Origin of the sequence: Streptomyces sp. NPDC058576 (assembly GCF_042718715.1) — a bacterium.
Classification (GTDB): Bacteria; Actinomycetota; Actinomycetes; order Streptomycetales; family Streptomycetaceae; genus Streptomyces.
Genome location: NZ_JBHXPF010000012.1, coordinates 1 through 57,083 on the forward strand (window position 1 = coordinate 1; position 57,083 = coordinate 57,083).

The following is a 57,083-nucleotide window of genomic DNA, read 5'->3' on the forward strand; positions in this document are numbered from 1 at the left end:
TTCTCCCGGGGCTCTACCTCATGCGCGCCCGCGGGGGGGGGGGGCGGGGGACCCCCCCCTCCTCCCCCCCCCCCCCCCGCCGCCATGTGGTCGCCCGGCTCGCGGTACCGGCTCAGCGCGCGCCGCGCAGCTTCCGCCACGGGGTGAACGTGAACACCGCGCCGCCCAGCAGGATAGCCGTGCCGGCGACCAGGCCGAGCGCCCTCAGCGCGCCGTCGTCCTCGGCCCCGGTGGCGGCCAGGCCGCCGCCCGAGTCCGTGCCGCCGCCGGACGCCGCGGCTCCGCCGGAGCCCGCCGCGCCACCGCTTCCGCTGCCGCCGGACGCGCCGCCCGGCTGGGCGGAGGTGTCCAGCTCCAGGGAGACGGCCACGTCGCCGGACGGCGTGCAGGTGGTCGTCGTACCGGCGGCCATCACCGTCAGGACGCCGGGGCTGAGCGTGGACTTCCCGCTCGCGCCGGGCTTGTACGTGCCGGTGAGGTCGGGGATCTCGATCGGGGCGCCGGTCTTGATGACCTCCTTGTTCAGCGGCCCCTCGACCTTGACCGTGCCCTGGTCCGCCCCGCCGAGCTTCACGTCCATGGACGGTTTGACCTGCTCGGCCGGGATGTCGATCGGGCTGTCCATCACGGACTTGCTGAACTTCACGGTGAGGTCGTAGGCGCCGCCGTTCTTCTTGGCGCTGATCCGGACCGGGGAGGTGGCGTTCTTGTCGCCGATGGGGGTCTTGCACGCGTAGGCGACGGACACCTCCTTGCCGGGGAAGTCGGTCTCGCCGCCCCCGCCGCCGGTGCTCCCGCCGTCACCGCCACCGGACGTGGTGCCTCCGGAGTCGGTGCCGCCACTGTCCGTGCCCCCGGAGTCCGTGCCGCCCGCCGTCGTACCGCCGGAGTCGGTGCCTCCGGAGGTGGTTCCGCCGGTGTCCGTACCGCCCGTGGTCGTGCCGCCGGAAGTCGTGCCGCCCGTGGTGGAGCCGCCGCCCTCGGTGACCTTGATGGTGACGCCCGGCCGCACCTCCTCCTTCGGCGCGCACTTGGTGTCCGTGGAGATCGGCCTGGACACGTTGATGTTGTACGCGCCCGGGGTGAGCGTGATCTCCCCGGCCTTCTCCAGCTTCAGCGTGCCCTTCATGTCGGGCAGCACCATGGGGCTGTTCTTGGGAATCGGCGGGTTCTGCCGGGGGCCCTCCAGCTTCAGCTCGCCGCTCGCCGCACCGCCCAGGGTGACGGTCCCGGTCGGCTTGACCGTGTCCGCTCCCAGGTCCAGCACGTCCGGGTTCTTGGACGCGGCCTCGACCGTCTTCCAGACGACCTCGATCTCGTCGCCCACCTTCGCCTCGGCCGGAGCGGTCAGCTCCACCTTCGTGGTGCCCTGCACAGCGGGCAGTCCCGAGATCGGCGGCGGAACGCACTCCGTCGCGTAACTGACCTCGGCGGCCTGGGCCGGGCTCGCGGCCATCAGGATGCCCGCGCCGCCGAGCATCAGCGCGACTCCGGCCGCGCTCATCCTCCGTTGCGTGCTCACGCTTGTCCCTTCGTCGTGGGTCGGGGTCGGTTCTCTGACGGTGCGGAATCCGGGGTGAACCACGGCAGCACGGCCGTGTTCGCGGTCGTGCTCGTAGTCGCGGTCGTAGTCGCGGTCGTGCTCGTGGTCGCGGTGGTCTCCGCGGTCGCGGGAGCGGCGGGACCGGGACCGGGGCTCGTGGCGGGCTTCGGCCTGAGGCCCGCCCGCCGCCTCCGCGTACGGTGCGCGCCCGCGGGGCGGGGCCTGGCCTTGTCGACGATCGCCATGCCGATACGGAAGACGGCCGCCGGGACCACCAGGCAGAGCAGGACCCAGAAGAGCATGACGCCCCACGGGCGGCCCACCCCCCACGGCTGCTCGGCCAGCACCTTGTCCCCGTACCGCAGGGAGACCTGGTAGTCGCCGTGCGCGCCCGCGGACAGTTCGACCGGCAGCTCGATCCGCGCCTTGCCGCCGGCGGCGACCGTGCCGCGCCACTGGCGTTCCTCCCACTGGGGCGCGTAGACGCCGTGCGCGGTGCCGATCTCGAAGACGGGATCCTTGACGGGGGCGGACCCGAGATTGCCGACGGTGAAGACGAGCCGGCGGGCGGGCGGGGCCCCGAACCAGGTGAGCAGGGAGCTGTCGCCCTCCAGGCGGGTGGTGGCCAGCACGGCGAGCCTCCCGTCGCCGGTCTGCCGCGGCAGGTCCGCCGTGGGATGGCCCGCCACCGTGAATACCGCGTCGGCCATGGCCTGTTCGCCCGTCACCGTGGCCACGTGCACCACGCAGGGACAGGGTTTCGGCGGTTCGGTGACCGGCAGCTTCTTGCGGAAGGCGCCCTTCTTGTCGGTCGTGACGGCGCGGCCGTCGGCGTTGGCACAGGAGTTGGTGCCGCCGATCACGCCCCGTTCCGGCGTGGACCGACCGCAGATCAACAGCATCAGCAAGGTCTCGGGGCGCCAGTTGCCGCCGCTGACGGTGATCTCCCCGCCCTTGCCCGCCTCCTTCTTGGACAGGCTGACGGTGGGGTCGCCGTCGGCAGCCCGGGCGGTGCCCGGCGCGGTCAGGACGAAGAGGGCGGGCAGGAGGGCCAGGAGCGCCAGGAAGGCGATGTAGGGCCGGGGGCCGGTGCGTCCGGGGGCTGCCGGGCCGGGCTGCTGCGTCACGTTCTCACTCCCGCCTGCACAGAAGGTTCCGCCTTCACCGGGAGTCCGGCCGTCACCGGGGGCCTCGTCCCTGTGGTCGGTGGCCGGGCGTCGGCGGACTCCGTGTCCGGCCCGTGCCCGGTGGTGCGTCGCCGTCGGTACGCGCCGGAGGCGAGCGCGGCCAGGCCGCCCAGGACCAGCAGCCCGCCGCCGACGGCCGGGACCACCGGGAGGTACGTCGCCGAGACCTCCGCCTCGTCCCGGGCGCCCCCCGACGCGGTGACCCGCAGCCGTACGGTGACGGCGTCCAGGGCCGGGGCGTCGGGCCAGGGTTCGGTTCGCTCGGCCCGTCGGCCGGGGGCCAGCTCCAGCCGCAGGGGCCGTTCCGGGCGGTCCAGCAGCGTGCCGAACACCCCGTCGGCGCGCACCGCCAGCCGGGGCCTCAGCACCGCGTTGCCCCGGTTGACCAGGGCGTAGCGAATGGTCCCGCCGGATATCTCGACGTCCTCGACGGTGAGCGCCGCCAGCGTCGGGCCGCCGATCCGGACCTGGACCGGTACGCGGATCTCCTCGCCCCCGCCGAGGGCCACGGCCTCCCCGGAAGCGTCACCGGGCACCGCGTCGGACGGCACCGTGAGGGCGAGCGGCACCTCCGCGCGGGTCCGGGCCGGGACGGTGACCGCGTCCTCGGCGAACCTGATCCAGCCGCCGGCCCGGCCGTCGGCCCGTAGCCGTACGGTCAGCGGGTCCCGGCCGTGGTTGGTCACCGCGAGGCGGTCCTGGAGGACCGTGCCGGGGGTGCCCTCCAGATAGACGTACGGCCTGGCGTCCCGGTCGGTACGTCCACCGGCGGGCCGGGCCGTCCAGTCCGCCGGACCGTCGTCGGCGGCGGCCGGGAGCGGGGTGATCCCGCACAGCAGCGCGGCGAGCGCCGCCGTGAGGACGAGCGGCGCCCGGCCAGGACGCGGGGTGGGTGGCGACATGGGCGGCTCCTCTGCCTCTCCGGCGGCGGTGGCGCTGCCGTGCGGGCGGTACGTACCGTGCGCTCCGGATGTGCTGGATGGGCCGGACGGGCCGTGGTCAGCCCGCGGAGCGCTGCCCTCGCCGGGTCAGCCAGAGCACTCCGGCCGCCCCGGTCAGCAGCACGGTGCCGCCGAGCGTGCCGAGCGCCGCCACCGAGTCCAGCGGGCCGGTGCGGGGCAGTTCGCCGCCTCCCGAGGCGCCTCCCGTGGCACCGCCGGAGGAGCCGCCGGAGGAGCCGCCGCCCGTGGTGCCGCCGCCCGACGAACCGCCCGCCCCCTGGACGTCGAGTTCGAGGGACGGGCCGGGGCTGTTCTTGGGCGTACAGGTGGTCGTCGTCCCGAGGGCCTTGATGGTGAGGACTCCGGCGGTGAAGGTGACCTTGCCGCTCTTCTTCGGGGTGTACGTCCCCGACAAGTCACTGATCTTGATGGGGGTGTTGGCCGGAATCGCCTCGGTGTTCGCCGGGCCGGAGACCTGGACCTTCCCCTCCTCCGCGCCGCCCAGCTCGATCACGGCGCTCGGGTTCATGGCCCCCTTCCCCAGCTCGACCGGGCTGGAGGAGACGCCCTTCTGGAAGGACATGGTGAGCTTGTAGCCGGCGCCGCTCCTGACGCTCTTGATATCGATGGGCGAGACCGCCCCTTTGGGCCCGATGGGCGTCACGCACTGGTAGTTGACGTCCACGACCTCGGCGTGCGCGGCGGGCGCGCCCGCCACCACGATCGAGCCTGCCAGCGCGGCCGCCAGCGCGAGAGTTGTCCGCTTCTGGTTCGACACCTCGTGTTCCCCTCTTGCCGGACGCCGCCGCGCGCCACGACCCGTACGGGCGCACATTACTGACGGCACATCAGATTCGGCGCTCAAGGTACGCCCGGGGCCTGATGGAGGGAAGACAAAGAGCGCGCCGATCCGGCGCGCTCTTCGGTGGTGCGGAGGTGCGGGGGGTGAGGGGTGCGGTCAGGCGGGGGCGGCCAGCTCCGCCCAGACGGTCTTGCCCGGGGCGTCCGGCGTACGCAGCACACCCCAGTCGAGGCAGAGGCGCTGCACGATGAACATGCCGTGCCCTCCGGGCCGGCCGGCGCGGTGCGGCGTGCGGGGTGCGGGCTGCCCGGCTCCCCGGTCGACGACCTCCACCCGCAGCGCCTTGGGGCTGCGGCCGATCCGGAGCTCCTCGGGACCCTCCGCGTGCAGGCAGGCGTTGGTCACCAGCTCGGAGACGACCAGCAGGACGTCTTCGGCGGCCGCCCTGCGGTCCGCGGTGGACGCCGGGAGCCAGCCCCAGTCGTGCAGCGCCTGCCGGGCGAAGTCACGGGCCATCGGAACGATGCCGCTGGCCTGCCCGAGTGAGATCGTGCGCCACTGCCGCTCGGCCGGGACGGGCGAGGCTGCGCCCGCTTCGTCCGGCTCGCGACCGAGGTCGCCCGGCGGATGCTGCCGGGTGGTGCTCATCAGCGCTTCACCTCACCGATTCGCCATGTCGCCATGTCGCCGTTGAACAGATAATGATCAGTTACCGAGTGTGCCGGATCCCCTGCGGGGCGCCGCCGGGGTGTCTCCTGCCCTGCCATATCGCAACAACACCCACTTGAGGCACACGATCGCGTGACACGGACGACATCGGGGATGTCCGCGGTCCCGCGCTCGTGCCGGGTCAGGTGGCCAGGGCCTCGTCGAGCGTGGCGTGGACGGTGAAGACCGCCTCAGCGCCGGTGATCTCGAACACCCTCGCCACGACGGGCAGCATTCCGGCCAGATGAACCCCTCCTCCGGCCGCCTCCGCCTTGAGGCGGGCGCCGAGCAGGACGTTCAGCCCGGTGGAATCGCAGAAATCCAGGCGAGAGCAGTCGACCACCAGGCGCGAACGCCCCTGTTCGACCGCACTCTCCAGAGGCGCGCGCAGGAGATCGGCGGTGTGGTGGTCGAGCTCACCCACCGGCGTCACGACCTCACTGATCCCCTCGGTCCGGGCCTCGACCTGAAGCCGCCCCCGGTTCGCACTGCCGACCGTCCCGCGGTCCATGCCTGTCCCTCTTCGCCGTTCGTCACTGTGCGCGTCACTGCCTGTGCGGCTGTATGCGTAGCTGCCGCCGACGTGCGTAAAACAGTACGCGTTTCGTTCGCCACGCGGTAGTCGGAGACCTCAACAAAGCGGACATATAGCAGCAATTGGCGCTTGTCACTGCTGGCCAGGACCGGGTATGGGTAGAGGGACACCAGAAAAGCGACCGGCTTCGGAGGCGCCGCTTCACCGCAGGAACACGTATGGGCATCGGCAGCCATATGCCGAGAACGATGGAGGAGAACCATGTCACCCCGGCTCGACGTAGCGCGTACCCACAACGCGTCGTCGGCATGTCCTCAGGGACCGACCAATTCCGACTCCCCCGCCGCGAGCGCCGTTCCCGGCCCGCGCACCAGCACGACCAGCACGACCAGCACCACCGATATGACCAGCACGACCGGCACCACCTCAGACTTCTCCGGCGCTTCCGGCGAGGGGCTCGAAGGGCTTCCCGAGATCCCGCCCTACGCCGAAGTGGGCGCTCTGGACGCCAGGGCCCTGTCGAAGACGCTCTTCGAGCGGCTGGAGTCCCTCGAAGAGGGCACCCACGAGTACGCGTACGTCCGCAACACCCTCGTCGAGCTCAACCTCGCGCTCGTCAAGTTCGCCGCCTCCCGGTTCCGCTCCCGCAGCGAGCCGATGGAGGACATCGTCCAGGTCGGCACCATCGGCCTGATCAAGGCGATCGACCGGTTCGAGCTGAGCCGCGGTGTGGAGTTCCCCACGTTCGCGATGCCGACGATCGTCGGCGAGATCAAGCGTTTCTTCCGTGACACCAGCTGGTCCGTGCGCGTGCCGCGCCGGCTCCAGGAGCTGCGGCTCGACCTGGCGAAGGCGGGCGACGAACTCTCCCAGCAGCTGGACCGCGCGCCCACCGTGGCGGAGCTGTCCGAGCGCCTCGGCATCACCCCCGAGGAGGTCGTCGAGGGCATGTCCGCGAGCAACGCGTACACCGCGAGCTCGCTGGACGCCAAGCCCGAGGACGACGACAACGAGGGCGCCCTCGCGGACCGCATCGGCTACGAGGACCACGGTCTCGAAGGCATCGAGTACGTCGAGTCGCTGAAGCCGCTGATCGCCGCGCTGCCCGCCCGGGACCGGATGATCCTCTCGCTCCGCTTCGTCAGCAACATGACGCAGTCGGAGATCGGCGAGGAGCTGAACATCTCGCAGATGCACGTGTCCCGGCTGCTCTCCCGGACGCTGACAAAGCTCCGCAAGGGTCTGACCCTGGAGGAATGACCGAACCCGGCCCGCTGCCCCGCCCAGGGGCCCGGCGAGCCGTCGAGCAGTGCGGAAGGACCCGCCCCGGAGCGCCGGGAGCGGGTCCTTCCGCGTTGTCCGGGTGCTACACCACGCGCTGTCCGCTCCGCCACACCGCGCTGACCAGCGGGACGCCCGGGCGGTAGGCGAGGTGGACGTGGCTCGGGGCGTCGAGGAGGACCAGGTCGGCGCGGGCTCCTGGGGTGATCCGGCCGATGTCGGTACGTCGCAGGGCGGCGGCCCCGCCGGCGGTGGCGGACCAGATCGCCTCGTCGGGCGTCATCCCCATGTCGCGTACGGCCAGCGCGATGCAGAACGGCACGGACGAGGTGAACGACGAGCCGGGGTTGCAGTCCGTGGAGAGCGCGACGGTGGCCCCGGCGTCGAGGAGGCGGCGGGCGTCGGGCCAGGTGGCGCGGGTGGAGAACTCGGCGCCCGGGAGCAGGGTCGCGACCGTGCTGCCCTGGCCGAGCGCGTCGACGTCGGCGTCGGTGAGGTGGGTGCAGTGGTCGGCGGAGGCGGCGTCGAGCTCGACGGCGAGCTGGACGCCGGGGCCGTAACTCAGCTGGTTGGCGTGGATACGGGGATGCAGCCCCTTGGCGCGGCCCGCCGTGAGGATCGCGCGGGCCTGGTCGCCGTCGAAGGCGCCCTGCTCGCAGAACACGTCGATCCAGCGGGCGTGCGGGGCGCAGGCCTCCAGCATGGGGCCGGTGACCAGGTCGACGTACCCGGCGGGGTCGTCGGCGTAGTCGGGGGAGACGATGTGGGCGCCGAGGTAGGTCACCTCGTCGGTGTGACGGCCCGCGACGCGCAGGGCGCGGGCCTCGTCCTCGACGGTGAGGCCGTAGCCGGACTTGGTCTCGAAGGTGGTGGTGCCCTGGCGCAGGGCCTCGGCGAGGTAGCGGGCGACGTTGGCGGAGAGCTCCTCGTCGGTGGCGGCCCGGGTCGCGGCGACGGTGGTGCGGATGCCGCCGGCGCGGTAGGGCTGCCCGGACATGCGGGCGTTGAACTCCTGGGTGCGGTCGCCCGCGAAGACCAGGTGGGAGTGGGAGTCGACGAAGCCCGGGATCACCGCGCGGCCGGCCGCGTCGAGGACGTTGTCAGTGGCGGGTGCTTTGCTTGATTCACCGGTCCAGACGATGCGGTCGCCGTCGATGACGACGGCCGCGTCCTGGATCAGGCCCAGGGGGGTCCCGTTGTCGAGGGAGGGGTCATTGGTGACCAGGCTGGCGATGTGGGTGACGGCGGTGGTCGTCATCTGGAGAGTGTTCTCCTTGCGTTACGGGGGATCCGGGGTGCTTGCGCGTTCCGGGGGTGCGGGCGGGTCCGGGGTCAGCCGTGCAGGGCCGCGACGGCTGTCGCGAGCGCCCGGGGCACGTCCTCGATCCGCGTGTGACGGCCGTCCCGGACGATGTGCCGCCCGGCCACTACCGTGTGCCGCACATCAGCGGCGGAGGCGGCGAATACGGCGGTCTCCGCTGCCAGTCGGGGCACCGGTCCTGCCGTCCTGACGGAGTCCAGCGCCACGGTGGTCAGATCGGCGGGGGCGCCCGGCTCCAGCACACCCGCGTCGGGGCGGCCCAGTGCGGCGTGCCCGTCGGCGGAGGCGGCCCGGAGCAGGGCGGCGGCCGTCCAGTGGCCCCGGATGTGGGTGCGCAGCCGCTCGTTGAGCTCCATCGCGCGCGCCTCCTCGAAGAGGTCGATCACGGCATGGCTGTCGCTGCCCAGCGAGAGCGGCGAGCCCGCCTTCTGCAGGGCGACGGCGGGGCCGATGCCGTCGGCCAGGTCGCGTTCGGTGGTGGGGCACATGCAGGTGCCGGTGGCGGAGGAGCCGAGCAGGGCGATGTCCTCCTCGGTCAGATGCGTGTTGTGGATGCCGGTGGTGCGCGGGCCGAGGACCCCGTGGTCGGCCAGCAGCCGGGTGGGGGTGCGGCCGTGGGCGGCCCGGCAGGCGTCGTTCTCCGCCGTCTGCTCGGAGAGGTGGACGTGCAGCGGGGCCTCCCGCTCCTCGGCCCACTGCGCCACGGTGGCCAGTTGGTCCGCCGGCACCGCCCGGACGGAGTGGACGGCCGCGCCGATCAGCGTGTGGTCGTCGCCCTTGAGGAGGGCGGCGCGCTCCGCCCAGGCCTCGGCGGTGGTGTCGGAGAAGCGCAGCTGGTGCCGGTTGGGCTGCTCGCCGAAACCGGCGGCGAGATAGGCGGTGTCCAGCAGGGTGATCCGGATCCCGGCCTCGGCGGCGGCCGCGATGAGCGCCTCGCCCATGGCGTTCGGGTTGGCGTAGGGCGTGCCGCCGGGGGCGTGGTGGAGATAGTGGAATTCGCCGACGGAGGTGATGCCGGCCAGGGCCATTTCGGCGTAGGTGGCGCGGGCCAGGTCGAAGTAGGTGTCCGGGGTGAGCCGGGAGGCCGCCCGGTACATCAGCTCGCGCCAGGTCCAGAAGGTGCCCGAGCCGACCTGGACCGTGGCGCGCAGGGCCCGGTGGAAGGCGTGGGAGTGGGTGTTGGCGAGGCCGGGGAGGGTCAGGCCGCGCAGCGCGGTCGCGCCGGGCGGCGGCGCCTCGACCCCGGTCCGGATCCCGGCGATGCGGCTGTCCGCGACGTCCAGGGTGACGCCCGGCTCGACGTGCGTGCCGAGCCAGGCGTGGTCCATCCAGTAGGTCGCGGTGACGGGTGCGCCCGCCGTCCGGTGTGTCAGCTGCACGCGAGACCTTCCAGTACGTCGGCGAGCGCCTCGATCCCGGCCGTGCAGTCGTCCTCGGCGGCGTGCTCGGCGGGTGAGTGCGAGATGCCGGTGGGGTTCCGTACGAAGAGCATGGCGGTGGGCGCCGAGGCGGACAAAATACCCGCATCGTGGCCCGCGCCGGTGCCGAGGACGGGCACGGGCCGCCCCGTGTCGCCGGCGCCCTCCAGGATCTTGCCGAGCTCGTCGCGCAGGGCGTGTTCGAACTCGACGACGGGCGTGAACGATTCGCGGACGACGTCGAGGTCGATCCCGGCCCGCTCGGCGTACTGGCGGGCGGCGCGCTCGACGCCGGTGACCACGGCGTCGAGGGTGGCCTGGTCGGCGGCGCGGGAGTCGAGCCAGCCGCGGACGAGGGAGGGGATCGCGTTGACCCCGTTGGGCTCGACCGCGATCTTGCCGAAGGTGACGAGCGCGCCGGTCAGTTCGGCCTCGCGGCGGGCGGCGAGCACGGTCTCGGCGTACGTGAGCATCGGGTCGCGGCGGTCGACGAGCCGGGTGGTGCCCGCGTGGTTGGCCTCGCCCCGGAAGTCGAACCGCCAGCGGCCGTGCGGCCAGATGGCGGAGGCGATACCGACGGGGTCGCCGGTCAGGTCGAGGGCGCGACCCTGCTCGACGTGGAGTTCGACGAACGCGCCGATCCGGGCGAGCCGTTCCGGGTCGGGGCCGATGGTCCCGGGGTCGTATCCGGCTTGCTCCATGGCGGCGGGCAGGCTGGTCCCGTCCGCGTCCCTCAGGCGGTGGGCGTCGGCGACGGTGAGCTGTCCGGCGGCGAGCCGGGACCCGACGCAGGCCAGCCCGAAGCGGGCGCCCTCCTCGTCACCGAAGTTGGTGATGGCCAGCGGCCGGGTGAACTCCACTTCCCTGCGCCGGAGTTCGTCGAGTGCGGCGAAGGAGGACACCACGCCGAGCGGGCCGTCGAAGGCGCCGCCGTCCGGGACGGAGTCCAGGTGGGAGCCGGTGACGACGGCGTCCCCGGCCAGCGGGTCGCCGAGCCAGGCCCACTGGTTGCCGTTGCGGTCCCTCTCGTAGGCAAGCCCGCGCGCCTCGGCCTGCGCGCGGAACCAGGCCCGGCAGTCGAGGTCGGCCTCCGACCAGGCGTAACGCCGGTAGCCGCCGCTGTCGGGGTGGCGCCCGATAGGCGCCAGCTCCCGCCACATCGCGAGGAAGGAGTCCCCGGCGCGCCACGGCTGTCGTCCAGGACCGGGAGGGGTGGGCCCGGCCGCACCGGCCGAGCCCTGCCCCGAGGTGCCCGTGGGCATCAGTTGCCCTCCGTCATGGGGACGCGTACGCCCTTGTCCGAGGCGACGGACTCCGCGATGTCGTAGCCAGCGTCCACGTGGCGGATGACGCCCATGCCGGGGTCGTTCGTCAGGACGCGGCGGATCTTCTCGCCCGCGAGCTTCGTGCCGTCCGCGACGGAGACCTGGCCCGCGTGGATGGAGCGGCCCATGCCGACGCCGCCGCCGTGGTGGAGGGAGACCCAGGAGGCGCCGGAGGCGACGTTGACCATGGCGTTGAGCAGCGGCCAGTCGGCGATGGCGTCGGAGCCGTCGAGCATGGCCTCGGTCTCGCGGTACGGGGAGGCGACCGAGCCGCAGTCGAGGTGGTCGCGGCCGATGGCCAGCGGGGCGGCCAGTTCGCCGCTCGCGACCATGTCGTTGAAGCGCTCGCCGGCCTTGTCGCGCTCGCCGTAGCCGAGCCAGCAGATGCGGGCGGGCAGGCCTTGGAAGTGGACGCGCTCGCCGGCCATCTTGATCCAGCGGTGCAGCGACTCGTTCTCCGGGAACAGCTCCAGCATCGCCTTGTCGGTCTTGTGGATGTCGGACGCCTCGCCGGACAGCGCTGCCCAGCGGAAGGGGCCCTTGCCCTCGCAGAAGAGGGGGCGGATGTAGGCGGGGACGAAGCCGGGGAAGTCGAAGGCGCGGTCGTACCCGGCGAGCTGGGCCTCGCCGCGGATGGAGTTGCCGTAGTCGAAGACCTCGGCGCCGGCGTCCATGAAGCCGACCATGGCCTCGACGTGCCGGGCCATGGACTCGCGGGCGCGCTGGGTGAAGTCGGCGGGCTTCTCGGCGGCGAGGTCCGCCATGTCGTCGAAGTCGACGCCGAGCGGCAGGTAGGCCAGCGGGTCGTGGGCGCTGGTCTGGTCGGTGACGATGTCGATCGGCGCGCTCTCGGCGAGCATCCGGGGCAGCAGCTCGGCGGCGTTGCCGAGGAGGCCGATGGAGAGCGGGCGGCGGGCGTCGCGGGCCTCGACGGCGAGCTGGAGTGCGTGCTCCAGGTTGTCGGCCCTCACGTCGAGGTAGCGGTGCTCGATGCGGCGCTCGATGGCGCGCGGGTCGACGTCGATACAGATGGCGACGCCGTCGTTCATGGTGACGGCGAGCGGCTGGGCGCCGCCCATGCCGCCGAGTCCGGCGGTCAGGGTGATGGTGCCCGCCAGCGTGCCGCCGAACTTCTTCGCGGCGACGGCGGCGAAGGTCTCATAGGTGCCCTGGAGGATGCCCTGCGTGCCGATGTAGATCCAGGACCCGGCGGTCATCTGGCCGTACATGGTGAGGCCGAGCGCCTCCAGGCGGCGGAACTCCTCCCAGTTGGCCCAGTCGCCGACCAGGTTGGAGTTGGCGATGAGCACGCGCGGCGCCCACTCGTGGGTCTGCATGACGCCGACCGGCCGCCCGGACTGGACGAGCATCGTCTCGTCCTGCTTGAGCGTCTGGAGGGTCCGGACCATCGCGTCGAACGAGCGCCAGTCGCGGGCCGCCTTGCCGGTGCCGCCGTAGACGACGAGCTTGTCGGGGTGCTCGGCGACCTCGGGGTCCAGGTTGTTCTGGAGCATGCGCAGGGCGGCTTCCTGCTGCCATCCCAGGGTGCTGAGGGAGCTGCCGCGCGGCGCTCGTACGGGGCGGGGTCCTGACATGGCGGTGCCTCCTCGGGACGGTGAATATCTATTCACATCCTGCTGCTCTGAATAGTCGTAGTCAACAGGTGCGGTTCGCGTCGCGATCGGGAACAGGTTCTCCCTACCGAGCAGGAGGCCGAACCCGAGGCCCGTCCCGGGCCGGACCGGAGGCATCGATGAGCACGTCCGACACACCCGAACCAGCGAAACCCGAAGGGCGCGGGCGCCCCGAGGACCCGGAAAAGCCCGGCGGATCGCCGCCGCTCAAGCGCGCACTGGGCCCCAAGCTGCTGATCCTCTTCGTCATCGGCGACATCCTGGGCACCGGCATCTACGCCACCACCGGGGACGTGGCGGGCAAGGTCGGCGGAGCACTGTGGCTGCCGTTCGCGATCGGCTTCGTCGTCGCCCTGCTGACGGCGGCCTCCTACGTGGAACTCGTCGGCAAGTACCCGAAGGCGGCCGGGGCCGCGCTCTACACCCAGAAGGCGTTCAAGATCCCCTTCCTGACCTTCGTCGTCGCCTTCATGGTGATGTGCTCGGGCCTCTCGTCGGCGAGCGCGGCCGCGCGGGCGTTCAGCGGCGACTACCTGGGTGAATTCACCGACGCGGTGCCGCCGACCCTGATCGCGATCCTGTTCGTCCTCGCCCTGGCCGCGATCAACCTGCGCGGGGTCGCCGAGTCGGTCAAGGCGAACGTCGTCCTGACCCTGGTCGAGGTCAGCGGGCTCGCGGTGATCCTCGCGATCGGCGCGTACGCCGTGTTCAGCGGCGAGGGCGAGCCCTCCCGGCTGACCCAGATCGAGACCGGCGGCACCGGGTACGCCCTGCTCACCGGCGTCCTCGGCGCCACCGCGCTGGGCTTCTTCGCCTTCGTCGGCTTCGAGGACTCGGTGAACATGGCCGAGGAGACCAAGAACCCCGCCCGCTCCTTCCCCCGCGCCATCTTCATCGGCGTGGGCGTCACCGGCACCATCTACGTCCTGGTCGCCCTGGTCTCCTCACTCCTGGTCGACTCGCGCACCCTGTCGGGATCCAGCGGCCCGCTGCTGGAGGTGGTGAAGGCCGGGGGCGTCGATTTCCCGCCGAAACTCTTCGCGCTGATCGCCCTGTTCGCCGTCACCAACTCGGCGCTGATCAACATCATGATGGCCTCGCGGCTCTGCTACGGCATGGCCAACGAACGTATCCTGCCGCCCGCGATGGGCAAGGTGCTGTCCGGCCGGCGCACCCCCTGGGTCGGGATCGTCTTCGTCTCCGCCCTGGCGATCGGCCTGGTCTCCACCGGCGAGATCGAGGGGCTGGGCGACACCACCTCGTTCCTGCTGCTCTGCGTCTTCGCCGTGGTCAACGTCGCCGTACTGGTGCTGCGCAAGGACCGGGTGGACCACCATCACTTCCGTACGCCCACGGCGCTTCCGGTGCTCGGCGCGCTCACCTCGCTGATCCTCGCGAGCCCGCTCGCCGACCGGGGCGGGGACGTGTACGTACGCGCCGGAATCCTGCTGCTGATCGGCATCGGGCTGTGGGCGCTCAACAAGGTGGTGATGACGGCCCGCGAGAAGGCCGGCGCCGACACCGCCTGACCGGGCGTCACCTCATCTCCCGGCCACCACATTTCAGCCGCTCCTTTACACCCCGGAGGGCATGTACCAAAGGAAAATGCCAGAACCTCCACCCGCCGTGAGCACGTTGCGTAGCCTCTGCGTTACAGCCGTACGCCACGTCGGGAGGGGAAAACCGCGTGCCCGGAATCGACGAGTGCCTGCTCGAAGTCATGAGGCTGCCCGGTGCCCGGGGCGCCTCGGTGGTCGACTGGACGAGCGGTCTCGCCCTCGGCACCATCGGGGACTCCCCCAACGGCGACCACGAGGCGACCGCCGCCGAGACGGCGGAGGTCGCCCGCATGACCGCCGAGCAGCCCGCCTTCGCCCACCTCGCCGCAGAGGGCGGAGGCGAGCCGCCCGGGGGCCCGGCGGGCTCACCGAGCACCCCCGTCGAGGACGTCATCGTCACCACCCACGACGGATACCACATGCTCCGATTCGTGGAGACGGCATTCGACAGCAGCGTCTTCCTGCATCTGTGGATGGACCGCTCCGCAGGCAATCTCGCGCTCGCCCGGATGCGGCTCGGCGAACTGGCCGAGCGGCTGGTGCTGGCATGAGCGCGATAGCCGCCGACCCCGACGCACCCGAGACGGACCGGCTCCCGGTCCTCTCGCCGATGCTCCAGCGCCTGGCCGCCGAGCGCGCCACCGGCGCCCTGATGCGCGACCGCGGCACGCTCTACCTCGCCGACGGCCAGGTGGTGCACGCCGAGAGCCCCGCCACCCCCGGCATCGACGTCCTGCTCACCACCGGCGGGACCCTGCGGCACGAGGGCTGGTGGGACGCCGTGGCACAGGCCGGGGCGGGCCGACGGGTCGGCCGCTATCTCGTGGACAGCGGTCATGTTCCGGGCGGCGCACTGGAGTTGTGCCACCTGGGCGCGCTGTACGACGCCGCGTTCTTCGCACTCGCCCCGACCGGGACGCCCGCCCGCTTCCGTTACGGGGTGGCGCACTGGATCGGTCCGGTGCGGCCCGTCCCGGTGGCCGCCGTCGAGCGCGAGACGCTGCGCAGACGGGAGTTCCTGGACCGGATCTGGCCCGACCCCGCCTGCGACAGCGCCCCGCTCCTGCGGACGACGCACCGGACCGACGCCCCGGTCCCGGCCCGGCAACGCCGCCTCCTGGAGCTGGCCGACGGGGTCCGCACGGCCTCGGACATCGCGCAGGCGCTGGGCCGTTCGGCGTTCCACATCCTGGTCGACCTGCGGCGCCTCGCCGCGGCCGGCCTGGTGGAGGCGGTCCGCGCCCAGCCCCTGCCGGCCGCCTCGACGCCCGGCGGGATCGCGCTCCCCGAGGTGACGGCCGACCCCGATATCGCCCTGCTGCGCCGACTCCGAGACGCATTGGAGGCCCTGTGATACGCGCGCTCAGACAGCGTGCCGGGAGGAGACAGCTGATGGTGCCCGAGGCCGAAGTGCGTGATGTCCTCGACGAGCTCCAGCGGTTACGCGCCCGGGTCCCGCTGCTCTCCGGGGCGCTGGCCGCCTCCACCGATGGCCTGGTCCTCGCCCACGACACCCCGGGCGTCGAGGCGGAGGGCGTCGCCGCCCTCACCGCCGCCGCCCTCGGCGTCTCCATCCGGATGACCGACGCCACCGGCCGGGGCGGCTTCCGCGAACTGCTGGTCCGCGGCGGCAGCGGCTACATCGCCACCTACGCCGCGGGCTCCTCCGCCGTCCTGACCCTGCTGGCCGAGGACCGCATCAATGTCGGCCGGCTCCATCTGGAGGGCCGCCGCGCGGGGGCCCGGATCGGCGAACTCGTCGACGCCGCCCTGGAACGCGTCGAGCGTCCCGCGGCGCACCCCACCCGCGCCGCTCCGCCGCGCCCCGCGACCGCACCCAACCGCGCCCTGCCGCAACGCCCCACGTAACGCGCCTTCGCGCAGCGGCCGCCCCGATCCCCCCACCCGTACCGCCACAACCACCGGGACTCAGCCATCACGCAGAAGCCCGCGCACCAGCCCGCACAGAAACCGGCGCAGAAGCCGGCACCGAAACGGACCCGGTCACCGCGACCGGCCAGGGAAAGGAAACGAGCCCCCATGGCGAACACCGAAGCGACACTGAAGGAAGCGATGAGCTCGATCGAGGGCACCACGGGTGTCGCCCTCGTCGACTACACGAGCGGGATGGCCCTGGGCACGCTCGGCGGGGGCAAGGACTTCAACCTGGAGGTCGCCGCCGCGGGCAACACCGACGTGATCCGCGCCAAGCTCCGCACCATGGAGCACCTGGGGCTCAAGGAGGAGATCGAGGACATCCTCATCACGCTCGGCACCCAGTACCACCTGATCCGGCTGCTCAAGACCCGTGGCGGCAACGGCCTGTTCCTCTACCTGGTGCTGGACGCGAGCCGGGCGAACCTGGCGATGGCCCGCCACCAGCTCAAGAAGATCGAGGCGGAGCTGGAGGTCTGACGCGGCCGGGGCCGGCCCGTCGCCCGGTGGGCCTCCACCCGCTTGCCGACGGGCCGCCCCGCGCGGGCCGGGCTCGGGTCCTCACTCCACGAACAGGCCGCGCGCCGCCGCCCGTACGTCGAACTCCTCCAACCGCGCCTGGGCGTCGGGGAGTCCGTCGCACATGGCCTCCAGCAGCACCCGGCCGAGCAGCATCGGCGCGCAGACGGTGTCGAAGGAGAGCCCGGAGCCGATCGCCGCGGGAAGCAGCAGATCGCTGTGCTTGGCGACGGGCGCGAAGGCGGAGTCGGCGACCGTCACCACGGTCAGCCCCTGGTCCTGGGCGTACGCGAGCGCGTCCACGCTCTCCTTGGGGTGGCGCGGCAGCGCGAAGCACATCAGGGCGGTCGCGCCGGCCCGGCGGGCGGAGTCGATCCGGTCGGGCAGCATGCTGCCGCCCTCGTCGAGCACGCGTACGTCGGGGTGCACCTTGGCGGCGAAGTAGCCGAAGCCGCGCGCCTGCGAGGAGGCGGCGCGCAGCCCCAGCACCGGCAACGGCCGGGAGCCGGCGAGCAGCCGCCCGGCCCGCTCGACGGGGGCGGGGTCGGCGAGCATGTCGGAGAGGTGCTGGAGGTTCTCGATCTCGGCGCGGACGGCCTGCTGGTACTCGTTGTACCCCTCCCCCGCGTCCTCCTGCTCCGGGTCGGCGGGCGCGACCTCGCGCAGGTGTCTGCGCAGCGCCGGATAGCCGTCGAAGCCGAGGGCGACGGCGAAGCGGGTGACGGAGGGCTGGCTGACCCCGGCCAGCTCGGCCAGCTCGACGCTGGAGAGGAACGGCGCGTCGGCCGCCCGGCGGACCATGCAGTGCGCGATGCGCCGCTGGGTGGGCGTGAGCCGGTGGCCCTCGAAGAGCCGCTGCAACCGTGCGGCGGGGCTGCTCCCACTCATGCTGTCCCCTTGCTGGATCCGTCTCGCCCGACCGGCGCCGACCATTCTATTCAGCCAGGAAGGTCGCTGTATGTCCATATGCAGGGGCGGGCCTGGGGAAGTCCGCGAGGGGGCCGAGAGGGGGGTTAGCCCCACGGAATTCGGGGGCTAGCCCCACTGTCGACGGCCCCCCGGCTCCGTACCGTTGTGCGCATGGAAGCCCGTGACCACGAGCTCAAGAAGGAGCTCGCCGCCACCCTCCAGGCCCGCGGCGAGCTGGGCGCGGAGTACGAGTCCGTGCTCATCGAGTCGTTCCTGGAGAAGGTCGAGCAGCGCCTCGACACCACGCTCGACCGCCGGGTCCGCCGTCAGCTCGCCGAACAGCAGATGACCGCCACCCGGGGTGCGCGTCCGACGGAGCCGGGGAGCTTCGGGGAGCGCCACGGCCTGGGGATCGTGTCCTTGGTCCTGGCGGTCCCGCTGTCCGCGATCGGCGTCGCGAACGCCGGGATCGAGGGGCTGGTGGTGGCCTGGCTCGGCATCGTCGGCGTCAACGCGTTCCAGGCGGCGCGGGGCGGGGGGCTGTTCCGCAGGCGGGAGGCGCGGACACCGTCCGACTGGAGGGACTGAGCCCCCAGGAGCTTCCGGGACGCGGCGGAGGCCCCGGTAGAGACGGGGGGTCGGCACGACGGCGGCCCCGCGTACCACTGTGCGGCCGGACCCACGGGGGAGTCCGGCCGCACAGTCGTACGCGGCAGCCGTACGCGAAGGTCGTACGCGGAAGCCGTACGCGAAGGTCCTACGCGGAAGCCGTACGCGAAGGTCCTACGCGGAAGCCGTACGCGAAGGTCGTACGCGGAGGTATGTCGCGGGGACCGCCGCACCCCCGGTCGCCCGGGGGGCGGGACGACGGCGGTCCCCGCGAGGGACGCGGTCCGGGTCAGGGCCGGATACCCGCGTCCGGGCGACGGTGGAGGTCCGGGAGCCGCTCCGTAGTCCGGTGTCGCCGTTCTGGGTGCCGGCGGGTTTCCCTGCCGACACCCACCAATGTGCCGGAGCCGTGTTAAGCGGGTGCTGCGCGGACGTGACGCGCTCGTACCGTTTTCGCGAAGCCCCGTCGGACACCCCGGGGGGCGCCTTGCCGGCTCGTCAGGCCTTCGCCGCGCCCGCGTCCTTGGCGAGGAACGCCAGCAGGTCCTGCCGGCTCACGACGCCCTTGGGCTTGCCCTCGACGAGCACGATCGCCGCGTCCGCGCCGCTCGCACCGCTGAGCACGGCCATCAGGTCCTCGACCGGTTCGCCGGAGCCGACCTGCGGCAGCGGGGCCGACATGTGCTTCTCCAGCGGGTCGGTCAGCGAGGCGCGCTGGGTGAACAGCGCGTCCAGCAGCTGCCGCTCCACGACGGAGCCGATGACCTCAGCGGCCATCACGTCCGGGTGGCCGGCGCCCGGCTTCACGATCGGCATCTGGGAGACGCCGTACTCGCGCAGCACCTCGATGGCCTCGCCGACCGTCTCCTCCGGGTGCATGTGGACGAGGGAGGGCATCGGGCCCTCCTTGAAGTCCAGGACCGCGCCGACGTTGGCGGAGGTGCCGGAGTCCTCCAGGAAGCCGTAGTCGGCCATCCACTCGTCGTTGAAGATCTTGCTCAGGTAGCCGCGCCCGCTGTCGGGGAGCAGCACCACGACGACGTCGTCGGGGCCGAGCCGCTTGGCGACCTCCAGGGCCCCGACGACCGCCATGCCGCAGGAGCCGCCGACGAGCAGGCCCTCCTCCTTGGCGAGGCGGCGGGTCATCTGGAAGGAGTCCTTGTCGGACACCGCGACGATCTCGTCGGTGACGTTCCGGTCGTACGCGCTCGGCCAGAAGTCCTCGCCGACGCCCTCGACCAGATACGGCCGCCCGGAGCCGCCGGAGTAGACCGAGCCCTCCGGGTCCGCGCCGATGACCTGGACCGCGCCGTCGCTGATCTCCTTGAGGTAGCGGCCGGTGCCGCTGATGGTGCCGCCGGTGCCGACGCCCGCGACGAAGTGGGTGATCTTCCCCTCCGTCTGCTCCCACAGCTCGGGACCGGTGGTCTCGTAGTGCGAGCGCGGGTTGTTCGGGTTGGAGTACTGGTCCGGCTTCCAGGCCCCCGGCGTCTCGGTGACCAGCCGGTCGGAGACGTTGTAGTACGAGTCCGGGTGCTCGGGGTCAACGGCGGTGGGGCAGACGACGACCTCGGCGCCGTACGCGCGCAGCACGTTGATCTTGTCCGTGGACACCTTGTCCGGGCAGACGAAGATGCACTTGTAGCCCTTCTGCTGGGCGACGATGGCGAGGCCGACGCCCGTGTTGCCGCTGGTCGGCTCGACGATCGTGCCGCCGGGCTTCAGCTCCCCGCTCTGCTCGGCCGCCTCGATCATGCGCAGCGCGATGCGGTCCTTCACCGACCCGCCGGGGTTGAAGTACTCGACCTTGGCCAGGACGGTCGCCTGGATACCTGCCGTGACGTTGCGCAGCCTCACCAGCGGGGTGTTGCCGACAAGACTGATCATCGAATCGTGGAATTGCACCGTGTACTCCGGGATCTCCGAGATGGTCCGGCCCAGAGTATGCGTACGGGACGCACTGTGTGTACGGGAAGGAGTACACCGAGCCCCGAGCGGGGCAAGTAGGTACGTGTACGGCTGTACGGCGAGAAGGAGGTGGACCGGACTGTGTCGAGAGCAAGGGTGGCACGGCGGATCGCGGCGGGCGCGGCCTACGGCGGTGGCAGCATCGGATTGATCGGTGCGGCGGCCGTGGGCGTGTTCCTGGCGGAGGTCCAGCTCGCGAAGAGGCAGGTCGGCGGGGGTACGGCTCCGGTTCCGCCGAGCGCGGACGGACGGTACGGAGTGGCGTTCGCCGGGCCGAACGACGCGATGCGGCTCGGGATGCTCGGGGACTCCACGGCCGCCGGGCAGGGGGTGCGGCGGGCCGGGCAGACCCCGGGCGCGCTGCTGGCCTCGGGGCTCGCGGCGGTGGCCGAGCGGCCGGTGGACCTGCGGAACGTGGCCCTGCCGGGGGCCCGCTCGGACGATCTGGAGCGCCAGGTGTCGCTGCTGCTCGCGGACCCGGCGCGGGTGCCGGACGTCTGCGTGATCATGATCGGGGCGAACGACGTCACTCATCGGATGCCCGCGACCCAGTCGGTGCGCTGTCTGACGACGGCGGTGCGCAGGCTGCGGACGGCGGGGGCGGAGGTGGTCGTCGGGACCTGCCCGGACCTCGGCACGATCGAACCGGTCTACCAGCCCCTGCGCTGGCTGGCCCGGCGGGTGAGCCGGCAGCTGGCGGCCGCGCAGACGATCGGCGCGGTGGAGCAGGGCGGGCGCACGGTGTCGCTGGGTGACCTGCTGGGCCCCGAGTTCGCGGCGAACCCGCGCGAGCTGTTCGGCCCGGACAACTACCACCCCTCCGCCGAGGGCTACGCCACGGCGGCCATGGCGGTGCTGCCCACGCTGTGCGCGGTGCTGGGCCTGTGGCCGGAGACCGACCGGCTGGACGGCGCGCGCCGCGAGGACATCCTCCCGGTGGCGAAGGCGGCGTCCCAGGCGGCCCGGGAGGCCGGTACGGAGGTCACCGGGGCGCGCGCTCCCTGGGCTCTCCTCAAGCACCGCAGGCGGCGGCGTCTGCCCGCCTCCACGGAACCCACTCCGCACGCCCACCCGGACGCGGCCCACGGGCACGCGTAGGGGCCGGCACGCGGGGACGGCGGAGCAGTAGCCTGCCTGAGCAAGCGCTTAGAAAAGAGTCCCGCATCACACGGCCTGCCGGGTGACCCCGGCGATACGTCCAGGTAACTTCCAGAGGAGTTCTGCCGTCCACACAGCCTTCCAGCCCCTTGGAGCCGCGTGATGCCCGAAGCCGTGATCGTCTCTGCCGCCCGTTCGCCGATCGGCCGCGCCTTCAAGGGGTCGCTGAAGGACCTGCGCGCGGACGATCTGACCGCCACGATCATCCGGACCGCGCTGGCCAAGGTCCCCGAGCTGGACCCGAAGGACATCGACGACCTGATGCTGGGCTGCGGCCTGCCCGGCGGCGAGCAGGGCAACAACCTGGGCCGCATCATCGCCGTGCAGCTGGGGATGGACCACCTTCCCGGCTGTACGGTCACCCGCTACTGCTCCTCCTCGCTGCAGACCAGCCGGATGGCGCTGCACGCGATCAAGGCGGGCGAGGGCGACGTCTTCATCTCGGCCGGCGTCGAGATGGTGTCCCGCTTCGCCAAGGGCAACTCCGACAGCCTTCCGGACACGCACAACCCGCTGTTCGCCGAGGCCGAGGCCCGCACCGCCGCCCGCGCCGAGGAGTCCGGCGCGAGCTGGCACGACCCGCGCGAGGACGGCCTCGTCCCGGACGCGTACATCTCGATGGGTCAGACGGCGGAGAACCTGGCCCGGACCAAGGGCGTCACCCGCCAGGACATGGACGAGTTCGGCGTACGGTCGCAGAACCTCGCCGAGCAGGCCCTGAAGAACGGCTTCTGGGAGCGGGAGATCACTCCGGTCACCACCCCCGACGGCACCGTCGTCTCCAAGGACGACGGCCCGCGCGCGGGCGTCACGCTGGAGGGCGTCCAGGGCCTGAAGCCGGTCTTCCGCCCCGACGGCCTGGTCACGGCGGGCAACTGCTGCCCGCTGAACGACGGCGCCGCCGCCCTGGTGATCATGTCCGACACCAAGGCGCGGGAGCTGGGCCTGACCCCGCTGGCCCGGATCGTCTCCACCGGCGTCTCCGGCCTCTCCCCCGAGATCATGGGGTACGGCCCGGTCGAGGCCAGCAAGCAGGCGCTGAAGCGGGCCGGCCTGACCATCGACGACATCGACCTCGCCGAGATCAACGAGGCGTTCGCCGCCCAGGTCATCCCCTCCTACCGGGACCTCGGCCTGCCGCTGGACAAGGTCAACGTCAACGGCGGCGCGATCGCGGTCGGCCACCCCTTCGGCATGACCGGCGCCCGCATCACCGGCACGCTGATCAACAGCCTCCAGTTCCACGACAAGCAGTGGGGCCTGGAGACGATGTGCGTGGGCGGCGGCCAGGGCATGGCGATGGTCATCGAGCGGCTGAGCTGAGTCGCAGCGGAGGGTAGGGGTCGCGCGAGGTACGAGTGCGGCACCTGCCCGCAGCGGAGGCGAGGCTCAGCGCGACCACCGGCACGAGCGGCTGAGCTGAGTCGCAGCGGAGGATAGGGGTCGCGCGAGGTACGAGTGCGGCACCTGCCCGCAGCGGAGGGCTCAAGGACCAGCGGCCGGGCCGAACCACCGAGCCCCGACCGTGACCGAATCTCCCCCAGGATGTGATCTGCGTCCCGGGGGAGAGACGTTTCCGCAGGTCACCGCCGATATGAGCCTAAACATCGGACCGAAAGACCTGTCCATTTCGTGACGTAATGCACTGACAGCACGTACCGGTACAGGCCAAGCTGATGTAGGAAGTCGGGGGTATCGATTGAGACCGGGAGTATGTCAGTGAGCGCCATGTCATTTGCCCTGTTGCTGACCACCGCCGCTGCCACGGCCGTCGGCGCCGCCGCGCTGCACGCCGCTCACGGGCTGCGCAAGCAGGTCGTGGCCCTGCGCACGGAGCTGGCCGCCGGCCACGCCCTCGGCGCAGCGGTGCCACCACAGAGCCGCAGTACGGCCACCCCCGCCGAGGAGATACGCGCGGCCGTCGCCGACGCGCTCGCCGAGGAGCGGGAGCGCGAGCTGGCCGAGGCGCGCGCCTTCTGGGCCGCCCAGGAAGCCCGCGACGCCGCCGACGCCCCGTCCCTGCTGGGGGGCCTGTCCGGCCTGGGCGACGATGCCCCGTACTACCTGCCCCGGCAGGCCGACTTCGCCGGTCTGGAGTCGATGGACCTCGAAGCGGCCGAGGCGATGGAGGAGCTCGCGGAGCTGAGCGAGCGGACCCTCGCGGAGCACGAGATCGGCGAGCTGACCGATCTGCCGGCGGAGCTGCCGACGGACCTGAGCGCCGGCCTTCCGGAGATCGCGGAGTTCCCCGAGGACTCCCCCGAGCTGGCCGCCGCCCGCCGCCGCCACCCCTCGCACCCGGACTTCGTCCCCGTGCAGACACCGGTGGTCACCGACCACGAGCGCACCGTGAACCGGCTGGAGGAACTGGCCGACACGGCGACCGAGCTGACCGATGTGCGGCCCGGCCCGCTGGGCACGCTGGATGTGTACGTCTTCGCCGACGGCACCACGCTCTGCATGACCCCCGGCCACCGCGAGACCGCCGAGCGGCTCGCCGACGCCCTGCGGGCGGGCCGGCAGCCGGTGCTGCTGGGCGGCTCGGGCGTCTCGGGCGCCTATGCGCTGACCTTCTCCTGCGGCGAGGACAACGTCTACATCCTCGCCGACCGCGTCATCGCCTCGTTCTGACCGCCGGGCGCGGGCCGCTCACACGCATCACGCGAAAGCCCGCGCCGCCGCTTCCCCGACGTATCGCACGGCCTCGTCCAGCTCCCGGGACGGGGCCGTTTCCAGTGCCACGGCCAGGTCCCGCCCGGCGACGGCGAGTTGGTCGCCCACGGCGAACATCCCGGCGTCCGGCAGCTCACGCGGCTCTGCGTCCGGGTGCTCCAGGCGCTGCGCGCGTACGGCCAGTTCACGGGCGGCGGCCAGTGCCTCGGCGGCGGCACCGCGCTGAAGGCGGCTCTGCGGGGCCGACCGCAGCCGGTCGGCGAAACGGTCCACGGCCAGGATCAGGGGCGTCGTATCGAGCACCCGGCCGACCCTACGCGCCCCTCCCGCGCGGCCGCCAACGCCCCGGACCGCCCCGCCCGCGTCCGGCACGCCCCGGAACACCCCGTGCACCCGCTCCACAACGCGGAACGGCCCGCAGGCGCGATGCCTGCGGGCCGTTCCCGTACTCCAGGTACTGCGGCTACTGCGGGGCGGCCGGTCAGTCGTCGCCGCTGAGGATCGCGACCAGGCGCAGCATCTCGATGTAGATCCACACCAGGGTCACGGTGAGGCCGAACGCGGCCAGCCACTCCTCCTCGCGGGGAGCGCCGTACGCGATGCCGTCCTCGACCTGCTTGAAGTTCAGGGCGAGGATGGCCGCACCGATGACGATGGCCACGATGCCGAAGACGACGCCGAGCGCGCCGCTGCGGAAGCCGAGGCCGTCACCGCCGCCGAACACGGCGAACAGGAGGTTGACCATCATCAGCAGCATGAAGCCGATGGCGGCCGCCATCACGAAGCCGTAGAAGCGGCGCGTGACCCGGATCAGGCCGGTGCGGTAGGCGATCAGCACACCGGCGAAGACCGCCATGGTGCCGATCACCGCCTGCATCGCGGCGCCGGGGGCGACGTACATGCTGACGATGTTGCTGACGATGCCGAGGAAGACACCCTCGAACGCCGCGTAGGTCAGGATCAGCGCGGGCGAGGGCCGGCGCTTGAACGAGTTGACGAGCGACAGGACGAAGCCGATGAGCGCGGCGCCGATGGCCACGCCATAGGCGGCGCCCAGGTTCGCCTGGTCGACCGGCATGACCCACCACGCGGCCGCGGCGGCCACGATCACGGTGCCGAGCGTCATCGCCGTACGCGTCACGACGCCGTCGATGGTCATCACGTCGGAACGGGCGGGCGCCTGCGGGGCGCCGTGCATGTCCGTCTGCGCGTACGGGTTGGTGGCGTACGGGTTGGCGGCGGTGCCCTGCGCGTACGGGTTGGCCCCCGTCGCGGTGGCCCCGGCCTGCGGCGCCGCGTTGAAGCCCGCGTGGCCGTTGTCGCGGCTGAAGCCCCGTCGCGAGAAGACCGGGTTGCTGCTCCTCATTTCACTCCTCCATGGCCACACTGCGTGGCCTTGCCACAAGAGTAATGGGTAGGCAAAAGAATCACCCTAGTGCCAGGGGAGGATCTTTCCGGGGACGCGTCACAGAGCCCCGCCGCGCATCGGGAGGAGCCGCCGGGCGGGGCTGTCGTGCGGGCCGGAGTCCGGATACCGAACAACCGTCACCGTCTGGGCCGTCCGGGTCACGCAGGGTGCGGCGCGTGGTGCCCGGAGCCGGACTCGAACCGGCACGCCCCCGAGGGGCAGCGAGGTTTAAGCTCGCCGTGTCTACGTTCCACCATCCGGGCGTGCCGCGCGGCTCCGCGTCTGGCTACCGACCCTATCCGGGGACATCCCTCGATCAGCGGAACAGTGGCGCGATGTTGTCTTATTTTATTGACCGCTTGAGGGACCGTCAGCACATCCGGCCGGGCTGACCACACGCCCACGGCCGATCATGGGCGGTGGGCGCACCGCACGGGAATGACGGAAAGTCGCCGCACTCGCACGGCCCAACGCGCCAGGTCCGCGCCAGGCCTCGCCAGGGCATCCGCCACCCTCGGCTCCGGCGCCGCTCCGACCTCGGCCCCGGCGCCCCTCCGGGACGGCCCGCCGACCGCCGCGACCGGCCCCTCGCCCGCACCCGACGCGCTCACGCTGAGTTACCGCGGCCTCTCTGTCGGGGTGCCGGCCTCCACCCCGGTCAGGGTCGGTGTCATACCCGAGGAGGACGCGACCACACCCTCGATGCGACTCAAGACGGCCCCGGGAACGGGCATCGGGGGTGACGCCCCGGGGCAGTCGGGCCGTAAGGATGGAGTAAGTCCCCGAGGCATGGCGTCAGCGCCCGCCTCAGCACGGTCCCCGCATCCGCAACACCCGAACCAGGAGCGTCCCAGTGACCACCACCCCCACCGTTCACCGCGCCACCGCGGTGGCTGCCCGCGCCACGGAGCTGTCGAAGGTCTACGGCGAGGGCGAGACGCAGGTCGTCGCCCTGGACCGGGTGACCGTGGACTTCCCGCAGGGCGAGTTCACCGCGATCATGGGCCCCTCGGGCTCCGGCAAGTCGACGCTGATGCACTGCGTCGCCGGGCTCGACAGCTTCAGCAGCGGTTCGGTGCGGATCGGCGAGACCGAGCTGTCCACGCTCAAGGACAAGCAGCTCACCCAGTTGCGGCGGGACAAGATCGGCTTCATCTTCCAGGCGTTCAACCTGCTTCCGACGCTCACCGCGCTGGAGAACATCACCCTGCCGATGGACATCGCGGGCCGTAAGCCGGACTCCGCGTGGCTCCAGAAGGTGATCGAGATGGTCGGCCTCTCGGAGCGGCTGAAGCACCGCCCGACCGAGCTCTCCGGCGGTCAGCAGCAGCGCGTCGCCGTGGCCCGCGCCCTGGCCGCGCAGCCCGAGATCATCTTCGGTGACGAGCCGACCGGAAACCTGGACTCCCGCTCCGGCGCCGAGGTGCTGGGCTTCCTGCGCAACTCGGTGCGCGAGCTGGGCCAGACCGTGGTGATGGTCACGCACGACCCGGTGGCCGCCTCCTACGCGGACCGGGTCATCTTCCTCGCGGACGGCGCGGTCGTCGACCAGATGATGCACCCGACCGCCGACGGCGTCCTCGACCGGATGAAGGCGTTCGACGCGAAGGGCCGCACCAGCTGACGCCCGCGGCCGGTCACGTCGACCGGCCGCCGCACGGCTGACGCGTACGGCCGCCGCAACCGGCCCCCGTACCGCGCGCCCGCCCTCCCCTTCCGGAACCCATCCCAGGACACAGACATGTTCCGTACCGCCCTGCGCAATGTGCTCGCGCACAAGGCCAGGCTGCTGATGACCGTGCTCGCCGTCATGCTCGGCGTAGCGTTCGTCTCCGGCACGCTGGTCTTCACCGACACCCTCGGCAACGCCTTCCGCAACCAGTCCGCCAAGAGCTACGACAACGTCGCCGTCTCCATCGAGACCTACGCCGGCGAGGACGAGAAGACCCCCGGCATCGACGACGCCACCCTGGAGAAGATCCGGGGCCTGGACGGCGTCGCCTCCGCCACCGGGCGCGTAGACGGCTTCGCCGGGGTCGCCGACCCCGACGGCAAGCTGATCGGCAACGGCTGGTCCAACACCGGCGCGAACTTCGCCCCGGGCAAGGACGGCAAGGACACCCAGTACGTCTTCACCGACGGCTCGGGCCCGGTGAAGAACGGCTCGGTCGCGCTCGACAAGGACACCGCGAGCAAGGGCAAATACCGCGTCGGCGACCCGGTGCGGGTGGCCACCAACGGCCCGGTGAAGGAGTACACCCTCTCGGGGATCTTCACCACCGAGGACGGCGCGGTCAACGCGGGCGGCAGCCTCGTGCTGTTCGACACCGCGACCGCCCAGAAGCTCTACCTGAAGCCCGGCGTCTTCCAGAACGCCACGGTCAGCGCGGGGGGCGGCGTCTCCGACCAGAAGCTGCTGGACGAGATCGAGCCGCTGCTGCCGGAGGATGCCACCGCGCAGACCGGCAAGGCGCTGGCCGACCAGCAGGCCAAGGACATCGAGTCCGGCCTGACCAGCCTCAACACCATGCTGCTGGCCTTCGCGGGCATCGCGCTGTTCGTCGGCATCTTCCTCATCGCCAACACCTTCACCATGCTGATCGCCCAGCGGACCCGTGAGCTGGCCCTGATGCGGGCCATCGGCGCCACCCGCCGCCAGGTGAAGCGATCGGTGCTGCTGGAGGCCGCCTTCGTCGGCATCCTCGCCTCCGTCATCGGCTTCCTCCTCGGCCTCGGCCTCGCCACCGGTCTGCGCTCCGCGATGGGCCTCCTGGGCGGCAAGATCCCGGCCGGTCCGCTGGTCGTCTCGCCCACCGCCGTCGTCTCCGCCTTCGCGGTCGGCGTCCTGATCACCGTTCTGGCCGCCTGGCTGCCCGCCCGCCGGGCCTCGAAGATCGCCCCGGTCGCCGCGATGAGCAGCGTCCACGCCACCGCTTCCGTCAGGTCCCTCGTCGTACGGAACTCGATCGGCGGCGTGATCACCCTGCTCGGCTCCGCCGGCATCGTCGGCGGCGCCGCGACCGGTGGCACCTCCGGACGGCAGTTGGTCGCGGCGGGCGCGTTCTTCGCCCTGATCGGCGTCATCATCCTGATCCCGCTGCTCTCCCGCCCGGTCATCGCCCTGGTCCGGCCGCTGCTGAAGAAGCTGTTCGGCGTCTCCGGGAAGCTGGCCTCGCAGAACGCGGTCCGCAACCCGCGGCGTACCGGAGCCACCGCCTCCGCGCTGGCCATCGGGCTGACCCTGGTCACCGGCATCTCGGTGCTCGGCGTCACCCTCGGCCAGGCCATCGACAAGATGACCACGGACAACATCAAGGCCGACTACATGGTCACGATGGCCAGCGGCGACTCGCTGGACCAGTCCGCGCTCAACGCCCTGGCGAAGGCCGACGGCGTCTCCGCGCTCTCCCCCCTGCAGTTGGCCTCGCTCGAGGTCGACGGTGAGTACCACTCGGCCTCCGGCGTCACCCCGGGCGACGTGGAGCGGGTCTTCTCGCTGACGACCGAGTCCGGTTCGCTGGCCTCGCTCAAGGACGGCCAGGTCGCGGTCGGCTCCAAGACCGCGAAGTCGAACGGCTGGAAGACCGGCGACACCCTCCCGGTCACGTTCGAGGACGAGAAGAAGGGCGAGCTGACGATCGGGGCGACGTACAAGGAGAACGAGTTCCTGTCGCCCTTCGTGATGCCGAAGCAGCTCGCCGACCAGCACAGCGCCTCCACCCGCCCCGAGATCCGCGAGATCTGGATCAAGACCGACGGCGGCGCGAGCAAGGCCAACGAGCAGTCCATCGTGAACGCGCTCGGCGACAACCCGGCGATGAACGTCATGGACCGGCAGGACATCCGTGACATGTTCGGCGGCTTCATCAACACCGCCCTGAACATCATGTACGGGCTGCTCGCCATGGCCCTGCTGATCGCGGTCCTCGGGGTCGTCAACACCCTGGCGATGTCGGTGTTCGAGCGGCAGCAGGAGATCGGCATGCTCCGCGCGATCGGCCTCGACCGGGGCCGGGTGAAGCGGATGATCCGGCTGGAGGCCGTCGTCATCTCGGTCTTCGGCGCGGTGGTCGGGGTCGGTCTCGGAGTCTTCCTCGGCTGGGCGATCGGTCAGACCCTGTCCGCCGACATCCCCGGCTACGCCCTGGTCATCCCGTGGGACCGGCTCGGCGTCTTCCTGCTGCTGGCCGGCCTGGTGGGCGTCCTCGCCTCGCTGTGGCCCGCCCGCAGCGCCGCGAAGCTCAACATGCTGACGGCGATCAAGACGGAGTAGTCCGGGCCCGGGGAGACCGGGACGAGGGGACGTCACGACGTGAGGGGCCGGTGCACCGCTGGGGAGCGGAGCGCCGGCCCCTCGCGCTGTGCCGTACGCGCACGGATCAGGCGTCCGTGTCCTCGGCGGACTCCGTCCACCTGCGGGCGCGCAGCGGCAGCCGGGAGCCGCCGCCCTCCAGCGGGCGCACCGCGAGGATCTGGTTGACGCCGATCTTGTTGTGCTCGAAGGAGAGGGCCGAGGCCGCCATGTACAGCCGCCAGACCCGGGCCCGGCCCGGGGAGGTGGCGCGTACCGCCTGCTCCCAGTGCCGCTCCAGGTTGGCCACCCACTGGCGCAGGGTCCGTGCGTAGTGCTCGCGCAGCGCCTCGACGTCCCGGGCCTCGAAGCCGGCCTCCTCCAGGGTGGCCAGGGTGCGGCCGACCGGGGCCAGTTCGCCGTCGGGGAAGACGTAGGCGTCGATGAACGCGTCGATCCGGTAGGCGTCCTCGTTCTTCTCGGGCCGCCGGGCGATCTGGTGGTTCAGGAAGCGGCCGCCGGGCTTCAGGAGGGCGTAGAGGTCATCGGCGTACTCGCGGTAGCGGACCGAGCCGACGTGCTCGGCCATGCCGATCGAGGAGATCGCGTCGTACGGGCCGTCGCGGACGTCCCGGTAGTCCTGGACCCGGATCTCGATCCGGTCGGTCAGGCCCTCCTCGGCGATGCGCTTGCGGGCGTGGGCGGCCTGTTCCCGGGAGAGGGTGACGCCGGTGACCTGCGCGCCGTAGTGGCGGGCGGCGTGCATGGCCATCGAGCCCCAGCCGCAGCCGACGTCCAGGAGCCGGTCGCCCTCCTTCAGGCCGAGCTTGCGGCAGACGAGGTCGAGCTTGTCGCGCTGGGCGTCCTCCAGGCTTCCGCCGTCCTGCCAGTAGGCGCAGGAGTAGACCATGGAGGGGCCGAGCACCAGGGCGTAGAAGTCGTTGCCGACGTCGTAGTGGTGGCTGATGGCCTCCTTGTCGCGGCGTCTGGTGTGCAGCGGGCCGGCGCGGCGGCGCACCTCCTCGGCGGGCGGTGCGGGCGGGGGCCAGGGGCCGGCTAGGTCGAGGAGGCCGCGGGCGAAGGCGCGGACCTTGGGGTCGCGGACCGGGTGGACGGTGTCCTTGGCGTCGGCGCCGCGGTCCCAGAGCAGCCCGGCGATCCGGTCGAGCACCTCGTACAGATCGCCGTCGACGTCGATCTCCCCGGCCACCCAGGCGCGGGCCAGGCCCAGTTCGCCCGGCTTCCACAGGAGCCGGCGCAGGGCGCGGCGGTGGCGGATCACGAGGACCGGGGCGCCGGGCGGCCCCGACTCGCTGCCGTCCCAGGCCCGGATCCGGACCGGCAGGGGTTCCGAGAGCAACTCCTCGGCGAGAGCGGTCAGCCGCGACGCGGCGTCTGCCATGGCGCACACCTCCGTGGTGTTTCCCCGACAAGCACAACAAGCACAGGCGAAAGACATGCTCGTAGCCCCGCCGCGACACCCCGGTGCCGTCGCGAGGTACACCTGCGTCAACTCTCCTCGCACACTCCGTCATCCCGCTACCGGGCAACGAAACGGCAAAGTGTGTGCACGCACCACCCACATCGGCGGGGACGGGCCACGGCCGCTCGCCGGACCCCGGCCGGGATCCGCGCCCGGATACGCCGAAGGGGCCGTCCGCACCACGGATGGCGGACGGCCCCTTCGGGCGTCGTACGTAAGGCGCGCTCCCCGCGGAGCGCTTCACCGGAGGGTCAGGAGGCCTTGGCCTTCTCGCCCTCGGGCTTGGCGGCGGCCGGAGCCGGGGCCGGCTTGGCGGCCTCGTAGAACTCCTCGCGCGGCGTCTCCATGGCGCCGAGCGAGACGACCTCGCGCTTGAGGAACATCGCCAGCGTCCAGTCGGCGAAGATCCGGATCTTGCGGTTCCAGGTCGGCATGGCCATGCCGTGGTAGCCGCGGTGCATGTACCAGGCGAGACGGCCCTTGAGCTTGATCTTCACCTTGCCCATGACGATCATCGCGACGCCCTTGTGCAGGCCGAGACCGGCGACCGCACCCTTGTTGGCGTGGCTGTACTCCTTCTGCGGGAAGCCCCGCATGCCGGAGATCACGTTGTCGCCGAGGACCTTCGCCTGGCGCAGCGCGTGCTGGGCGTTGGGCGGGCACCAGGCGTTCGGGTTGCCGGCGCGGCGGCCGACCATGTCCGGCACCTGGGCGTTGTCGCCCGCGGCCCAGATGTAGTCGGTGCCCTGCACCTGGAGCTTCTCCGAGGTGTCCACGTGACCGCGGGGGCCGAGCGGCAGGCCGAAGCGGGCCAGCGCCGGGTTCGGCTTCACACCGGCGGTCCACACGATGGTGCTGGAGTCGACCTCCAGGCCGTTCTTCAGGACCACGTGACCGTCGACGCAGGAGTCCATCGAGGTGGAGAGGTAGATCTCCACACCGCGGCTCTCCAGGTGCTCCTTGCCGTAGGCGCCCAGCTTCGGGCCGACCTCGGGAAGGATCTTGTCGGCGGCGTCGACGAGGATGAAGCGCATGTCCTCGCGCTTCACGTTCGTGTAGTACTTCGCCGCGTCGCGGGCCATGTCCTCGACCTCGCCGATGGTCTCCGCGCCGGCGAAGCCGCCGCCCACGAAGACGAACGTCAGCGCCTTCCGGCGGACGTCCTCGTCGGTCGTGGAGTCGGCCTTGTCGAGCTGCTCCAGGACGTGGTTGCGCAGGCCGATGGACTCCTCGATGCCCTTCATGCCGATGCCCTGCTCGGCGAGGCCGGGGATCGGGAAGGTGCGGGAGACCGCGCCCATCGCGATGACCAGGTAGTCGAAGGGCAGCTCGTAGGCCTCGCCGACGAGCGGCGCGATCGTGGCGACCTTGCGGTCCTGGTCGATGGTCGTGACCCGACCGGTGAGGACCTCAGCCTTGGGCAGCACGCGTCGCAGCGGGACGACGACATGCCGAGGCGAGATGCTGCCTGCGGCAGCTTCGGGGAGGAAGGGCTGGTACGTCATGTACGACCGCGGGTCGACGACCGTGACGGTCGCCTCTCCGTATCGCATCTTCTTCAGAATGCGACGAGCTGCGTACAGGCCTACGTACCCACCGCCTACAACGAGGATCCTGGGACGCTCCGTGGTGCTCATGCCATCGAGTATCCACCCCTCCCCAGGGGGGTGCTCGTGAGCCCCTTCACAAGGATTGACCGACCCTCTGCTACACTTCGCCGCCCACGTGACCCAGGTCATGGGTACCAAAGGGAACCACAGCACCGCGGGAAACGTTGTTCACCGCTTGTGAGCTGGACCTTGGCCCTTCCGGCGGGGTGAATCACCGCCCCGTTTCATGCGGGCGCAACACCCCTGGAACGCGCCCGCAGCACGCGCCCGCGACCCCAGGGGTGCCCCACAAGGACCTACCGACCCCGATCTGCACCCGACAGGGCCGAATTCCTTGTGAAGAAGTTCACGAAGTTTCTCGCGGCGTGTCCCGAAAGGGCCCCCCGAGCGGCCCACCGGAGCCGGTGGACAGCTCAAAGGTGCAGGTGACAAAGCGATTGAGCAGGGCTTCCGGTCAGCCCGCCGCGCTCCAGGCGATGCCGTCCAGGATGTCGTGCTCGCTGACGACGACCTCGTGGGCTCCCGTCCGCTCCATCACGGCGAGCAGGACGAGCGCGCCGGCCCCGATCACGTCGACCCGGCCGGGGTGCATCACGGGGATCGCGGCGCGCTCGTCGTGCGTCGAGCGCAGCAGGTGTTCGGTGATCGCGCGGACCTGGCCGCGGGAGACCCGGGAGTGGTGGATGGCCGCGGAGTCGTACTCCGCCAGCTCCAGCGCGATCCCGGCGACCGTGGTGACGGTGCCCGCGAGGCCGACGAGCGTGCCGGCCCCGGTGAGCGGCACGGTCTGCTCGGCGAGGTCGAGAGCGGCGTCGATGTCCGCCCGGATCGCGGCGGCCCGCTCGTGGCTGGGCGGGTCCATGACGGCCCCGTCCACGACGAGGTGACGTTCCGTCATCCGTACGCAGCCGATGTCCACGGACCGGGCCGCCTCCACCCCGTCCGAGCCGAGGACGAACTCGGTGGAGCCGCCGCCGATGTCGACGACCAGATACGGCTTCGCCAGGTGGTCGCTGCCGGCCAGCTCCTTGGTGGCCCCGTCGAACGAGAGCTGGGCCTCCTGGTCGCCGGTGATCACCTCGGGCTCGACGCCCAGGATGTCCCGGACCCCGGCCACGAAGTCGGCGCTGTTCTCGGCGTCGCGGGAGGCGGAGGTGGCGACGAAACGGATCCGTTCGGCGCCCAGCTCCTCGATCGCCGCCGCGTACTCGCGGCAGGCCGCGAACGTCCGCTCCAGCGCCTCGGGGGCGAGCCGTCCGGTCCGGTCGACGCCCTGGCCGAGGCGGACGATCGTCATCCGCCGGTCCAGCTCGGTGAAGGAGCCGGTGGCCGGGTCCAGGTCGGCGACCAGGAGCCGGATGGAGTTGGTGCCGCAGTCGATCGCGGCGACCCGGGTCACGCGCCCTTCCCGTCGGCGGGGCCGTCGAGCGGGCGGAAGGCGAAGTGGCCCTCGTCGCCCGCGTCCACCGTCCAGCCGTCACCCTCGCCCGTCGGCGCGCACGGCGTGACGCAGGGGCCCTTGGCCCACCACTCGGGCAGCATCGCGATGGCCTCGTCGCCCAGCGGGTTCACCCCGGGCCCGGCGGCCAGCGAGTGGCCCACCAGAACGTGCAGGCACTTCACCCGGTCCGGCATGCCGCCCGCGCTCGGGAAGCCCTCCAGGACCTCGATGGCGTCGCGGCGGGTGATGTAGTCCTCGTGCGCGGCCCGGTAGGCGTCCGCCAGCCCCGGGTCGGTCTCCAGACGGGCCGTCATCTCCTTCATGACCCCGTTGGCCTCCAGCGTGCCGATCGCCGAGGCCGCCCGGGGGCAGGTCAGGTAGTACGTCGTCGGGAACGGCGTGCCGTCCTCCAGACGCGGCTGGGTCTCCACCACGTCCGGGTTGCCGCACGGGCAGCGGTGCGCGATGGCGCGCAGACCGCGCGGCGGGCGGCCGAGCTGCTGCTCGAACGCGGCGATGTCCGCGTCGGTGGGCTGGGTGGACTCGGTCTGCGGAGGGGGCGTTTCCATGCCTGCCTTGGTTCTGCTCGAAAGCTCGTAGAAGGGGGTTGCGGGTCGGTCAGTCGCGGTCGTCACGGTCGGCGCTGTCCACGCCGTCCCAGAGGTTCGAGTGCCAGGGGCGGTCGCTCGCACCCGGCTCGCCGCGGCGGTCCCGGGCCGCGTCGGGGTCGGCCACGGTGTAGCCGGTCTCCCCGGGGAGGACGTAATGGAGGTGCTGGCGGGCCAGACGCTTGATGTACGCGTCGTCCTGGAGCCGCGCCTTCTCGTCCCGCAGCTCCTCGGTGCGCCGCTCCGCCTCCTGCGAGAGCCGCTCCTGCTCGGCGATCTCGTCGCGCTGGGAGACGTACTGCCGCATCGGGTAGGCGAGCGCCACCACCAGGGAGCAGACCACCAGCGCCAGGAACGCGGCCCGGCCGGTGAGCCGGGAGCGGCGGGCCTGGCGGCGGTTCTGGGATCGGTACACGCGGGCCGCGGTCTGCTCGCCGAGCAGTCGCAGCCTGGTCGCGGTGGAGAACCGGTCGCGGTCCTTCCCGGCCATGTCTCCCCGCCTCCCAGAGCTTGTCGTCAACCTGCCGTCGTCGCCCGAAGGGCGGCAAGCTCTTACGCACGTCCGTCCCCGCACACGGTACGGGACCGGGTGCGGGGACGGGCGGAGGCTACCGTCTCGGGCCTGTGGGTCAGCCCTTGAAGCGCGGGAAGGCGGAGCGGCCCGCGTACACCGCGGCGTCGTCGAGGATCTCCTCGATGCGCAGCAGCTGGTTGTACTTGGCGACGCGGTCCGAGCGAGCCGGGGCGCCGGTCTTGATCTGGCCGCAGTTCACGGCGACGGCGAGGTCGGCGATGGTGACGTCCTCGGTCTCGCCGGAGCGGTGCGACATCATGCACTTGAAGCCGTTGCGCTGGGCCAGCTCGACGGCGTCCAGGGTCTCGGTCAGCGAACCGATCTGGTTGACCTTCACGAGCAGGGCGTTGGCGGAGCCCTCCTCGATGCCGCGGGCCAGGCGCTCGGGGTTGGTGACGAAGAGGTCGTCGCCGACGATCTGCACCTTGGAGCCGATGCGGTCGGTGATGACCTTCCAGCCGGCCCAGTCGTCCTCGTACAGCGGGTCCTCGATGGAGACCAGCGGGTACGCGGAGACGAGCTCCTCGTAGTACTCGGTCATCTCGGCGGCCGAGCGGGACTTGCCCTCGAACTCGTAGACACCGTCCTTGTAGAACTCGGACGCGGCGACGTCGAGCGCGAGTGCCACGTCACGGCCCGGGACGTAACCGGCCTCGGTGATGGCCTCGACGATGAGGTCCAGGGCGGCGCGGTTGGACTCCAGGTTCGGGGCGAAGCCGCCCTCGTCGCCGAGTCCGGTGGACAGGCCCTTGGTCTTGAGGACCTTCTTCAGCGTGTGGTAGATCTCCGCGCCCCAGCGCAGGGCCTCGGAGAAGGACTCCGCGCCGATCGGCGCGATCATGAACTCCTGGATGTCCACGTTGGAGTCGGCGTGCGAGCCGCCGTTCAGGATGTTCATCATCGGAACGGGCAGCAGGTGCGCGTTCGGGCCGCCGAGGTAGCGGAAGAGCGGCAGGTCGGACGCCTCGGAGGCGGCGTGCGCGACGGCCAGCGAGACGCCGAGGATGGCGTTCGCGCCGAGCGAGGCCTTGTTCTCGGTGGCGTCCAGGTCGAACATCGCCTGGTCGATGAGGCGCTGCTCGGTGGCGTCGTACCCGACGAGCTCCGGGCCGATCTGCTCGATGACGGCGAGGACGGCCTTCTCGACGCCCTTGCCCTGGTAGCGGTTGGGGTCACCGTCGCGAAGCTCAACAGCCTCGAACGCACCGGTGGAGGCGCCGGACGGAACGGCAGCACGACCCGTGCTGCCGTCGTCGAGGCCAACCTCGACCTCGACCGTGGGGTTGCCCCGGGAGTCGAGGATTTCCCTGGCTACGACGACGTCGATGGACGGCACGAGGCATCTCCTTCTGGGATCTGACACTGGTTGTGCAGGGTCACTGTGGCCTTGCGACACGAGCCTATCCGGCCCGGCCGCGTCGGCCGGCCGACCGCCCGCCTCCTGGGACGAAAAAGGACCCAAGAACCTGCATCACGGGACAAAACTCTAGAAATCTACTGAGCGGTAACACCAAGAGGTGAACACATGCGGACCTCCGGACGCCTGCCGCTCACGCAGAACCCGGCCCGACGCGCTGGGGGGAAGAGCGCGCCGGGCCGGGAAGCCGTGCGAGGGGAAGTGCCGCCGGACCCTTCCCCTCCGGGGAGGAGAGACGGCGATTACTTCAGGTGGAGCTGCTGACCCGGGAAGATCAGGTCCGCTTCCTTGACGATGTCGTCGTTGAGCTTGAAGAGCTTGCTCCAGCCGCCCTTGACACCTTCCTTGTCGGCGATCTTGCTCAGGGTGTCGCCGGCCTTGACCTTGTACTCGCCGTCGCCCTTCTGGACCTTCTCGCCGGTCGGGGTGGTGACGGTCTTCTTGCTCTCGGCCTCGGGGGCCTCGCGCTGCTCGCTGCGCGTGGTGGGCTGCTCGGCCTGGCGCTCGGGCTGCGCCTGCTCGGGCTTGCTCTCGGACTGGCCGGAGCCGCCGGGGTTCACGCCCGGGTCCACACCGTCGTTGGTGAGGCCGCCGGCGCCGGCGCAGGCCCAGGCGCCCGGGCCCTGCAGGTCGAGAAGCTTCTCGGCGGCGGCGATCTGCTGGTCCTTGGAGGCCAGGTCGGCGCGCGAGGCGTACTGCGTACCACCGGCGGCGGCCCAGCTGGACTGCGAGAACTGCAGTCCGCCGTAGTAGCCGTTGCCGGTGTTGATGGACCAGTTGCCGCCGGACTCGCACTGGGCGACGGCGTCCCAGGTCTCGACGGAGGCGGCGGAGGCGTTGGTCGCGCCCATCAGCGGGACGGCGACGGCGGCACCGGCGACACCCGCGAGGGTGGCGATACGGGTGACCTTGGACGGGCGGCGGTGCTTGCCCTTGCTGTTCAGCAGCATGGAACGAATCTCCTCACCGACGCCTACGAGGTGAGCTGTCGGGTTCGGGCTGATGAGTTGCCCGGTCGCGCGGTCTTGCGCACGACTTCACCCCTAGCCGGTCCCGTACGTCCCCGTCTTCTCGACGAGGCGTCCGGACCCGGCGGCTTACCTGGGTCCCCCGCTCCTGCCTACGGCGCTTACGCGTCTGTTCCCTTCGACCGACGGCAGGATTCGGCGTGACGGTCGACGGGGCCCGCGGTGCGAGCGGTTAGACCGTAAACACAGGCAACCCCGACATTCAAAGATGGACATAGGGGGCAATCAGCCCGAACTCGCGGTGGTCGGCGGGTCGTTTCCGCAGGTCGGGGGTGATTCGCCCGGATCGGCCGGGCGAGACGCACGAGTTGAAGCAAAGAGACCCATGTCTCACTTACGCAAAGTGGACATAGGCCTCTTAACTGCCTCTACTTTCGGGGCTTTTTCCCGAATTGCATCAGTTGGCTACGGGCGCCCCGGCGGGCTCCTCGCCGCTCTCCGACGCAGCCTGGCCGGCACTCCCGTCCAGCCCCAGATCCAGGTTCTGTCCGGGCAGGATCAGGTCCGGGTCGGAGCCCAGGAGGTCCTTGTTGGCCTCGTACAGGCCGCTCCAGCCCTGGGGGAGTTCCTGTGCGTCAGCGATCGCCCAGAGGTTGTCGCCGGCCCGCACCGTGTACCCGTCGGCGGTCGCCGCGTCGCCGTCCCGCGCGTCGCCGTCGCCGCGCGAGGCGTGCCGACCGGATTCGCGGGGGCCGTCCCGCCGGTCCGCGTCGGCCTCCTCGGGCGCGGGGGCGCCGCGGTGCTTGCCGCCCTTGCCGTTCGAGGCGTCGGGGGCGGCGGAGGGGTCCGAGGCGTCGGGGGTGCCGGAGGGCGGCGGGTCGGAGGGCGTCACGGAGGAGTCCGGAGCATCGCTCTCCTCCCCCGCACCGTCACCCTTGTCCTTGCCCTTCTCCTTCTGACCCTTGCCGGACTCATCGGTTTCCCCGGACTTGCCGGATTCATCCGCTTCGCCGGTTGCGTCCGCCTCGCCCGTCGGCGAGGCCGAGGGGTCCTCCGACGGATCGGCGGACGGGTCGGGGGACGGCGAGGTGCCCGGGTCGACGCCGGGCAGGCTGCCGTCCACCGCGAGCCCGGAGATCACCGCACAGCTGGGCCACGCCTTCGGGCCCTGGTCGTCCAGGACCTTCTCGGCGACGGAGATCTGCTGCGAGCGGCTGGCGAGGTCGGCGCGGGGCGCGAACGCCGTGCCGCCGTACGCCGACCAGGTCTCCTGCGAGAACTGGAGCCCGCCGTAATAGCCGTTGCCGAGGTCGGCGCTCCACATGCCGCCGCTCTCGCACTCCGCGACCCGGTCCCAGGTGGAGGCCTCGGCGGCGGTTGCGCCGCTCGCACCGAGCAGCGGGATGGCGATGGCCGATCCCGTCACGCCTGCGGCGACGACGATGGCCGGTGCCTGGCGAGGGCGGCGGTGTCTGCCGTTCGCGGAGCCCATGGGTATGCCTTCCGTGCGACTGACAAGCGAGTGACCTGAGCGCCGCGCAGCGGGATTCCGTGGGGATTCCGTGTCTGCGTCGGCGCGCAAGTGACGCGTGAGCAAGGTGCGGCCGACGCGTCGAACCGTGAACCTAGCGGGACTCGAACGTGTGTCACAAGTCGATGCAGCGCAGATCACGTGAAAGTCACAGAGTTGACAGTCCGTCACTTTTTTCGGAACGGCCTCCCGATTCGAACGCGACGGGAAGGGTGCGCAGTCCGCGCATGATGAGCCCGCCGCGCCAGCGCAAATCGGCAGGTTCTTCCGCAAGTCGCAGGTCAGGAAGGCGCCTCAGGAGCGTGGCCAGCGCGGTCTGCCCTTCCAGACGGGCCAGCGGCGCCCCCAGGCAGTAGTGGATGCCGTGCCCGTAACCGAGGTGCTGATTGTCACGCCGTGCGAGGTCCAGAGTGTCCGGATCCGTGAACCGCTCCGGGTCGCGGTCGGCGGCCGCCAGCACCACCAGTACGGGGTCCCCGGCGGCGATCTCCTCGCCGCCCAGGGTCAGCGCCTCGGTGGCGTACCGCCAGGTCGCCATCTCGACCGGCCCGTCGAACCGGAGCAGTTCCTCGATCCCGGTGGTCAGCAGCGCGCTCTCCCCGGCGTTCAGGGAAGCCTGCAGCGCGGCGCGCTGCTCGGGGTGGCGCAGCAGCGCGTACATCCCGTTCCCGATCAGATTGACCGTCGTCTCGAACCCGGCGAAGAGAAGGATGAACGCCATGGCGGCCGCCTCGTTCTCCGTGAGGTGCTCGCCGTGGTCGCTGGCCCGGATCAGCCCGGAGATCAGGTCGTCGCCCGGATCCTCCCTCTTGCGGTGGATGAGTTCGGCGAGATAGCCGCGCATCTTCTTCACCGACCTGGCGACCCCGCCGCGCGGCCCGCCACCGTGCCGGATCATCATGCCCGCCCAGTCCCGGAAGTCGTCCTGGTCCTCGCGCGGGACGCCGAGCAGGTCGCAGATGGCGTAGATGGGGAGCGGGAAGGCGAGGTCGTGGATGAGGTCGGCCTTGCCGTCCTCGATGAACCCGTCGATGAGCCGGTCCGTCAGCTCCTGCACGCGGGGCGCGAACTCCGCGACCCGGCGCGGGGTGAACGCCTTGGACACGAGCCGGCGCAGCCGGGTGTGGTCCGGCGGGTCGATGTTGAGCAGATGCGTCATCAGCTCCGCCTTGCGCTCCCCCGGGATCCCCGTCTTCCCCTTGGCGTGCGGCGACTCGGCGTGGTTGGCCGGGTTCTTGGAGAGCCGCGCGTCGGCGAGCGCCTGCTTGGCATCCCCGTACCGCGTCACGAGCCAGGCCTCGACCCCGCTGGGCAGCGCGGTCCGGTGCACGGGGCGGTGCTCGCGGAGCCAGGCGTAGGCGGGGTAGGGGTCGGTGGCGAACTCCCAGGTGAAGAGTTCGGGGGCGGCCTCGTCAGGGGTGGCGTGGGGGCAGGCGGAGGGCTCGGAGGTGCCGGGGGCGGGGCTGTCGTTCACGCCTTGACGTTATCGGGCGGGGGGTCGGTGACCTCACTGAGTGCGGGGAGGGCGGGCGCGGCAAGGGATGCCCCCTCGGCCGCCCTGGTCAGCCGCTGCTGCGCACGCTCGGCCAGGAGCAGCCCAAGGCGGTAGGGGCGGCCCACGAGGTCCGGGTCCTGCCGGAGAGCGGCGCGCCGGCCACCACCAGCCCACCGTCCCGCCGCGCCTCGCGGACCCGGGCCTCCAGCTCGCGGTGGCAGTCCCGTCCCCCGCCTCCCGCGCGGCCCCTCAGGTCACCGTGTCACCGTACTGACCCGCCCCGCCCTCCGCCGCCAGGATCGCGTCGCGGTAGGCGCGGGCCGCCGCGCGGAGGGCGGCCTCGGGGTCGGCGCCGTTCGCCTCGGCGCGTACGGCGAGGGCGAGGAGCTCGTAGCCGATGGAGTCGGACGAGGGACCGCCCGTCGGCAGGGGCACGTCGAGGCCGGCCGTACGGACCCGGCTGCCGAGCTTCGCGGCGAGGGCCAGGCCGGGCTGGCCGAGGGGGACGCCCTCGGTGACCGAGGTGCGCTGCTTCTCGATCGCCTTGGTGCGCAGCCAGTGCGCGTGGACGTCCTCCGGGGTCTCGGCGGTCTCGTCGCCGAAGACGTGCGGGTGGCGGTGGATCAGTTTCTCGACGAGGCCGCCCGCGACGTCGTCGATGGCGAAGGGCTCCTCGGGATCCTCCTCGGCGATGCGCGCGTGGAAGACGACCTGGAGCAGGACGTCGCCCAGCTCCTCGCGGAGTTCGTCGCGGTCGCCGTCCTCGATCGCCTCGACCAGTTCGTACGCCTCCTCGATGGCGTACTTGGCGAGGCCCTTGTGCGTCTTCTGCGAGGTCCAGGGGCACGCGCGGCGGATCCGGTCCATGACCTGGACCAGGTCGAGGAGGCGGGCCCCGGGCAGGTCGTACGAGCCGGGGAGCAGTTCCAGGTCCGGCATGGCCACCCGGCCCGAGCCGCCGAGGCAGGCCAGGCCGTCGGTGAGGGGGCCGTTGCCCTCGCCGCCGGTCAGGACGACGACCGTCCGGCCGCCCGCGCAGTCGGCGACCAGCTCGTCCGCGGAGGGCGTGGCGTGCTCGACGCGTACGCCCGCCTCGCGGAGGTACGGGAGCTGCGGCTGGTCCGGGTCGGCGGTGAGGACCCGGTCGGCGGCGTGCAGCGTCTGCCAGGCCGGCCAGGACAGCAGGCCGGGCGCGACCCGGTGGCTGGCGGTGAGCAGGACGATGCGGCCGGGGTCGGCGGGGGGCTCGACGGAGGCGTGTGGGGCTTCGGCGTTCACCCTGCGAACCTACCTCCGGCCGCGGTGGCTGCGGCGAGGGCGAACGGCAGCGCACCCCGCGGCCGGGGCCGGCTCAGGCTCCTGTCGGCTGCTCCGGGGTGAACTTCGTGCGCTGGGTGATCCAGGGAGCGCTGTAGTTGCCGAGCTGCATCTTCTGGTCGTCCCAGGTGCCGAAGCGCGGGTTGACGTCGATGTCGAGGGCTTTCGACGCCTTGGTGAGGGCCTCGCCGACGACCTGCTGACCGGCGGGCGTGCCCAGGTCCGCGCCGAGCGCCCGGGCCAGCTTCGGGAGCTGGACCTCCTGGCGCATGTCGGCGTCGATCTGGTCCGGGGCCACCCAGCGCTGCTGGAGCATCATCGCCTCGAACTGCTCCTCGCCGCCCTGCTGGGCGCGGCTGGCCTGCCGCATCTCCTGGATCTCCTTGCGGGAGACCGTGACTCCGGCGTCCTCGGCGGCGCGGTCGAGGATCCGGCCGAAGATCAGCCCGTGCAGCTTGGCGCGGTTGAGCTGGCCCGACTTGTTCACCAGCTGGGCGGCCTGCGGGGAGGTCTCCTGGGCACTGCGGACCTCCGCCGCCCGGTCCTGGACCGCCGACACCTCGATCCGCTCGCCGCCCACGACGGCCGCGGCACCGGGGTGGGCCTGGTTGCCGCAGGCCGAAAGGAGCGGCGCGGCGACGAGCGTTGCGGCGAGGACGGTGAGCGCGGTGCGACGACGGCGGTGCAAAGGAGCCTCCCGGGGAGAGCTTGTGCATGGGTGCACAAAGCCTTGCGGTGATCGATGGTAGGCAGTGGATGTGGCCTGTGCCACTGATTCGACCAACGATTCCGGAGGAGTTGGGGATGTGGTCCGCGACGGCGCCGCTCCGGGGGCGATCCGGGGGTGCTGTCAGCCGCCGCGGACGTCCCGCTGGTGGCTGAGCAGGCGGCGCAGGTCCATGGGCAGCGGGTGGCGCGGGCCGTAGGTGCGCTCGGCGTCGTACAGCAGCGCCTGGAGCTGGGCCCGGCCCGCGGTGTGGTCGCCGACCGCCAGGAGCAGTTGGCCGATGCGGTGCCGGATGTCGAGGGCGCGGCCGGGGTCGGAGGTGATCGGCCCGTAGGCGTTCTCGTAGTACGGGAGGACCGCGCGGTACTCGACCAGCGCGGCCCCGGCCTCGCCGAGCTGTTCGAGGCACTGGGCCGCGTCGTAGCGGAACTGGAGGGCCTGGGCGTCGGCCGGTCCCGCCTCGGCGGAGCGGTCCTCGGCCAGGCGGCGCAGTTCGGGCAGGGCGCGCCGGTACTGCCCGTCGTCCATCAGCGTCGCGGCGTACTGCTTGCGCAGGATGCGGACGACCGGCGAGTGCTCGCCGTGCTCGGCGGCCGCGGCCGGGAGGGTGGCGCCGAGGACGTCCACGGCCTGGGTGATCCGGCCCTCGCCGAGCAGCTTCTTCACCTCGTCCACGGCCCGCGCGACGTCCGGCCGGGCGGCGGGCGGGGTGGTGGGTCGGGCAGGGGTGGCCCGAGTAGGGGACGGGAGGACGGCCGGCGGCGGTGTGAAGGACGGCGGGGCGCCGAGGGAGGGCGGCGTCGTGGCGAAGGTGGCCGGCGGCGCGGCGAACGTGGCGGGTGCGGGCACCGGGGCCGGGGTGGCGGCCCGGTCCGGCCAGGGGGCGTGCGGCCGCAGGAACGGGCGGGTGGGGTCGAGCGGCCCGGCGGGGGTCCCGTGCTTGGGCAGCAGCGGGGCGAGGTCCTCGTACACCTCCTGCGCAGAGGCGGGCCGGTCCTGCGGGTCCTTGGCGAGCAGCCGCAGCACGAGGGCCTCCAGTGGGGCGGGGACCTCGGGGCGGGCCTGCCGGACCGGGACGGGGGCCTCGTAGAGATGGCGGTGCAGGACGCCGAGCGCGGTGGATCCGGCGAACGGCACGTCTCCGCTGAGGAGTTCGTGCAGGAGGACCCCGAGGGCGTACAGGTCGGTGTACGGGCCGACCGCGCCGCCCATCGCCTGCTCGGGGGCCATGTAGGCGGGGGATCCGATGGGCGAGCCGGTGTGCGTGAGGCGGGTGGTGTCGGTGTCGAGGACGGAGGCGACGCCGAGGTCGAGGACGGTGACGGTGCCGTCGGGGCGGACCATGACGTTCCGGGGCTTGAGGTCGCGGTGGACGATCGGCACGGCGTGCACCGCGCAGAGGACCGCGCAGAGCTGGGCGGCGACGGCGACGGCCCAGGGCCAGGGGTACGGGTCCTGCTCGGTCAGGTGGTCGGCGAGGTCCGCGCCCTCGACGTACTGCATGACGAGGTAGAGGTCGTCGCCGTCGCTGCCCGCGTCGTGGACGGTGACCAGGCCCGGGTGGTCGACCTGCGCGGTGACCCGGCACTCGCGGACGAACCGTCGGCGCAGTTCATCGGCCGCGTCGCTGCCGGTGGGCCCGGCGACCCGGTCGGGGCGCAGCAGTTTCACGGCGACGCGGCGGTCGAGGCGCCGGTCGTACGCCGTCCACACCTGGCCCATGCCGCCCTGGCCGAGGATGGCCGCCAGTTCGTACCGGTCGGCGATGATCCGCCCGCTCACCGGCCTTCGCCCTCCCTGTTCCCCTTGCTCTCCTTGCGGAGGTAGTCGCTCAGCTCGTCCAGCTCGGCGCGGACCTGGTCGAGGCGCTGGGGCGCGGGCGTGGGGGTGGGCGGCGGGGTCGGCGCGGTGTACGGGTTGGGCTGCGGTTGCTGCTGGTGAGGCTGGTGCTGTTGAGGCTGGTGCTGCTGGTACGGCAGCGGCGGGGCGGGCTGCCCGCCGGCGTGGACGGTGTACGGGGGCGGGGAGCCGAGGGCGTTGTAGTGCCGTATCTCCGCGTACAGGTAATAGGTGATCACCCCGGCCAGCAGCGCGAGGATCCAGAGCATCATGAACAGCGCCGCCGCGTCCGACATCTGATCCGGGTCGTCCGGTGTGGCCATGATGAAGGCGAACAGCCCGACGTTGAGGGCGATCACGACCACCAGCAGGAACCAGTCGCGCGGCTTGCGGGTGACGATCGCGAGCCGCAGCATCGCCGCCCAGCCCAGGAGGCCGCAGCTCAGCACGGTCACCGTCACGAGGATCACGCGCACCGTCGTGAGCGTCCCCGAGGACGGCCGGGATGTCGTCGGCTGCTGCGGCATAGGGCCGTAGCCGTGCATGTGCTGCTCCTGGGACGCGTATGTTCGGACGTGTGGGGTGAGCGTATACACCTCCGCCGACCGGCTGTCCCCGGTTGTGCCCAACCGTTGTGGTTCACCTCACCTGCGCGTGACGTGCCCGGAGCCGCCGCCGCCGAAGTCCACCTCGGCCGCCGGCGGGACGCGGAGCCGGTGACGACGGCCTCGCTGACTTCCCGGGCGCACAGGACGGCGTCGACTTCCGTGTCGGGGTCGCGTCCGCGACGAGGGTGTTCTGCCCGGCGGTGACGAGGAGCGCGGGGCCGCCCTCCTCGTCCGGCTCGGCCGTCACAGCCGGTGCCGTACCCAGACGTTGGGTTCGACGTAGACCGCGTAGCCGTGGGCGAGCGCGCAGTGCACCGGGACGAGCGCCCCCGGCACCTCCACCGGACCGTCCATGTCGAACGGCAGCCCGGTCCACTCCCGCCACTGCGCGAGCGAACCGCTCACGGTCATCGACACGGTGGCGACCGAGTCCACCGTCCCGCCCGCCCGGGCATGGACCCGCAGCCACGGGTCCTCGGGCAGCCCGTCCTCGGGGCGGGTCAGCCGGACGTACTCCTCCATGGGCAGGCCGGCCTTCAGGTGCTTGCCGCTCGGCCGCACCGGGGCGACGACCTCCCGGAAGCCGAGCCGCCGCGCGTTGTCCCGCATCGCGGCGAGCATCCGGCCCGATATCCCCTTGCCCTGGTGGCCGGTGGCCACGGTGATCTCGATCGCGCCGACCGTGTCGGGCGTGCGGGCGCGCCGCAGGTCGGCGAAGGCCCACAGCAGCATCCGGTCCCAGCCGCCGACGGGCAGTTCGCCGCGCCCGGGGGCGTCCAGGACGAAGGGCACGCTGTAGGCGCGGGCGACCACGACGCCCTCGGGGTCGGTGGCGACCAGCACGTACCGGGGGAACTCGACCGCGATCCGGGCGAAGTTGGCCCAGCCGACGATGTCCTCCAGCACGAACTCCGGCCAGTCGTCCGGCATCGCGTCCAGGGCGTCGGCCAGCTCCAGGCGTTCGGCGAGGGTGGTGATCGTCAGTTCCATAGGCGCGACCCTAGGCAGCCCGCGCCGGTCCGACCAGCGAATATCGGCGGCCGTCACTCCTCCCCCGGGCACCCTCCGCAGGCCTCCGGGAGCTGCCCGCTCAGCCGCCGCACTGGCTGAGCATGGCCTTCTTGTCGGCCGTCGTGACGGGGAGTTCGTACTTCAGCGAGACCTGGGCGAACCGCACCGCGTAGGAGCAGCGGACCGGCTTGTACGGCGGCAGCCAGGAGGCGGGGCCGGAGTCCCGCTTGGCGTTGTTGGCCGGGCCGTCCACCGGGATGAGATTGAGCGGGTCGTTGGCGATCTGCTCGCGCTTGGACTCGTTCCAGCGGGCGGCGCCCATCTGCCAGTCGTAGGACAGCGGCATCACATGATCGATCTGCACCTTGGTGGCCTGCTGCTTGCGCCAGTCGATGGTCTCGCCGGTGTAGGGGTCCTGGAGCGTCATCGACATGACGACGCAGTCGGATCCCGCCTTGTGCTCGATGTCCTTGCCGTCGCGGGCGAGCAGGTCGTTGCGGGTGTCGCAGCCGTTGCGGGCGAGCGGGATGCCGTCGATGCCGTCCTTCCAGGCGTAGCCGAACTTGTCCCGCTCGTAGCCGGTCTTCGGGCCGCGCCCCTTGATGGCCACCTTCTCGATGAGCTTCCGGGCGGCGGCCCGGTCCGCGTCGGTGGTGAGGGGGGCCAGGCCCGGCTTCGTGCCGTCCGGGTTGTCCAGCGGGTCGGCGCCGAAGCCCTCGGCGGACTGCGCGCCGCCGTTGGTCCCGCCGCCGCTCGTCGTGCCGCCGTCGGCGGAGAGGTCGTCCGGGTCGCAACCCGCCAGGGCGAGCACGACGAGGGCGCTGAGGGCGGGAAGAGCCGCTCGGCGCGTACGGCGGTGCGAAGCGCGGTGCGTATCGGGAGCTATCACGTGAAGCCGTCCTGACGGGAAGAAAGCCGAACGCCGAGAATCCTAGGATCCCCTGGGCGTCTTCCCCGCCGGAGGCGGTTCCATGACTGGGCTTCAGCGCACGATGCGCCGGACCGTCGAGGCCGCCCGGGTCACACTCACTTTCCCGATCCCGAGGGTATTCGGCGGGCAGCAGCCCCGAGCCGATGCCCTGAGGACGGCACGGGACTGCTGACCGCCGTGGCCGCCGAGGGGTACGCCACGCCGGATAAGGGCCGCGACGGCTGGCGGGGGCGTCCCCTAGGCTGCCCCTCATGGGCGTTTCCTGAGCGACGAACGAGGTCCCGCAGCGGGACCGGAAGCCGCCCGGCGTCGACCGCCGGGCCCCCTTCGTATGCCCACGCACCCCACTCGGGAGATCCGGCCATGCCGCACGCACGCCCTGCCCCTACGCCCCTGCCCGCCGACGCCCTGAACCGCCGCATCGAGCTGCTGCGCGCGACGGCCGAGGCCGACCCCCGCGTGGAGGGCGTCCTCCTCTACGGATCGTGGACGCTCGGCGAGGCCGACGCCCACTCGGACCTGGACGCGTACCTCTTCGTACGGGAGGAGGACGTCGACGCCTTCGACGGGCGGGAGTTCGTGGAGCGGCTGGCCCCGCTGAAGCTGGCGTACACCAACATGTACGGCATCCTCGCCGTGGTCTTCGACGACCTGATGCGCGGCGAGTTCCACGTCGAGCCCACCGGTCCCGGCATCAGGGAGATCGCCACCTGGCGCGACCAGGTCCACTTCCCCCGTCCCGATGCGGCGGTCCTCCTGGACCGCACCGGTGGCCTGACCGCCGCCGCCCGCGAACTGGCCGCCTTCCGCCCGCCGGAGCCGGTGGCCACGGCCCAGCAGCTCACGGACGAACTGGCCAACTGGACCCTGATGCTGGCCCACGTCCAGGCCCGGGGCGAGCACGCCCGCGCCCACAACCTGCTGCACGCCGTGATCGCCCCGCTCCAGCTCAAGCTCTGCCGCCTGCTGCGCGGCTCGACCGCCCACTGGCTCACCCCGAGCCGCGCCCTGGAGGCGGACCTGCCGGGCGCGGACGTCGGGCGGTACGCCACGACGACCGGCTCCCTCACCCCGGAGGCGCTCCGCACGGCGGCGGCGAACAGCTGGCACTGGAGCCGGGAGCTGGCGGCGGAGGCGGCGGACCGCTGGGGGACGCGGCTGCCGCTGGGGCTGCACGAAGAGATCGCGGAGGCGCTGTCCCCGACGGGGTGACCTCAGCCGTTCTCGGGCGGGAACTCGTACTGGACCTCGTACAGGTGACCCGCCTTGACCATCACCGTGGCCTCGATGGGCCGGTCGTCGTCGCTGAACACCACCCGCAGTGTCCGCAGGACCGGGAGGTCCCCGGGGAGCCGGAGCAGTCGGTACTGCTCCTGCGTCGCTACGCGCGCCGAGACCCGGTCGACGCTGAGTCTGGGCGGGTAGCCGAGCGAGGCCAGGAGGGTGGGCGTGCCTCCCGGGATCCGGCGGCGTTCGGTGATGGCCGTGCTTTCGGCGATATCCAGCGGGTAGTACGAAGAGACGAGTTCTGCGGGCTCGTCGTCGATCGACAGCAGTTGGTGGCGGAGGATCGCGGTGCCGCCCGGCTGGAGCGCGAGAGCGACCCCGACATCCGCCGGCGGCTCGGCCTCCGTGACGTCCAGGAGCGTGCTGCGGGCGCGTGTGCCGGAGCTCTTCGCCTCCGTCAGCCAGCGGTACGGCACTCCCGACGGGGACGGGGCCGGGTACGCGGCGGGCCGTATCGTGCGCTGCCGGTGCTCACGTACGGTCACCGACGCGCCTGCCCTGCCGACCACGAGGTGCTCGCCCTTGAGGAGCTGCACGGCCTTCTGAATGGTGGCGTTCGCCGCGCCGAACCGCTCCTTCAACTGTGCGGTGGAGGGCAGGCTGTCACCCGGAGCCAGGTCCCCGGACATGATGTCGTCCCGCAGGTCGGCGGCGATCCGCTCGTGCAGCGGACGGCCGTCCGCCTCTTCCGTCTCCGGTCCGTGCATCGTCATCCGATCCTGATCTCGTACCGCAGCTTCTGGCCCCGGGGAGGCATGACCATCACATCGGCCTGGATCGGCCGGTCGTGCGCGTCCAGGGTGAGCCGGGTCAGTTCGAGGACCGGCTCGTCGGCCTTCAGGGCCAGCTCCGCCCGTTCGCTCTCGGACGGCATACGAGCGGCCACGTCCTCCTGCGCCCGGACACCGACGTGGCCGAGCTCGGCGAGCAGCCGGACGGCTCCTCCTCGGATCTTCGCCGTGCCGGCCAGTCCTGTGCCCCGCGCGATCTCCACGGGGTAGTAGGTGTCGGTCAACTCGCAGGGTTCGCCGTCGAGATACATGATCCGCCGCCGTCCGACGACCTGTCCGCCGGGTTCCACCGCGAGCAGGCCCGCCACGCGCTCCGGGGCGGCGACTTCACCGGCACTCACGATCTTCTGGGTGCCCCGTCGCCCCGCCGACGCTGCCTCGGCGCTCCAGACGTCGCCTCCGCCCTCAGCCGTCGTCAGGTAGTGAGTGGACGCGCTGATCACTTCGCCCTCGCCCATGGCCTCCTCCTTCGCAACGACGGACCTTGCCGGTGCACACGGTAGGCGACTCCGTCGAACACCCCAAAGAGTATCTTGCCGCCTTTCGCGAATAGCAGTACGGGCCTCTCGTTACGGCCCACGAGCAAGGCGGTGAACCACCGTGTCCTCTTCGCAGTTACGGCGCTTCCCCCGACGGCGCACATCCGTCGGTGCCTCACGCGATTTCGTCGTCCATGTCCTCAGGGAGTGGCAGCTCACGGACCTGATCGACGAGATAGAGCTCTGCACCTCGGAGCTGGCGACCAACGCCCTGCTTCACGGCGTCCCACCGGGAAGGGAATTCGCCGTCCGGCTCGACCTGACGGACGACCTCGTACGGCTGGAGGTCCGGGACAGCGGCGACGGGCGGCCGGAGATTCAGCACGCGGACGAGAGCAGTTGCTCGGGGCGCGGGCTGTTCCTCGTCGGTGAACTCGCCGCAGACTTCGGCATCGACCACCACGCCGTGGGCAAGACGGTGTGGGCCGCGTTCAAGCGGCCCGCGAAGCCGTAGCGGCCCCGGGCCAGACGCATCGGGCCCCGCCGGTCAGCCCGGCGGGGCCCGATCGTTCACGCAGTACCCGGCCCTACGACCCCAGGATCGTCGTCAGGAACTCCCCGGTCCACGCCAGCAGTTCGCGGCCGATGACCGGCTTGCCGCCGATCTTGCCCGTCGTCGGGCGCGGCACCAGGATCTGGTGGGCGGCCGGCTTGATGACCGTCTTGGGGTGCAGGCGCTTCAGGCGGAGCTCCTGGGACTCCCGCAACTCCACTGGGGCGAAGCGGATGTTGGAGCCCTGGAGGACGATCTCGCCGACTCCGCAGGCGCGGGCCAGCATGCGCAGGCCGGCCACCAGGAGGAGGTTCTCGACCGGTTCGGGCAGGGGGCCGTAGCGGTCGGTCAGTTCCTCGCGGACCGCGCGGATGTCGTCCTCCGAGGTGGCCTGGGCGATCGCGCGGTACGCCTGGAGGCGCAGCCGCTCGCCGGGGGCGTAGTCGTGCGGGACGTGCGCGTCGACCGGGAGCTCGATCTTGACCTCCAGCGGGGGTTCCTCCTGCTCGCCGCCCTCCATCTGGGCCCGGTAGTCGGCGACCGCCTCGCCGACCATGCGGACGTACAGGTCGAAGCCGACGCCCGCGATGTGGCCGGACTGCTCGCCGCCGAGCAGGTTGCCCGCGCCGCGGATTTCCAGGTCCTTCATCGCCACGTACATGCCCGCGCCCATCTCCGTGTGCTGGGCGATGGTGGCCAGGCGTTCGTGGGCCGTCTCCGTCAGGGGCTTCTCCGGGGGGTAGAGGAAGTAGGCGTACCCCCGGTCGCGGCCTCGGCCCACCCGGCCGCGCAGCTGGTGCAGTTGGGAGAGGCCGAAATTGTCGCCGCGCTCCACGATCAGGGTGTTGGCGTTGGAGATGTCGATGCCGGACTCGACGATCGTCGTGGACACCAGGACGTCGAACTTCTTCTCCCAGAAGTCCACCACCACCTGTTCCAGGGCCGCTTCGGACATCTGGCCGTGGGCCGTGGCGATCCTGGCCTCCGGGATGATCTCGCGGAGGCGGGCGGCCGCCCGGTCGATGGACTCGACCCGGTTGTGGATGTAGAAGACCTGGCCCTCGCGCAGCAGTTCACGGCGGACGGCCGCGCCGATCTGCTTCTCCTCGTACGGGCCGACGAAGGTGAGCACCGGGTGGCGCTCCTCCGGCGGGGTGGTGATCGTGGACATCTCGCGGATGCCGGTGACCGCCATTTCGAGCGTACGGGGGATGGGGGTCGCGGACATGGTGAGGACGTCGACGTTGGCGCGGAGCTTCTTCAGCTGCTCCTTGTGCTCGACGCCGAAGCGCTGCTCCTCGTCCACCACGACCAGGCCGAGGTCCTTGAACTTCGTCTCGGAGGAGAACAGGCGGTGGGTGCCGATGACCAGATCGACTGAGCCGTCCTTGAGGCCTTCGAGCGTTGCCTTGGATTCTGTTTCGGACTGGAAGCGGCTCAGCGCGCGCACGTTGACCGGGAATTGCGAGTAGCGCTCGGTGAACGTGCCGTAGTGCTGCTGGACGAGGAGGGTGGTGGGGACGAGGACCGCCACCTGCTTGCCGTCCTGCACCGCCTTGAACGCGGCCCGGACCGCGATCTCCGTCTTGCCGTAGCCGACGTCACCGCAGATCAGGCGGTCCATCGGGACCGTCTTCTCCATGTCCTCCTTGACCTCGGCGATCGTGGACAGCTGGTCGGGCGTCTCCGCGTACGGGAAGGCGTCCTCCAGCTCCCGCTGCCAGGGGGTGTCCGAGCCGAAGGCGTGGCCGGGGGCCGCCATCCGGGCGGAGTACAGCTTGATCAGGTCGGCGGCGATCTCCTTGACCGCCTTCTTCGCCCGCTGCTTCGTCTTCGTCCAGTCCGCGCCGCCGAGCCGGTGCAGCGTCGGGGCCTCGCCGCCGACGTACTTGGTGACCTGCTCCAGCTGGTCGGTCGGGATGTAGAGGCGGTCGCCCGGCTGGCCGCGCTTGGCGGGGGCGTACTCGACGAGGAGATACTCGCGGGTCGCGCCCTGGACCGTGCGCTGCACCATCTCCACGTACCGGCCCACACCGTGCTGCTCGTGGACGATGTAGTCGCCGACCTCCAGCGTCAGCGGGTCGATCGTCTTCCGGCGGCGGGCCGGCATCCGGCCCAGGTCCTTGGTGGCCGTCCGCTGGCCGGTCAGGTCCGTCTCGGTGAGCACGGCGAGCTTCAGCGCCGGGTCGACGAACCCCTGCTCGATGGCCCCGCAGGAGACGTGCACCAGGGACGGGGTGAGCTCCGTCAGGTCCGCGTCGAGGCGGGCCGCGATGCCCTCGCCGCCCAGCACCTCGACCGTACGGGTGGCGAGCCCCTGGCCCTCCGTCACGTACACCGTGCGCCAGCCGTCGGCCAGCCACCCCTTGGTGTCGGCGAGCGCGCGGGCGGTGTCGCCCCGGTACGCCTCCGGCGCGTGCATGGAGAGCTGGAGCGTGTCGTCGTCGTGGTCGGCGGCGTCGGCCGCGAACGGGGAGATCGACCACCACATCATGCCCAGCTCACGGGCCCGGTCCCGGACGTCCGCGATGCCCCACAGCGAGGCCGCGCCCACGTCGATCGGGGCCTCGCCGCCGCCCGCGCTCGCCGCCCACGACGCCTGGAGGAACTCCTGGCTCGTGGCGACCAGGTCGGCCGCCCTGGTGCGGACCCGCTCCGGGTCGCAGACGATCGCCATCGCGTCCTTCGGCAGGACGTCGAGCAGCAGCTCCATGTCGTCGACCAGCACCGGGGCCAGGGACTCCATGCCCTCGACCGCGATGCCCTCCGCGATCTTGCCGAGCAGCTCGCCCAGCTCCGGGTGGGCCTCGGCGAGGGCGGCGGCCCGCTCCCGCACCTGGTCGGTCAGCAGCAGCTCGCGGCAGGGCGGGGCCCACAGCCCGTGCGCGGCGACCTCCAGGGACCGCTGGTCGGCGATCTTGAAGTAGCGGATCTCCTCGACCTCGTCGCCCCAGAACTCCACCCGAAGGGGGTGCTCCTCGGTCGGCGGGAAGACGTCCAGGATGCCACCGCGTACGGCGAACTCACCACGCTTCTCGACCAGTTCGACCCGGGAGTACGCGGCGGCCGCCAGCGCGTCCACCACCTCCCCCAGGTCCGCGCTCTGCCCGCCGGTCAGCGCCACGGGCTCCAGCTCGCCGAGCCCCTTGACCTGCGGCTGCAGCACGGAGCGGATCGGCGCGACGACGACGGAGACCGGGCCGGTCTCCGGGTCGTCCTCGCGCGGGTGCGCCAGGCGCCGCAGCACGGCGAGCCGCCGGCCCACCGTGTCCGAGCGGGGCGAGAGCCGTTCGTGCGGCAGGGTCTCCCAGGACGGGTACTCCGCGATCGTGTCCGGCGGCAGCAGCGTGCGCAGGGAGGCGGCCAGGTCCTCGGCCTCCCGGCCCGTCGCCGTGACGGCCAGCACGGTCCGGCCGGTCTGCCGGGCCAGCGCGGCCACGGCGAACGGGCGCGCGCCCGGCGGGCCCACCAGGTCGACATGGGCCCGGTGCCCGTCTCCGGCGGCCTTCACCGCCTCGGCGAGCGCCGGGTCCGTAACGACGACATCCAGCAGACCGTGCAGACTCATGAAGTTTCCGTCCGGGGATCAGATCAGGGGTGGTTCAGCGGTGGGGCCGGGGGTGGTGCGGGCGGCAGACCGGACAGCCGGCTGCTGCCCGGGCAACGCGAAGGGCCCGACACGTGGGACGCGCCGGGGGTTCCAGGTTACGACCCGGGGGTGACAGCCGCGCCCGCAACGGGCGAGCGGGCGGCGCAGACCGCCTCCTCGCCGCCCGGCGTGCCGCTGCTCAGCGCTGTCCGCCGCCCGTCGCACCGGCCGCGCCGTTCGCCGACGGTCGCACACCGTTCATCTCCCTATCGCACACAGTTGTGCCGGGGATCCTCACAGGAGTGATCCCAGCGTCTAGTCTTTGCCCGACCCTTACACGGACACTCGGACCAGTGCATCGAGCAGCGCGTCACACAGGCAGTACGGAGCACGGTCAACGGCACGGGCGGAGCGGGCAGCGGCGGGGGCGAGCGGCGCGGGGCGATCCCCCTCGGTGCACGACCCCACGGCATCAGGCATCGGGGGCGTACGTGGGCGAGAACGAGATGTCTGTCTTCGGGGTCCCGGAGGCCGAGGAAGAGATCTACCGGCACTTCCTGCGCAACCCCGGCACCCGCGCCGACGACCTCCACCTCCTGCTGCACTCCCGGCCCGGGGAGGCCCGCGCCCGGATCGCCCGGCTCCAGAAGCTGGGGCTGCTGCACACCGAGGACGCCGAGCGGCGGATCTTCCCGGCGGACCCGGAGGTGGCACTCGCCCGGCTGGTGGACGTACGGCTGGCCGCGCTCCATCGGGAGCTGCAGCGTGTCACCCGGTCGCGGCACGTCATTGACGGTCTACGCGCGGAGCAGGGGGCCCGGACGCCCCCTCCGCAGGGCATCGAGCAGCTGGAGGGGCTCGCCCAGATCCGCAACCGGATCGACGACCTCGCGTTCTTCGCCCGGGACGAGATCCTGTCCGTGGAGCCGTACACCCGGCTGTCGGCGGAGAACATCGCCCGGTCCCGCCCGCTGGACCTGCGCTGTCTGCGGCGCGGCGTGCGGATCCGCAACGTCGTCTCCAGCATCGCGCTCCAGGACCCGCCGACCGCCGCCTATCTGCGCGAGCTGGCGGAGCACGGGGCGTCGATCCGGGTGACGCCGGACACCACGGAGCGGCTCCTCGTCTACGACCGCCGGGCGGCGCTCGTCCCGCTGGACCCGCGCGACACCGCGCGGGGCGCGCTCCTGGCCCATCGCAGCGGCCTGGTCTCCAACATCATCTCCCTGTTCGAACGGATCTGGGACCAGGCCGACGACCTGTCCCGGGCGGTCGGCGGCGCGCAGAGCGGTGAGGACGCCGCCGTCCCCCGCCCCTCCGGCATCGAGCGGCGGGTGCTCGTGTCGATGTGCACGGTGGGCAAGGACGAGGCGGGCGCACGGGAGCTGGGGGTGTCGGTGCGGACCTACCGGCGACACGTCGCCGACTTGATGCAGACGCTCGGGGCGGCCAGCCGGGCGCAGGCCGCGCTGCTGGCCCGCGAACGCGGCTGGATCTGACCATCGGAGCGTTCCCGTGGGGCCCATGGACCCGTGAGCCCTCATGGACCCGTGGCCCCTTGGCCCCACGGACCCCCTGTCCTACCGCTCCTCGGTCCAGCCGCGCAGGGCCGTGTCCGCCAGGACGCAGGACACCGCCCGCCGTACCGCCGACGCGTCCGTCGCCCCGGCCAGCTCGATCCGCAGGACCACCCGGTCCTGGTCCACCTCGGGGTGGCAGGCCCAGTGCCCGGGAAGCAGCCCCAGCAGCCGTACGACGGTGGTCCACCCGGTCGGGGCCGCCCGGTCGCGGCGGACGACGACGACGTCGGCCACTCCGGTCCCGCCGGTACGGCCGCCCGTCATGACGCCGCCTCCCGGTCCCCGGCGGGCCCCGGGGCCAGCACCTGCCGGGCCGCCGCCGCCAGGGCCGTGATGCCGACGGGCAGGGCGGCCCTGACGTCGGGCGCGAAGCCGGGGGCGTGGTTGGGCGGTACGGGTTCGCCTCCGACGCGGGCCGCCCGCCAGGGGCCCGCCCCGGTGGTCCCGAGCATCCAGTACGCGGCCGGGACCCCTCCCGCCGCGTAGTGCGGGAAGTCCTCGGTGGCCGCCGACCCGGCGAGGTCCAGCACCCGGCCGGGCCCGAGCAGCGCCTCGTGGGCCCGGCGTACCCGGGCGGTCAGCGCCGGGTCGGGGCACAGGGCGGGCGAGCGGGCGGTGACGGTGAAATCGGGCGCGCGTGGAGCTCCGGACGCGGCGGCCTCGGCCCGGACGACGCGTTCGGCTGCGGCGGCCAGCCGGTCGAGCGCCCCCTCGGTGAACGCCCGCATGGTGAGCGAGAGTTCGGCGTGGTCCGGGGTGATGTTGCCGCGCTCGCCCGCCCGAACCGAGCCCACGGTGAGCACGGCCCGCTCGGTGGGCACGGTCGCCTCCGCCACCACGGTACGCAGGCGCAGCACGGTGGCGGCGGCCATCAGGACCGGGTCGAGGTTGAGGTGCGGGGTGGCCGCGTGGCCGCCCCGGCCGTGCAGGACCGCCTCGGCCGCGACGCTCCCCGCCATCAGGGGCGGCCCGCCGGCCGGGGCGTGGGCGAGGGTCCCGGCGGGGAGCGGGGCGGCGTGCTGGGCCAGGGCCGCGTCGGGGACGCCGAACCGCTCGTACAGCCGGCCGCCCTCCAGCAGGGACCGGGCCCCGCTCAGCGTCTCCTCCTCGGGCTGGCCGACGACGAGGAGCGTGCCCCGCCAGGCGTTCCGGGAGGCGGCGAGGAGCGCCACCGCCCCGGCGACCGCCGCGATGTGCAGGTCGTGGCCGCAGGCGTGCATGGCTCCGGGCACGGTGCTGGCGTACGGGAGTCCGGTGGCCTCGGTGACGGGCAGCGCGTCCAGTTCGGTGCGCAGGAGCACGGTGGGGCCCGGCCCGTTGCGCAGGACCCCGACGAGTCCGTGGCCGCCGCCCACGGAACGCGTGACCGTACAGCCCGACTCCGCGAGCCGGGCGGCGAGGCGGTCGGCGGTGCGGTGTTCGTGACCGGAGAGTTCGGGGTGGGCGTGCAGGTCGAGGTAGAGCTCGACGGCGGAGCGGAGCAGGGGGCGGGGCAGGGGCAGGGAGCGGGGCAGGGAGTC

49 protein-coding genes, 1 tRNA gene and 1 riboswitch (1 of these 51 running past the window's edge) are annotated in these 57,083 nt (G+C 72.1%); of the genes, 15 read left to right on the top strand and 35 right to left on the bottom strand.

Annotated features, from left to right (window positions below; genetic code table 11):
• Positions 1-112 precede the first annotated feature (112 nt).
• The 6 genes from ACFWRV_RS11920 to ACFWRV_RS11945 all read right to left on the bottom strand — a co-directional run bounded on the left by ACFWRV_RS11920 (position 113) and on the right by ACFWRV_RS11945 (position 5,692).
• Entirely contained in the window at positions 113-1,504 is a 1,392-nt protein-coding gene (locus ACFWRV_RS11920; protein ID WP_384332405.1) for a hypothetical protein, read from the bottom strand.
• A 14-nt stretch (positions 1,505-1,518) separates the two neighbouring features.
• Complete coding sequence (locus tag ACFWRV_RS11925) at positions 1,519-2,670, bottom strand: hypothetical protein (RefSeq protein ID WP_384332094.1); 1,152 nt, start codon at positions 2,668-2,670, stop codon at positions 1,519-1,521.
• Positions 2,667-3,632 carry a hypothetical protein gene (locus ACFWRV_RS11930; protein WP_384332097.1) on the bottom strand — a complete coding sequence of 322 codons (966 nt, stop codon included), beginning with the start codon at positions 3,630-3,632 and terminating at the stop codon, positions 2,667-2,669. Before ACFWRV_RS11930 ends, ACFWRV_RS11925 begins: the two co-directional genes overlap by 4 nt.
• Positions 3,633-3,729: 97 nt before the next feature.
• Positions 3,730-4,449: a peptidase gene (locus ACFWRV_RS11935; protein ID WP_384332100.1), complete on the bottom strand. Its 720-nt coding sequence runs from the start codon at positions 4,447-4,449 to the stop codon at positions 3,730-3,732.
• A 180-nt stretch (positions 4,450-4,629) separates the two neighbouring features.
• Positions 4,630-5,121 carry an ATP-binding protein gene (locus tag ACFWRV_RS11940; RefSeq protein ID WP_384332103.1) on the bottom strand — a complete coding sequence of 164 codons (492 nt, stop codon included), beginning with the start codon at positions 5,119-5,121 and terminating at the stop codon, positions 4,630-4,632.
• A gap of 202 nt (positions 5,122-5,323) precedes the next feature.
• Positions 5,324-5,692 (bottom strand): STAS domain-containing protein, encoded by a 369-nt coding sequence (locus ACFWRV_RS11945; protein ID WP_384332106.1) that lies wholly within the window; start codon positions 5,690-5,692, stop codon positions 5,324-5,326.
• 285 nt (positions 5,693-5,977) lie between these two features.
• On the opposite strand from ACFWRV_RS11945, the gene ACFWRV_RS11950 reads away from it, so the two are divergent.
• Positions 5,978-6,976 carry an RNA polymerase sigma factor SigF gene (locus ACFWRV_RS11950; RefSeq protein ID WP_384332109.1) on the top strand — a complete coding sequence of 333 codons (999 nt, stop codon included), beginning with the start codon at positions 5,978-5,980 and terminating at the stop codon, positions 6,974-6,976.
• Between the two features lie 106 nt (positions 6,977-7,082).
• On the opposite strand, the gene hutI is transcribed toward ACFWRV_RS11950, so the two are convergent.
• The 4 genes from hutI to hutU form a co-directional block, all read right to left on the bottom strand.
• Positions 7,083-8,255, bottom strand: a complete 1,173-nt coding sequence (gene hutI / locus ACFWRV_RS11955; RefSeq protein WP_384332112.1) for an imidazolonepropionase — start codon at positions 8,253-8,255, stop codon at positions 7,083-7,085.
• Between the two features lie 74 nt (positions 8,256-8,329).
• Positions 8,330-9,697 (bottom strand): formimidoylglutamate deiminase, encoded by a 1,368-nt coding sequence (locus ACFWRV_RS11960; RefSeq protein WP_384332115.1) that lies wholly within the window; start codon positions 9,695-9,697, stop codon positions 8,330-8,332.
• The gene (locus tag ACFWRV_RS11965; protein ID WP_384332118.1) at positions 9,688-10,998 is read right to left on the bottom strand and encodes an allantoate amidohydrolase; all 1,311 of its coding nucleotides are present in this window, start codon (positions 10,996-10,998) and stop codon (positions 9,688-9,690) included. Before ACFWRV_RS11965 ends, ACFWRV_RS11960 begins: the two co-directional genes overlap by 10 nt.
• Positions 10,998-12,656: a urocanate hydratase gene (gene hutU, locus ACFWRV_RS11970; protein WP_384332121.1), complete on the bottom strand. Its 1,659-nt coding sequence runs from the start codon at positions 12,654-12,656 to the stop codon at positions 10,998-11,000. Before hutU ends, ACFWRV_RS11965 begins: the two co-directional genes overlap by 1 nt.
• Before the next feature lie 158 nt (positions 12,657-12,814).
• Here hutU and ACFWRV_RS11975 point away from each other — a divergent pair, with 158 nt between their 5' ends.
• The 5 genes from ACFWRV_RS11975 (at position 12,815) to ACFWRV_RS11995 (ending at position 16,669) form a co-directional block, all read left to right on the top strand.
• Positions 12,815-14,224, top strand: coding sequence for an APC family permease (locus ACFWRV_RS11975; protein ID WP_384332124.1), 1,410 nt, complete (start codon positions 12,815-12,817; stop codon positions 14,222-14,224).
• A 158-nt stretch (positions 14,225-14,382) separates the two neighbouring features.
• Positions 14,383-14,805 carry a hypothetical protein gene (locus ACFWRV_RS11980; protein ID WP_384332126.1) on the top strand — a complete coding sequence of 141 codons (423 nt, stop codon included), beginning with the start codon at positions 14,383-14,385 and terminating at the stop codon, positions 14,803-14,805.
• Positions 14,802-15,608, top strand: a complete 807-nt coding sequence (locus ACFWRV_RS11985; protein WP_384332129.1) for a winged helix-turn-helix domain-containing protein — start codon at positions 14,802-14,804, stop codon at positions 15,606-15,608. Before ACFWRV_RS11980 ends, ACFWRV_RS11985 begins: the two co-directional genes overlap by 4 nt.
• A gap of 38 nt (positions 15,609-15,646) precedes the next feature.
• Positions 15,647-16,123, top strand: coding sequence for a roadblock/LC7 domain-containing protein (locus ACFWRV_RS11990; RefSeq protein WP_384332132.1), 477 nt, complete (start codon positions 15,647-15,649; stop codon positions 16,121-16,123).
• A 171-nt stretch (positions 16,124-16,294) separates the two neighbouring features.
• Positions 16,295-16,669: a hypothetical protein gene (locus ACFWRV_RS11995; RefSeq protein WP_384332136.1), complete on the top strand. Its 375-nt coding sequence runs from the start codon at positions 16,295-16,297 to the stop codon at positions 16,667-16,669.
• An 81-nt stretch (positions 16,670-16,750) separates the two neighbouring features.
• Here ACFWRV_RS11995 and ACFWRV_RS12000 read toward each other — a convergent pair whose 3' ends face one another.
• Positions 16,751-17,596 (bottom strand): MurR/RpiR family transcriptional regulator, encoded by an 846-nt coding sequence (locus ACFWRV_RS12000; protein WP_384332139.1) that lies wholly within the window; start codon positions 17,594-17,596, stop codon positions 16,751-16,753.
• 192 nt (positions 17,597-17,788) lie between these two features.
• Here ACFWRV_RS12000 and ACFWRV_RS12005 point away from each other — a divergent pair, with 192 nt between their 5' ends.
• Complete coding sequence (locus ACFWRV_RS12005; protein WP_384332141.1) at positions 17,789-18,205, top strand: hypothetical protein; 417 nt, start codon at positions 17,789-17,791, stop codon at positions 18,203-18,205.
• A gap of 519 nt (positions 18,206-18,724) precedes the next feature.
• Here the strand turns inward: ACFWRV_RS12005 and ACFWRV_RS12010 are convergent.
• Entirely contained in the window at positions 18,725-20,131 is a 1,407-nt protein-coding gene (locus ACFWRV_RS12010; RefSeq protein WP_384332144.1) for a cystathionine beta-synthase, read from the bottom strand.
• A 159-nt stretch (positions 20,132-20,290) separates the two neighbouring features.
• Between ACFWRV_RS12010 and ACFWRV_RS12015 the strand changes: the two genes are divergently transcribed.
• From ACFWRV_RS12015 to ACFWRV_RS12025, 3 genes are all read left to right on the top strand, one after another.
• Positions 20,291-21,292, top strand: a complete 1,002-nt coding sequence (locus ACFWRV_RS12015) for an SGNH/GDSL hydrolase family protein (protein WP_118899200.1) — start codon at positions 20,291-20,293, stop codon at positions 21,290-21,292.
• Between the two features lie 162 nt (positions 21,293-21,454).
• The gene (locus tag ACFWRV_RS12020; RefSeq protein WP_384332147.1) at positions 21,455-22,675 is read left to right on the top strand and encodes an acetyl-CoA C-acetyltransferase; all 1,221 of its coding nucleotides are present in this window, start codon (positions 21,455-21,457) and stop codon (positions 22,673-22,675) included.
• A gap of 405 nt (positions 22,676-23,080) precedes the next feature.
• A complete protein-coding gene (locus ACFWRV_RS12025; protein WP_384332150.1) occupies positions 23,081-23,983 on the top strand; it encodes a hypothetical protein in 903 nt (300 codons plus the stop codon).
• 27 nt (positions 23,984-24,010) lie between these two features.
• Here ACFWRV_RS12025 and ACFWRV_RS12030 read toward each other — a convergent pair whose 3' ends face one another.
• From ACFWRV_RS12030 to ACFWRV_RS12040, 3 genes are all read right to left on the bottom strand, one after another.
• Positions 24,011-24,328, bottom strand: coding sequence for a hypothetical protein (locus ACFWRV_RS12030; protein WP_384332153.1), 318 nt, complete (start codon positions 24,326-24,328; stop codon positions 24,011-24,013).
• 178 nt (positions 24,329-24,506) lie between these two features.
• On the bottom strand, positions 24,507-25,391 hold the full coding sequence (locus ACFWRV_RS12035; protein WP_384332156.1) for a Bax inhibitor-1/YccA family protein: 885 nt from the start codon (positions 25,389-25,391) through the stop codon (positions 24,507-24,509).
• A gap of 219 nt (positions 25,392-25,610) precedes the next feature.
• Positions 25,611-25,696, bottom strand: a tRNA-Leu gene (locus ACFWRV_RS12040).
• Between the two features lie 590 nt (positions 25,697-26,286).
• Between ACFWRV_RS12040 and ACFWRV_RS12045 the strand changes: the two genes are divergently transcribed.
• Together ACFWRV_RS12045 and ACFWRV_RS12050 are read left to right on the top strand one after the other, a co-directional pair.
• Complete coding sequence (locus ACFWRV_RS12045; protein WP_384332160.1) at positions 26,287-27,057, top strand: ABC transporter ATP-binding protein; 771 nt, start codon at positions 26,287-26,289, stop codon at positions 27,055-27,057.
• Between the two features lie 117 nt (positions 27,058-27,174).
• A complete protein-coding gene (locus ACFWRV_RS12050) occupies positions 27,175-29,706 on the top strand; it encodes an ABC transporter permease (protein ID WP_384332162.1) in 2,532 nt (843 codons plus the stop codon).
• A gap of 106 nt (positions 29,707-29,812) precedes the next feature.
• Here ACFWRV_RS12050 and ACFWRV_RS12055 read toward each other — a convergent pair whose 3' ends face one another.
• The 15 genes from ACFWRV_RS12055 to ACFWRV_RS12125 all read right to left on the bottom strand — a co-directional run bounded on the left by ACFWRV_RS12055 (position 29,813) and on the right by ACFWRV_RS12125 (position 47,242).
• A complete protein-coding gene (locus ACFWRV_RS12055; RefSeq protein WP_384332165.1) occupies positions 29,813-31,126 on the bottom strand; it encodes a class I SAM-dependent methyltransferase in 1,314 nt (437 codons plus the stop codon).
• Positions 31,127-31,458: 332 nt separating this feature from the next.
• Positions 31,459-32,844, bottom strand: coding sequence for an NAD(P)/FAD-dependent oxidoreductase (locus ACFWRV_RS12060; protein WP_384332168.1), 1,386 nt, complete (start codon positions 32,842-32,844; stop codon positions 31,459-31,461).
• 427 nt (positions 32,845-33,271) lie between these two features.
• Positions 33,272-34,216 carry an exopolyphosphatase gene (locus ACFWRV_RS12065; protein WP_384332171.1) on the bottom strand — a complete coding sequence of 315 codons (945 nt, stop codon included), beginning with the start codon at positions 34,214-34,216 and terminating at the stop codon, positions 33,272-33,274.
• Positions 34,213-34,827, bottom strand: coding sequence for a DUF501 domain-containing protein (locus tag ACFWRV_RS12070; protein ID WP_384332174.1), 615 nt, complete (start codon positions 34,825-34,827; stop codon positions 34,213-34,215). Before ACFWRV_RS12070 ends, ACFWRV_RS12065 begins: the two co-directional genes overlap by 4 nt.
• A 49-nt stretch (positions 34,828-34,876) precedes the next feature.
• Positions 34,877-35,356 carry a septum formation initiator family protein gene (locus ACFWRV_RS12075; RefSeq protein WP_383267885.1) on the bottom strand — a complete coding sequence of 160 codons (480 nt, stop codon included), beginning with the start codon at positions 35,354-35,356 and terminating at the stop codon, positions 34,877-34,879.
• 139 nt (positions 35,357-35,495) lie between these two features.
• On the bottom strand, positions 35,496-36,776 hold the full coding sequence (gene eno / locus ACFWRV_RS12080; protein ID WP_018515627.1) for a phosphopyruvate hydratase: 1,281 nt from the start codon (positions 36,774-36,776) through the stop codon (positions 35,496-35,498).
• A gap of 323 nt (positions 36,777-37,099) precedes the next feature.
• Positions 37,100-37,807 carry a transglycosylase family protein gene (locus ACFWRV_RS12085; RefSeq protein ID WP_384332179.1) on the bottom strand — a complete coding sequence of 236 codons (708 nt, stop codon included), beginning with the start codon at positions 37,805-37,807 and terminating at the stop codon, positions 37,100-37,102.
• A gap of 5 nt (positions 37,808-37,812) precedes the next feature.
• Positions 37,813-37,995: riboswitch (cyclic di-AMP (ydaO/yuaA leader) on the bottom strand.
• A 287-nt stretch (positions 37,996-38,282) separates the two neighbouring features.
• Positions 38,283-39,317 carry a transglycosylase family protein gene (locus tag ACFWRV_RS12090; RefSeq protein ID WP_384332182.1) on the bottom strand — a complete coding sequence of 345 codons (1,035 nt, stop codon included), beginning with the start codon at positions 39,315-39,317 and terminating at the stop codon, positions 38,283-38,285.
• Positions 39,318-39,504: 187 nt separating this feature from the next.
• Complete coding sequence (locus tag ACFWRV_RS12095) at positions 39,505-40,830, bottom strand: cytochrome P450 (protein ID WP_384332185.1); 1,326 nt, start codon at positions 40,828-40,830, stop codon at positions 39,505-39,507.
• A 270-nt stretch (positions 40,831-41,100) separates the two neighbouring features.
• On the bottom strand, positions 41,101-42,129 hold the full coding sequence (locus tag ACFWRV_RS12100; RefSeq protein ID WP_384332188.1) for a nucleoside triphosphate pyrophosphohydrolase: 1,029 nt from the start codon (positions 42,127-42,129) through the stop codon (positions 41,101-41,103).
• A 73-nt stretch (positions 42,130-42,202) separates the two neighbouring features.
• Positions 42,203-42,856: a SurA N-terminal domain-containing protein gene (locus ACFWRV_RS12105; protein WP_384332191.1), complete on the bottom strand. Its 654-nt coding sequence runs from the start codon at positions 42,854-42,856 to the stop codon at positions 42,203-42,205.
• A gap of 162 nt (positions 42,857-43,018) precedes the next feature.
• The gene (locus ACFWRV_RS12110) at positions 43,019-44,677 is read right to left on the bottom strand and encodes a protein kinase (RefSeq protein ID WP_384332194.1); all 1,659 of its coding nucleotides are present in this window, start codon (positions 44,675-44,677) and stop codon (positions 43,019-43,021) included.
• The gene (locus ACFWRV_RS12115; protein WP_384332197.1) at positions 44,674-45,279 is read right to left on the bottom strand and encodes a hypothetical protein; all 606 of its coding nucleotides are present in this window, start codon (positions 45,277-45,279) and stop codon (positions 44,674-44,676) included. The genes ACFWRV_RS12110 and ACFWRV_RS12115 overlap by 4 nt, the downstream gene beginning before the upstream one ends.
• Before the next feature lie 306 nt (positions 45,280-45,585).
• Positions 45,586-46,332: a GNAT family N-acetyltransferase gene (locus ACFWRV_RS12120; RefSeq protein WP_384332200.1), complete on the bottom strand. Its 747-nt coding sequence runs from the start codon at positions 46,330-46,332 to the stop codon at positions 45,586-45,588.
• Positions 46,333-46,432: 100 nt separating this feature from the next.
• Positions 46,433-47,242, bottom strand: coding sequence for an HNH endonuclease family protein (locus ACFWRV_RS12125; protein WP_384332203.1), 810 nt, complete (start codon positions 47,240-47,242; stop codon positions 46,433-46,435).
• Between the two features lie 405 nt (positions 47,243-47,647).
• Here ACFWRV_RS12125 and ACFWRV_RS12130 point away from each other — a divergent pair, with 405 nt between their 5' ends.
• Positions 47,648-48,496, top strand: coding sequence for a nucleotidyltransferase domain-containing protein (locus ACFWRV_RS12130; RefSeq protein ID WP_384332206.1), 849 nt, complete (start codon positions 47,648-47,650; stop codon positions 48,494-48,496).
• 2 nt (positions 48,497-48,498) lie between these two features.
• Here the strand turns inward: ACFWRV_RS12130 and ACFWRV_RS12135 are convergent, their stop codons facing one another.
• Positions 48,499-49,284: a GntR family transcriptional regulator gene (locus ACFWRV_RS12135; protein WP_384332209.1), complete on the bottom strand. Its 786-nt coding sequence runs from the start codon at positions 49,282-49,284 to the stop codon at positions 48,499-48,501.
• Positions 49,281-49,820, bottom strand: coding sequence for a GntR family transcriptional regulator (locus ACFWRV_RS12140; protein WP_384332213.1), 540 nt, complete (start codon positions 49,818-49,820; stop codon positions 49,281-49,283). Before ACFWRV_RS12140 ends, ACFWRV_RS12135 begins: the two co-directional genes overlap by 4 nt.
• A 142-nt stretch (positions 49,821-49,962) precedes the next feature.
• Between ACFWRV_RS12140 and ACFWRV_RS12145 the strand changes: the two genes are divergently transcribed.
• The gene (locus tag ACFWRV_RS12145; protein ID WP_384332216.1) at positions 49,963-50,355 is read left to right on the top strand and encodes an ATP-binding protein; all 393 of its coding nucleotides are present in this window, start codon (positions 49,963-49,965) and stop codon (positions 50,353-50,355) included.
• Between the two features lie 73 nt (positions 50,356-50,428).
• On the opposite strand, the gene mfd is transcribed toward ACFWRV_RS12145, so the two are convergent.
• Positions 50,429-53,962: a transcription-repair coupling factor gene (gene mfd / locus ACFWRV_RS12150; RefSeq protein WP_384332219.1), complete on the bottom strand. Its 3,534-nt coding sequence runs from the start codon at positions 53,960-53,962 to the stop codon at positions 50,429-50,431.
• Between the two features lie 512 nt (positions 53,963-54,474).
• Here mfd and ACFWRV_RS12155 point away from each other — a divergent pair.
• The gene (locus ACFWRV_RS12155; protein ID WP_384332222.1) at positions 54,475-55,482 is read left to right on the top strand and encodes a helix-turn-helix transcriptional regulator; all 1,008 of its coding nucleotides are present in this window, start codon (positions 54,475-54,477) and stop codon (positions 55,480-55,482) included.
• 81 nt (positions 55,483-55,563) lie between these two features.
• Here ACFWRV_RS12155 and ACFWRV_RS12160 read toward each other — a convergent pair whose 3' ends face one another.
• Positions 55,564-55,827, bottom strand: coding sequence for a hypothetical protein (locus ACFWRV_RS12160; RefSeq protein ID WP_384332225.1), 264 nt, complete (start codon positions 55,825-55,827; stop codon positions 55,564-55,566).
• Positions 55,824-57,083: the 3' portion of an amidohydrolase gene (locus ACFWRV_RS12165; protein WP_384332228.1), read on the bottom strand. 42 nt of this gene lie beyond the right edge of the window; only the last 1,260 of its 1,302 coding nucleotides appear in the window; its start codon lies off the right edge, out of view; it ends in the stop codon at positions 55,824-55,826. The genes ACFWRV_RS12160 and ACFWRV_RS12165 overlap by 4 nt, the downstream gene beginning before the upstream one ends.

Bases quoted from the DNA above. Each gene is read 5' to 3' on its own strand.
- ACFWRV_RS12060 (WP_384332168.1), bottom strand. From the start codon at position 32,844: ATGAGCACCACGGAGCGTCCCAGGATCCTCGTTGTAGGCGGTGGGTAC.
- ACFWRV_RS11965 (WP_384332118.1), bottom strand. From the start codon at position 10,998: ATGCCCACGGGCACCTCGGGGCAGGGCTCGGCCGGTGCGGCCGGGCCC.
- ACFWRV_RS11945 (WP_384332106.1), bottom strand. From the start codon at position 5,692: ATGGACCGCGGGACGGTCGGCAGTGCGAACCGGGGGCGGCTTCAGGTC.
- ACFWRV_RS11975 (WP_384332124.1), top strand. From the start codon at position 12,815: ATGAGCACGTCCGACACACCCGAACCAGCGAAACCCGAAGGGCGCGGG.
- ACFWRV_RS12160 (WP_384332225.1), bottom strand. From the start codon at position 55,827: ATGACGGGCGGCCGTACCGGCGGGACCGGAGTGGCCGACGTCGTCGTC.
- hutU (WP_384332121.1), bottom strand. From the start codon at position 12,656: ATGTCAGGACCCCGCCCCGTACGAGCGCCGCGCGGCAGCTCCCTCAGC.
- ACFWRV_RS12055 (WP_384332165.1), bottom strand. From the start codon at position 31,126: ATGGCAGACGCCGCGTCGCGGCTGACCGCTCTCGCCGAGGAGTTGCTC.
- ACFWRV_RS12130 (WP_384332206.1), top strand. From the start codon at position 47,648: ATGCCGCACGCACGCCCTGCCCCTACGCCCCTGCCCGCCGACGCCCTG.
- ACFWRV_RS11920 (WP_384332405.1), bottom strand. From the start codon at position 1,504: ATGAGCGCGGCCGGAGTCGCGCTGATGCTCGGCGGCGCGGGCATCCTG.
- ACFWRV_RS12085 (WP_384332179.1), bottom strand. From the start codon at position 37,807: ATGCTGCTGAACAGCAAGGGCAAGCACCGCCGCCCGTCCAAGGTCACC.
- ACFWRV_RS12075 (WP_383267885.1), bottom strand. From the start codon at position 35,356: ATGGCCGGGAAGGACCGCGACCGGTTCTCCACCGCGACCAGGCTGCGA.
- ACFWRV_RS12020 (WP_384332147.1), top strand. From the start codon at position 21,455: ATGCCCGAAGCCGTGATCGTCTCTGCCGCCCGTTCGCCGATCGGCCGC.
- ACFWRV_RS12035 (WP_384332156.1), bottom strand. From the start codon at position 25,391: ATGAGGAGCAGCAACCCGGTCTTCTCGCGACGGGGCTTCAGCCGCGAC.
- ACFWRV_RS11995 (WP_384332136.1), top strand. From the start codon at position 16,295: ATGGCGAACACCGAAGCGACACTGAAGGAAGCGATGAGCTCGATCGAG.
- ACFWRV_RS12000 (WP_384332139.1), bottom strand. From the start codon at position 17,596: ATGAGTGGGAGCAGCCCCGCCGCACGGTTGCAGCGGCTCTTCGAGGGC.
- ACFWRV_RS12070 (WP_384332174.1), bottom strand. From the start codon at position 34,827: ATGGAAACGCCCCCTCCGCAGACCGAGTCCACCCAGCCCACCGACGCG.
- hutI (WP_384332112.1), bottom strand. From the start codon at position 8,255: ATGACGACCACCGCCGTCACCCACATCGCCAGCCTGGTCACCAATGAC.
- ACFWRV_RS12050 (WP_384332162.1), top strand. From the start codon at position 27,175: ATGTTCCGTACCGCCCTGCGCAATGTGCTCGCGCACAAGGCCAGGCTG.
- ACFWRV_RS12090 (WP_384332182.1), bottom strand. From the start codon at position 39,317: ATGGGCTCCGCGAACGGCAGACACCGCCGCCCTCGCCAGGCACCGGCC.
- mfd (WP_384332219.1), bottom strand. From the start codon at position 53,962: ATGAGTCTGCACGGTCTGCTGGATGTCGTCGTTACGGACCCGGCGCTC.
- ACFWRV_RS12025 (WP_384332150.1), top strand. From the start codon at position 23,081: ATGTCATTTGCCCTGTTGCTGACCACCGCCGCTGCCACGGCCGTCGGC.
- ACFWRV_RS11930 (WP_384332097.1), bottom strand. From the start codon at position 3,632: ATGTCGCCACCCACCCCGCGTCCTGGCCGGGCGCCGCTCGTCCTCACG.
- ACFWRV_RS12140 (WP_384332213.1), bottom strand. From the start codon at position 49,820: ATGGGCGAGGGCGAAGTGATCAGCGCGTCCACTCACTACCTGACGACG.
- ACFWRV_RS11950 (WP_384332109.1), top strand. From the start codon at position 5,978: ATGTCACCCCGGCTCGACGTAGCGCGTACCCACAACGCGTCGTCGGCA.
- ACFWRV_RS12005 (WP_384332141.1), top strand. From the start codon at position 17,789: ATGGAAGCCCGTGACCACGAGCTCAAGAAGGAGCTCGCCGCCACCCTC.
- ACFWRV_RS12120 (WP_384332200.1), bottom strand. From the start codon at position 46,332: ATGGAACTGACGATCACCACCCTCGCCGAACGCCTGGAGCTGGCCGAC.
- ACFWRV_RS11990 (WP_384332132.1), top strand. From the start codon at position 15,647: ATGGTGCCCGAGGCCGAAGTGCGTGATGTCCTCGACGAGCTCCAGCGG.
- ACFWRV_RS11985 (WP_384332129.1), top strand. From the start codon at position 14,802: ATGAGCGCGATAGCCGCCGACCCCGACGCACCCGAGACGGACCGGCTC.
- ACFWRV_RS12135 (WP_384332209.1), bottom strand. From the start codon at position 49,284: ATGACGATGCACGGACCGGAGACGGAAGAGGCGGACGGCCGTCCGCTG.
- ACFWRV_RS11940 (WP_384332103.1), bottom strand. From the start codon at position 5,121: ATGAGCACCACCCGGCAGCATCCGCCGGGCGACCTCGGTCGCGAGCCG.
- ACFWRV_RS12115 (WP_384332197.1), bottom strand. From the start codon at position 45,279: ATGCACGGCTACGGCCCTATGCCGCAGCAGCCGACGACATCCCGGCCG.